The organism is Candidatus Omnitrophota bacterium (assembly GCA_018830005.1).
In the GTDB taxonomy this organism is placed as follows: Bacteria; Omnitrophota; Gorgyraeia; order JAHJTE01; family JAHJTE01; genus JAHJTE01.
This window is the reverse complement of sequence record JAHJTE010000001.1, coordinates 691,451-749,121: the sequence shown is the minus strand read 5'-3', so window position 1 is coordinate 749,121 and position 57,671 is coordinate 691,451. Positions and strand designations below refer to the sequence as shown.

Here is a 57,671-nt window from a genome sequence, read left to right as displayed (position 1 = left end):
TCAGCCGCGGCCCCTTGGTGCCAAATTGCTCTTTTACTACCTGGACAAGAATCTCCTGACCTACATTTAAACGCCCGTTTTTTTTAACCTGGGGGGAAGCTGCAAGAGTTAAATTATCAACATCATCATCATTGAATTCAGGACCAAAAGCAGGCTGGGATAAATAAAGAAAACCCTTCTTTCCTAATCCGATATCGACAAAGGCAGCGTTTAAAGATGTTGCTATTGAATCAATTCTGGCTTTATAAATATTACCGACAATAGTTCGCTTATTGACTCTCTCTATGAAAAATTCTTCCAGTTTTCCATCCTTAAGCATAGCAACGCGATTCTCTTGCGTTCCAGAATTAATTAAAATAAATTTAGTCATATTAGTTTGGCTTGCTTTATGCTTATCCCTTCGGGTAACTCCTGCTGCAAACGGCTTGCAAACTCCTGTGTATCCATTTTTGCTTCTAGTCCAAATTGACAAAAAAGCGCATCGGATTCTTCGCCTAATTTCAATGCCCTATTTATACTTATTTTTGGATGCGGATTAAAGCCGCGTGTTAACTCTAGGGCAATCTTTGCCCTGCTTGCTGCACGCCTAAATAACCGCAACAAATCCAAATGAGATATGTAACGCATTAGGCCGCACTTTGAAAATTTTATTTCGATAATAACCTTCGCTTTCAATTGACTTCGCCAATTGTGCCTTAAGAAAATAACCCCTGACAAACAAATCTGCCAAGGGTTAATTAAAGCAATTTGTAAAATATTTTAAACAGTTTTACTCTTCTTCTTTAATTACGGGCTCTGCTGGTATTAAATTTCTGACCGGAGTTTCTACGCTTTGTTTAAACGTTATCAGGTCCCCTTCGGATTTAACTACTCTTGCAGTTATAAATATTAAAAGATCGATCTTTTCTATATCTACTACCGTGCGCCTAAATAAAAAACCTAGAATAGGGATCTTACTTAAAAATGGAATGCCAATTTCTGACTCTCCCTTTACATCCTTAAGCAGTCCACCAATGACTATTGTCTCGCCATCTTTAATCAAAAGCTGTGTCTCTGCCTCACGGGTTATTATTACAGGATAGGAATTGTCCCCTATGTAGCTTGAAATAGAAGTTACCGCAGGATGTACGATTAGATTAATATAGCCATCGTCATTAACCTGAGGCACAACATTAAGCTGGATTCCGATATCCTCATAGTAATCAAGTGTTGTGGTAACTGTCGCCCCTGCCTCTGTACTTACATCAGAGGTAAGAATAGGATATTTGCTTCCTATTAGGATAGTCGCCTCCTGATCACTCAATGTCAAGATGCGTGGTGCTGAAAGTGTATTTACTTCTACGTCCTCTGCTACAGCATGTAATATAGCCTGAAACTGACTGCCGGTAATCTTTTGGAATGTAGCAGTAAGGCCAGCATTAAACGGTGTAATTCCAGAAAAACCAGACTTAGAAGAAAACGTCGAAGGCGATACTTGAAGCGTTTCGCCTTGGACGCTAAGTTGAGTCTCTGAGCTTCCGTCTAAACCCTTACCGCTTGTCTCGATAAAGCCTGTACCATCAGAGCCTGTACCCCACTCCATACCTAAGTCAGATAATTTATCGCGATTTACTTCCAAAAGTCTCACTTCAATTAACACCTGCTCTGGCCGCACATCTAATTCAGCAATAACCTCCTCTAGCCTTTCTAATACCGGAGGGATATCAGAGATAATGAGCATTTTCGATCTGCTCGTTTTTTCACCTATGCGCGCTCTTTTACCTAACTCTGAGCCGCCAAATTCCCATCCAGCTTGACCGGTTGCCTCCAAAACAGTAACCCTGCCGCGCGGAGATAGCTGTGGATCAAGCGCCTTCTTCATATCAGTAGCATCAATAAACTTTAGTTTTATAACTTTAGTTACTGTAGGCTGAACTGCCGCTAACGCCTGCTCTTGGCTTTTTCTTGCAGTAAGCATTTCCATAGGATAAACCGTAATAATGTTTTCCTTGCGTTCATGTCCGAAACCATAAGTATCAAGCACCACATCTAATGCCTTATCCCAAGGAACATCAGTAAGTCTTATAGTAACTAAGCCGGTTACTTCAGGGCTTGCAACAATATTAACTCCACTTTTATAAGAAAGGATTCTTAACACATTTCTAATATCTGCCTCTTTAAAATCAAGGGATACCTTGGTAACCGGTAACTCCTCCTCTTGCGTCTTCCCCTCTTGCACCTCAGTAACCTCTTCGGCCAGCTTCTTTCCTGCCGGCTCAAGCTGGTCTAATTCAGACGACAACTCAGATTCTGTAACAATAGGGAGCTCTTCTGCCAAAATTTCCGCTGCAACCTCTTCTGGGATATCCAAGGCCTCCTCTTCTTGACCTAGGCCAAAGATTTCTTCAGCCTCTTCAAACTCAGCCTCTACCGCCTTTAATTCCTCTTCATTAAGCTCTTCAGCCATAATCTCAGAAGAAACCTCATCCTCAAGGCCAAAAATTTCTACATCAATCTCTTCCTCAAAGAGTTGCGATAAATCCTCCAGCTCTAATTCCTCTGCGATAACTAATGACTCAGGACCTGAAGTATTTTGTAATATCAAAAATAAGAAAAAGAAAATACTTATAGAAATTGCTAATTTTTTAATCTTCACTTGCACCCTCCTTTGTTAACTCTATTATATATGTTTTTTGGCCATTTTGCAAAATAATTTTATCTTTTTTTATCTCTTTAAGTTGAAATTCACCCACAAATTCATTCTCGGCAATTACATCTCCGTTAATCACAGCAAGAGATCTACCCTGCGCATCAAATATTATTCCCTCAAGGTTAATATCTGCAATTTCAGTCTGGGCCTGGAGATTAACAATGTAGCCATCCGGAGTCACGAATGGTAAAAAGGGATCGCGCTCATTATGTATTGTGTAGGTAAACTCTACTTCTCTAGCAGTATCGTCAGCAAAAACAATAGGCGCCAATAAAAAAAATGCTGATAAGAAAACAGCTAAAGAAAATTTAAGGTTTTTGGGCTTCATGTTTGTCTACTACAAAAATAGATAAGGTTAATTTTATGTCGTGCTCCGGATTTAGGAGACCAGCTGCTTTAGGAATAATATCTATTGCCTGAATCTTAATGGAAAAAACGACTTTCTCTAAACTATCCAAAAATTTTCCTAAGGAATGATAGGCGCCGCGAGCAATAATAGAAATGGGCAAGATATAATACTCGCTGTCCTCACTGGTTGTGAATCTATCTCTATCACGAATTTCCTTCAGCGGTGTCAACCTCATAATCTTTAGATTAACATTGTCTGCTAACCTTGAAATCTCATTCAAGACGTTAGGGACATCTTCTTCTTTCAAAATCCCCTTCTTCTTATCAGAAACACTCTCTGAAAGCTGATCTAGACGTCCTTTGAGACGCTCTGTGCTAAATCCATCTAAGGCAGTAGCGGTGATCTTCTCTCGTACTTCTTTAAGATTCTCTTTTACAGACAAAAAATTTGCCCACTGGCCTTTGAGAACAAAGGAAGAATCGAAGATGAAGATAGCCAAACCTATTAGCAAAAAGATAATCGCTTCCTTGATTTGTTTATTAGAGAAAAGAAGGAGATCTATTTTTTTCATTCCTTTAGTAATCCTGCGATAATAAAATCTACTACCTCTATGGACTTTATGTAACGCCGCTGAATCGACTTCAGGGTCAAATCCTCGAAGCCATCATAAAAGCTATCCTTTGCCTTCAAGGCCTCCAGAAGAACGCTAATCATCTTCATCTCTTCCCCTTTTAAAGAGACGGCTGTACCGTCCATTGAAAATAAATTATCATTTATAATAATTCTGTTTAGCCATATTCCGATTGGCATCACATCGCTAATTATGTTTAATTTCTCAGCCCAGATTATATTCTTGCCAAAAAACTCATCAAACACCAAGACCTCTTTTTCCAAGCTGCTTATGGTCTGCTTCATTGTGGCCGCCTCTGCGCTCTTGGGCAATTTCTCGTTAACCTTGATTGTGAGTCTATTTAAATAAAAATCTTGGGCAAATGTTACCAAGAAAATCACAAGATGAATGCTGGCTAAGATGACTAAAAATAAATAGAATATCTTCAAAGGTAACCCGGCAGGGATCTTTGGCAAGTTCTTCTTCTTACGTTCCTCAAGAGGTAGGAAATTTACTTCGATCATCATAAATTATCTTAATGCAAGCCCTAGCGCTACTGCTAATGTATGCGCTTGAGATTTTAAAAGATTTTTATCTACACTATCTGCAATATTGCAATTTAGACTCGGATCCCAAAACTTAATAGGTAAAGTCAAGTTTTGCGCAAGTGTCTCATCCAGATTATCAGCCTTAGCACCCTCGCCACTTAAATATATTATCTCCAATGACCTATCAGTCTGGCTCTCATAAAAATCAAAAGAACGCCGAAGCTCATTTGCAATATTTAAAAATACTGTCTCCTTGTTAGCAGAATTAAAAGCACCTGTCCCAAGAGAAATATCGCGACTTAAACGCGGTATTTCACCTTCAATAATATTTAAACTGCTGAATTTCAAGCCTATGTCCAAAAGTGCTATTGATTTATCCTCTTGTTCTTGTTTGAAATGGCCTGCTTTGCGACAATGAAAAAAAACATTCATCAAGGCAAGGGCATTAATATCAATTATGCGAATCTCTAATCTTGCTGATCGCATCAACTGCATACTTTCACTAACTAACTCCTTCTTTACTGCGGCCAGCAACACAAGCATTTGATTATTCCCTGAATTTTCATTTAAAATATAGGCATCTAAAAAGACATCTTTAATTGGGAAAGGAATGTGTTTTTCAGCCTCAAACTGTACTGCACCACGCAACTCCTCTTTTGTCATCTTGGGAAGATTAATATAGCGAATAATTACCCCTGCTCCTGATAGTCCAATGTTTACAGGGCAATCACTTACAGGCAGCGAATTAATCGCCTTACGAACAGTCTCTAAAACTGTCTTCTCTTGCGGAACCGAGCTAAAGGAAGAGATTGTGGGCTTGTCTTTATTCGAAGAGATAGCAATCACTCTTGTAGTAGCCTGACCAATATCCAGACCAATGCCTAACTTTGGCTTGGATGATTTTCTTGTGAGTTTATTAAAAAAATTTGGTAGCTTCAAAATAGAATTGTTCCCCTATCATGCAAATCATCATCCTCTTGGGATGACTCTAACTCCTTTATACGACTTGAATCAGTTTCAGCAGAGGCATCATCAGCCTCAGCGCTGCTTGCAGGATGCGTGAATTGTACAGGGAAGTCCCCTGTTCTTGGCACAGAGTAATCACGCTTAGGCTGCAGACCAGCTGCAAGCTCTGCTTCCTCTTGTTGGAAGGTCTTAATGGATTCTTTAGGTACAACTGCAGAAGTTCTTTTCTTCTCTTTTTCTGTCTTATTCTCTTCTTCTGACATAACAACTTCACCTGTTGCGCTAAAAGGAATATCTAGCCCGTAAATTGAAACATCCTTAGTTTTAAGTTTTTCTCTGGAATGAGACACTTGAGAAGGAGGCTGAAGAATGGATTTAGTTTTTCGGTTAACGCGAAGACTCAAAAGTACGAATACGAATAAACCTATAGCTAAAAATAAGATAACTGGTATTAAAATTCTTTTATTATTGATATTCATAAACCCAATTCTTCCTGCCAGACTAAGTTAAGGTAATCTCCTGTCCTGGGAAAATACATTGGTGGATTAGTGGCAAAACGCGAGTCATATATATAATTTTTGGCATAACCGTGCGTTATCTCTGCCTCACCGTTAACCATATTAACACTACCCGTACCCACAGGTCCGCGTTGGTCCTGGATTATGCCGCCAAAAACTGTCAAGATTCCCCGAGGGTCGCCAGTATTATAGTTCTCTACAGTAAAAGACTGATCCATAGCCATAATCGAACCGTCAATCCTTATGTGATTATGGGCTATAGAATCGCTCACGATTACCTCTTTTTCAGCAATAATACCTAACATATCATCACATGCATCACGAAGCGCAGCATCAACACATAGCTCATTTGGATCCCCAGGACATGCTATGAGTGGATCCTCACAGTTATAGCGAATATCATCTGCAATAATTATATCTCGATTTGTACCTACAGTCAAGGAACCATCTAAAGTGCCAGAAAGAGTAAGGTCGCCTCCTGAGACATAAAGGGCGTAATTAGCCGGCAATGATCTATTGCAAGGGCTGCAACCCTCAGTCTGCAAAAGTTGGCCATTGGTTACATCCATTGTACCATCAGCGTTCAAAACAATAGTAGTATTACCATTAAACACCTCACCGCCTTGCACTGAAGCTGTATGCAATTCTATAGCCTGGTGTGGCATAGGAATAGGATCTATGCCTAACGTCAAACCTCCTAAAAATTGCGGATCATTACCTGCAGATGGAGCTGGGGTAAAATAAGTAATAAAATCATCAACAGAAACAACCGCATCATGGAAGATAGGATTGCCTAAAATGTGAAAATGCCCGTTTGTATGAGTTGGTCCCCAGATTTCGTCTCCGGTAATAAACCATACTGGAGCCCTATCCCGACCGCGGCCATAATGTTCATCATCAGAAAAATAAGCAAAACGCGCAAAATTATCTATCTGAACAGCAGCAATTAAAGTGCGTGAAATTCCTCCTACGATTCCTCTAACAGTGATGATAAACCTATTTTTAACTGAACCTGAGAAATTTGATTGATCAGGATCTATAATAGCCTGATATGTTCCTCCTGCTGTATCAGTGCTAGCGCAATCATCTAAATCAGGCTCTGCGCAAAACTGTTGGAAGGTAACACTACTCTCAAAGACCTGTTCAATATTATTCAAGACGTCAGCCTGATTTAATCCCTTTTCAACAGGTGAAGAAAAAGGATCAAAGGGATCATTGTTACTTGTATCAGAACCACCCGTCCTGTTCCTCATATACACAATAGCGCGGGCAAGTCCAGCCTCGCCAGCATTAAATGCAATTAGATTATCTCTATCTACGTCAGTTATTATTCGCTCACTGGTTGTACGAAGAAAAAATGCCGCACCCAGCACAAAAAGCACTGCTACCAAAAGATAGGTTGTGATCAACGCAATACCCCTATTATCATTTAGTCTCAAGAATTGAGTTCTCGCAGACATCTTAGCTCACCTCACAAGAAAATCGTTTCGCGATAACTTTCAGCTGATTTTCAGTGGTTAGGAAAGTTTTATACTTTCCTATACCATAAAAAAACCTATTCACCAGTTACAGAATAGGTTCATTCTCTATTGGCAACTGGCTGCCCCAAACCTTAAAGGGCCCTTTAGCTTTGCGTCCCATGCCTCTATTTAGACATGGTTTGCCTTTTTCAAATAGGTTAATATATCTATCTCTACATTTAGAGTATAACATAGAATTTGATAAAATACAATGAGTAGAATACTAGTTTCTTAAGCGTATCCAGGACCTAATAACAAATTCAATAGGCTCACTTGAACCAACTATGATCTTTCTGGCTGTAATGATAACCTCTATAAGCTTAGGCGCAGATGAAGGCCTGATAAACTTCAAGCCCGGATCCACGCCATCATCTGGCTTCATGTTATTAGCCAAAACCCTACAGTTTGTATATGGCGCGGGGCACTCACAAGGTGTTGTATCCTGAATTAGGCGAATAATCTGTCCATCAGTGCTATTTAAACAATAAGTAATCTTATCAGACCACTCCACAACCTGACCGCCTGCATTAACCACTATGCCATCACCATCTCCATCCTGTGGCACCCTAAAAGTTACTGAAGTATAGGCAGTATCATCTGCAGGCAGGTTCTCTAAGATGGCAACTGCCGGACCACCAGCTACCCTACCTGTTCCAGCACGCGTCTGCCTTAGCTCTTTGGCAATAAATGAGATTGCCTGGCGTGCCTGCTGCTGCACATCAAGCTGAGTTGTTCCAATCCTCCAGTAGAGTCGACCAGTAAAGAGAACAGTAAAAATAGCAGTAAGAATAACAGAAAATATTGCAAGGCTCACCACTATTTCTAGAAAACTCATGCCTTTATTTTTAAGATGCTTTATTACCATAAAAAATTCCTATTCATCCTATTCAGCAGTCAAGAATGTTACAATCTGAGCAGGGGAATCAATCTGGCCATTATTATTTACGTCTTCATCTGTATCTATGATGCCGTCTAAATCTTTGTCTTCGCCAATTACCCTGCCGCTCTTCTGCCGCCAGCAGACTGAAATTACTACCCTTATAACATCATAATCACAGGAACAATTATAAGTAGAGCAACTATTAAAATCCGAATCAACATAGGTATAAATCATAGCCATACTTTCTCCCGTAGGCATAATACCATCGAGATTGAACGTAGTGTTATTGAAATCAGTGCAGATATTAGAAAAAGAATAGTCCCTGATTTCAGCCAATTTCTCCTGGGCTGCATTTAGGGCTAGGGTCATATTGCTATTTGTCTCGTTGAGATCAAGACAGGCAACGTAAGAAGCAAGCAGGCCTACCAATACAGTGACTAAGACTAAGGCCGCTATCATAAGCTCAGCCAAAGTGAACCCAGAACAAGAATCTAGCTTTATCTTTTTTCTGAACATATTATCTTAACTCATTACTTTACAAACAGTTATATTTATTTTAACTCTCTTATAAAAAAAGTCAATGCTTTTATGGAGGATTTTTCTCTCTGCTTATTCTTTTTGATTCTCTTTATCTATACTTGAATTTTTCAATCTGCTCCTTTGCAAGAGGAAAAATAGGCGAGGCCTCTGGTATTTTTAAAAGCTCCTCTCTTGCCTTTATGTTTTCATCCATTTGAAAATATAAAAGCCCCAGATTAAAACGTGCCTCATGAAAATCCGCATCTAACTGCGTTGCCTTATATAAGCAGTAGGAGGCCTTTTTTAAATCTCCCATCTCGGCGTAAAGAACGCCCAGATTGTTATAGGCCTGGACTGAATCTGTATCAAGCTTTAAGGCCAATGCGTATTCAGTGATTGCCTCAGAGATTTCTCCTGTCTCTTTATAGAATAAACCAAGGTCAAGATGCAAGGAGCTATTTTCAGGCTCAAGACGGATGGCATTTTTCAATACCTCAATCGCCTCCTCTATCCTTGCCTGGTCTCGATAGAGTAATGCAAGTTCAATATAGACCGACGAATCCCAAGGAACAATCTTTTTGGCTGTTTTGAAGGCCTCATTCGCTGCAGAAAAATCTCCTGCTAATCTAAGGGCCCTTCCCAGATAATAATAAACTGCAGCATTGTTCTGGCCTCTTGCAATGGCCTGTTTAAAAAACACAATTGCCTTATCAAGCTTACCTGAGTCTAAATACAATATGCCTAAACTATTATATGCGGGTGCAAAATCCTGATTTATTCTAAGTGCAGTCATATATTGTTCTTCTGCCTCATGGGTCCTACCTTGCTCATTAAGTTCTACGCCAAGGTTATGATGCGCGATGTAGTTTCCCGGAGTAAAAGAAATAATCCTTCTGTAAAATTTAACTGGCTCAATCCAATCTTGGGTATAACTAAAGGTAATAACAGCCAAAGAGGCAAACATTGTCGCTAGAATAGCATAATGCAGTATTTTCCTTGTTTTTAATACTTCAGAGCATGTCCAGATGAAAAGAAAAAACAAGGCATATTCTGATAAGTATATAAAATGCTCGGCAAAAAAGACATTTATTGGAAAGATGCCTGATTGGGGAATAAGAAAAATAAAAAACCAACATAAGCAAAATAAAAATACCTTTTTTTCTTTTCTTAAAACAAGCGAGAAAATAAAAAATAAGAAAACACAAGAGAATAGCCTCAGTAAAAGCCCTGGACTAAAGGATGTAACTATCCTAGGGACATAAGACATATGAAGATTAACTGGAAATAATAAAATCCTTAAGTAGTCGAATAGATGCAAAAGAGAAGTAAGAAATCTCGTAGATAAGGAATGTTCGCTCTTTATAAAAAGTGAACCAAAAACAAGATATCTTAACAGTAGATACCCCAGAGCTAACCCCAAAAATATAGAATAATATTTGAAGTTTATTTTTCTATCAACAGCGTAATCCAACAAGACAAACAAAAATACGCCCGCTAAAGCTAATTCCTTACAAAGCAGTGCAAGGACAAATAAAATACAGGAATAACAAAATAAACGCCTCTTTGCATAAAGACGGAATCTGACATAATTTATAAAGCAAGCAAGGAGAAAAACAAGGGCTAAGGAATCAGCCCTTCCTGAAATATAGGTTACAGCCTCTACGTTCACAGGATGAATAAGAAAAACTAGGGCGCTTAAAAAAGCAATATGTTCTCTCGCAAAGATTATGGTGAATAAATAATAGAGTAGGATTGCACAAAGTGAATGTAATAAGATATTGGTCAGGTGGAAACCAAAAGGATTCTCATTCCATATCCGGAAATCAAGCATATTCGAGACTGCCTGTATTGGCCGAAAGAATTTATTCTCTGCCTCTGTAACCATAAGTCTATTAACGAATAACTGCGGCAGGAGGCGAATCTGCTTTATGAGTGGATTGTTAATTATCAAACCAAAGTCATCCCAGATAAAGGGAACAGAAAAAGAATTGGAATAGACAAGAAAACCAAGTACTATAATAAAAATTATTTTATTTCTTTTGCTCATCTCTTCTTCTCTTCCAGGAGCCTCGCAAGCGCATCGCCAATCTTGGCATCATCCGGATCTATCTTTAAGCCATCTTGCCAGACCTGCCTTGCCTTTTCATCTTCGCCTAGATTCGCTAAGATTGCGCCCAGATTATAATATGCCTTTAAATCTTCTGGATCAGAACTCAAAACAAGCGACAATTGCTCTATCGCCTCTTTATCTCTGCCTAGCTTGGTCAATAAGGCAGCTAGATTATTACGTGCCTTATTAAAATTTGGCTTAATCGCAAGGGACAGCCGATATTCCTGCTCCGCCCTTGTATAATCTTTCTGGCTGGCATGAAGCACAGCCACATTGTAATAGCCGACTACTATCGCCTCATTCAGAGTCCAATCTAAAATTGGTTTATCTTTATATTTAGATACCTCCACTTGCTCTAATAACTTTTTAGCACGTAAGAATTCAACTAAGGCCAGATCATCCCTACCTAGGGCAATATACTCTCTGGCTAGATTTATGCGCAACTTAATGCTCTCGGGTGAAAACTTCAGCGTCCACTTATAGAATGTCAGACTATCCTTCCAGTTAAGATTATGGACACTCGTCAAGCTGCCATAAAAACTAAGTAAGATTAAAAGTATAGTAACGATAAATCTCTGTTTTTGCGCCCTTGCTTTAAATTTAAGAAAAAGGCCCACAAAAACCTTTGCAAAAGCAAAGAAGACGCCCATTGAGGCAAGGTATAAAAAGTGCTCGGCAAAGCCAAATCCGGAAAGCGTTAGCTGTGATTGAGAAACTACAGGAATCAAAAACCAAAGAAACAAAAATAAATAAAGCGGCTCCTGTTTTCTCCTTTTATAAAAAATGAAGTAACAACTGAGCAAAATAAAAATACCAATCCATACTAAAGGATCGAAAAGGCCTGCAGGTCTGGGAAAGGCTCTGCGCATATGCAAATCAACCGGAAAAATTAAAATACCTAAGTAAAGCGGTATGCTTTTTATAAAACCAAAAAAACGAATCGGCAATTCCTGCCAAAGTAAATGTGCATATCTGCCGCCCAGCAATGAATTATCCAATCCTAAAGCAGAAAGTCGCAACATGATAAAGAGGAATATCAGGGGTAAGAAGAAAACGTATTGGCCTAGATTTTTTCTATTTAATTTTTGAAAAGAAAAATCAAAGGATAAAAATAGGAAAGGCAGGATAAGTGCATACTCCTTAGAAAGAAGTGCTAAAAAGAAACAAATAAATGATAAAACAAGGAAATAATTGCGCCGCACAGCTATATTCTCGAGTCTATATTTAAGGAAGCAATAAAAAGAGCTCAAGATAAAAAATGCTGCCAATAAATCTGCACGGCCAGAGATATAGCTCACTGCCTCATGATGAATAGGATGGGCTACAAAGAATAAGGCACAAACAAAAGAAACCAAAGGCAGATTATAAAGACAGGAAATAATTAAATATATTAAAAGGGCATTAATAATATGCAGGATTAAATTAGCGAGATGAAAACCAAAGGGCGTATCTTTCCAGATAAAAAAATCTAGAGAGTAACTTAGTGTCTGCAGGGGCCGATAATAATTAGTCCGCTTAAATAGTAGCTCTCCCGGGAATAGATCATTAGAAAAGGCGTAAGAAAAAGCAGTCGGAATGCTTCTGATATAAGGGTTGTCCTTGATTAAAAACTCATCATCCCAAACAAGCCCATTAAAAAGACTATTAAAATAAAACAATAAACCGACAAGGATAATAAGTATAATTTGTTGTGATCTTTTCATTCCTTTAAAGATATCTAGTTAGAAAAAAGGCGCCTCTTAAAAAGAAGCGCCTTTTCTCGTAAATCCTTAAGTTGAATCCTTATTCAATTGGGCTGCTTGCAGATGTAGCTGCAGCGCCACTAGCATACCTGACAACACCACTTTCATCAACAAAGAAATATCTATTACCCGTAGTGCCCACAGTGCTAGGAGCAGCAGTTGCAGTAAATGCATTTGTGGTACCTGTCAAAATAAATGCATAGCCTGATTTTGTTCCACCTGCTAATACAGAATCAATATAAGGTGGAGTTGCGTTAGACAAAGCAGCTAAGTTAGTAGGATAACTAGGATTAGCTGAACGATAACTCTGGGCTGCAGTAGAAAGCGTCTGCATAGCAGCAATCGATGCAGACTCGTTAGCATTGAGACGAGCACGCAACAGGTTAGGTATTGCTATGGCTGCCAATAAAGCAATAATAGCAACAACAATCATGATTTCAACCAAGGTAAAACCTGATCTGTTTCTCATAATTAACAACCTCCTCTCTTGGCCTTGATTGAACTTATCATATCAACCCAGTTTCTAGAAAAATAATAATAATTTCGTTTTCCTCTGGCTTGACATTTATTAGTCCCGGCCAAAAAAATAAAACCTATTCCAGTCACCTGAAATAGGTTATTCTCATTGGTAACTGGCTACCCTTTCACAAGGCCCTTTAGCTTTGCGTCCCAGCCTTACGACTGGTTTGCCTTTTTCAATGTTACCTCAAGTATACCATAAAAATTAGGCCCTGTAAAATATATTATAGACACCTAACTATTACAAAGTCAAGAATTTTCTTAACAAATTAATAATGAAAGAGTTAGGTTAAAAAATTATTCCTGTAGCCCTGATCTAAAAACACCTCATCTTCCCAATAGTTCCGTAATCTTAAATATGGGCAAGAATAATGAGACTACAATGCCACCGATAATAACACCTAAAAAGGCGATGACCATTGGCTCAATTAAACTTGTCATAGAACTTACTGTGGCATCAACCTGCTCATCATAAAAGTCAGCGATCTTGCTTAACATCTTCTCCAACTCGCCTGTCTGTTCGCCTACAGCAATCATCCTTACTACCATAGGCGGAAACGCATCGCTTTCACTCAAGGGGCCGGAAATAGGCTCACCTTCTTTAATAGACTTGCGCGCGTTATCTAATGCCTCTTCAACTATTTTATTGCCTGCTGTCTTGCCTACAATCTCTAAGGAACCTAAGATAGGAACGCCGCTTCTTACTAACGTAGAAAGTGTCCGGCTGAACTTAGCTATTGCTACTTTCTTTAAAAGTGGGCCAAAGACAGGAAGCTTGAGTAGGTAATAATCAATGGTCCTTCTCCCCCTTGGAGTCTTTGACCATTTCTTAAGCAGGAATACTACACCAACTAAGAAAATTACAATATACAAGAATGAATGCCGCAACATATCGCTGAAACCAATCAAGATCCGCGTAGGTAAAGGCAAGGTACCGCCAAGCATATCAAATATACCTCTAAATGTTGGAACAACCTTAACCAGCAAAAAGATAGTAATAATTAAGGCCATGGCAATTACCACGATTGGATAGGTCAAGGAAGATTTTACCTTTCTCTGCAAGGCGCTTGCCTTTTCTAAATAATTAGCTAACCTATCTAATATCTCATTCAATAAACCACTTGCTTCTCCTGCCTTTACCATATTAATGTAAAGCGGAGAAAATACTGCTGTGTGCTTAGCCAGGGCATCACAAAAACCTGCACCTTCTTCGATATCTTGACGTATCCTTAAAATCACCTGCCGGAAATTTTCCTTTTGCACCTGCTCTCCTAGAATGCTTAATGCCTGAACAAGGGGAATTCCTGAATCAACCATCGTAGCCAGCTGACGAGAAAAAATAACAAGATCATCCAATTTAACCTTGCGCCCACTAACACGCCGTTTTGCCTTCTCTTCCGATAGGCTAATAGGTATTAATTCTTTCTTACGCAAAGTCTCAATAGCCAGATTCTGATTATCAGCTTCTAGCATGCCTGAGATCTTTTTACCTGATCTATTTTTCGCCGTATATTTGAAAACTGTCATTTTATCTCCCCTTTAAAAATTTATGTATCAATCGCTACGCGTAAAACTTCCTCGTAAGTAGTAGCACCCATTTTAAGCTTACGCATCATATCATCCCAGATTGTCTGCATGCCATTATTTTTAATTGCATATTCCTTAATCTGATCACTAGAAGATTTTTTTAAAATCATCCTGCATATATTATCGTCAATCATCAAGACTTCTAAAGCTGCCAATCTGCCAAAATAACCAGTATTGTTGCAGTGGTTACAGCCGCGTCCTGCATAAAAGGTATCTGTCTTGGTTGGCCTTAGAGTTAATTTTTTAAGGATACTGTCCGGGATTTCGACTGGCTCTTTGCAGGCATTACATATTTTACGACAAAGCCTCTGTGCACAGGTCATAATAATTGAAGAGGCAACAAGAAATGGCTCAACCCCCATATCAATTAAACGTGTGATTGCGCCAGCAGCATCATTTGTGTGCAAGGTAGAAAAAACTAACTGCCCAATTAGAGAAGCACGCACAGCTATATCTGCTGTCTCGGAATCGCGAATCTCACCAATCATAATGATATCCGGACTTTGACGCAGTATGGAACGTAATCCAGCAGCAAAGGTAAGGCCAATCTCAGGTTTTACATGTATCTGGGTGATGCCCTCAATCTGATACTCAACAGGGTCTTCAACAGTAATTATGTTTTTTTCCATCGTATTCAATCGATTCAATATAGAATAAAGGGTTGTAGATTTCCCGCTTCCTGTTGGCCCTGTAACTAAAATCATTCCATAAGGCTTTGCTATCGCCTGTTTAAACAGCGCCAATCTCTCTGGAAAGAAACCAAGCTTATCCAACCCCATAGAAAGACTTGATTTATCCAATGCCCTCAGAACGAACTTTTGACCAAATGTCGTCGGCAGTGCAGAAACACGAAAGTCTATCTCCTTTGATTCCAACCTAATCTTAAAGCGTCCGTCTTGCGGAAGCCTTGATTCGGTTATGTCTAAACCGCTCATAATCTTAAGTCGCGCTAAAATAGCATTTTGATTGCTTTTCGGTAATGTAAGAGTGTCATACAGATTGCCATCTATGCGGTAACGCACTCGTAAACCTTCTTCAGCCGGCTCAACATGAATATCAGAAGCCCGTTTATAAAGGGCCTCGGCAATAATCAAATCAACGACTTTTACAATCGGGGCCTTTTGGCTCTCTTCGATAACAGCTGATATATTTGATTGTTCGCCATCAACACTTAATACCTCTGCTGTTTTATCTCCCTCATCAAGCAAAGAAGAAATAGCAACCACGTCCCCGCAATAATATTTTTCAATAGCTTTGTTTATATCGCTTTCAGTTGATATTACAGGATCAATTTCCTTTTTTGTCAAAATCCGCAAATCATCAAGCGCGAATATATTTAAAGGATCACTCATTGCCACAGTAATCGTAGAGCCAATCTGAGAAACGCAGATAAGATGATGCTGGCGAGCCAGGCGTTCGGGAATAATCTTGATTATCTCCGCATCAATTTTATATTTAGATAGATCTAAAGGCGGTAATCTAAATTCTTCTGAAAGAACTGCTAACAACTCCTTATTAGAAATAAAACCCTCATTAATAAGGATATCTTTGATTGATGAATCCTTTTGCTTCTTTAAAGACAAAACCTGCTGCTTCTGCTTAAGGGAGATGCGCTTTGTCTTAACTAAAATCTCTAATATCTTATTGCTTAAAGTTGCCATTTTAATTTATGCCATTTCTTTATCAGGCGCTGTAAGGCGCACAACTTCGTCTATAGAAGTGAGGCCCTCGATAACTTTTTCTATACCAGCCTCCTGAAGTGTCTTCATCCCTTCCTCGCGAGCAGCTTTCTTAATCACATCCTCCGGCACCCGACCAAGTATCAACTCTTTAACCTTGGGGGTTAATTCTAAAATCTCTATTATTCCTAAACGGCCAGCATAACCAGTATTAAGACAATTCTTGCAGGCCGTTGCAGCAAAGACCTTTGTCCCTGTCTTTATGCCTACCTTCTTGGAGACCTCTTCTTTAACTACTATCTCTTCTTTACAGCGTTCGCAAAGCTTGCGTAGTAGCCTCTGGGACATAACAGCAATAACACTAGAGGTAATTAAAAATGGTTCTACGCCCATATCTCCAAGCCGAATCACAGAACCAGGAGCTGTAGTAGTATGTAACGTACTCAAAACAAGATGGCCTGTTAACGCGGCCTTAATTGAAATATCGACTGTTTCAAAATCGCGAATTTCACCTACCATAATAATGTCAGGATCCTGCCGCAAGATAGAACGCAGGCAACTGGCAAATGTAAGTCCAATATCTACATTTACAGTGACCTGATTAATGCCGCGAAGTTGGTATTCTACAGGGTCTTCGACTGTAATAATGTTCTTATCTGGGGCATCGATAAATTTAAGCAAAGAATATAACGTGGTTGTCTTACCGCTTCCTGTAGGGCCGCAGGTAAGAATCATACCATGCGGCTTAAGGGCACTTTTTTTTAGAACCTCCACGGCATGCTTGTCAAATCCAAGTTGGGTAATATCCAATTTTGCCGTAGTTTTATCCAGGATACGCAAAGCAACCTTTTCTCCAAAGCTAGAAGGCAAAACTGAAACACGAAAATCAACATCCTTGCCTTCTAGCTTGATCTTAAATCTTCCATCCTGAGGAAGCCTATGTTCGGCTATATCCATTCCAGACATTACCTTAATCCTAGAGACTACGGAAGCATGTAAAGATCTAGGCGGGGATTCAATCTCTTTTAACATGCCATCAACACGTAGCCTAACGCGAACACTTTTCTCAAACGGCTCAATTAATATATCCGAGGCCCTGGCTTCAATTCCCTGCTTTAGGAAAAGATTGGTAATCTTAATTACAGGGGCTTCTTGAGTAAGACGAGCCAATTCCTGCACGTCTGCATAATCTATCTTTTCATCCTTAATAACTTCCAGCTCGCTATCTTTACCCATTTCATCAATTATATCTTCTATAGCCTGGTAAGAGTCCTCTCCGTAATATTGAGTAATTGCATTCATCACATCTTCCGGCTTTGCGATAATCGGATTTATATCAAAACCTGTCAAGGTCTTGACTGCATCAATAGCAAAGACGTTGAGAGGATCGGCCATAGCCAAGGTAAGCGTATTACCCATTTTTGATACAGGGATTATCTGGTAGTGCCTTGCGGTCTCCTGGGGGATAAGTTTAGTTACTTCCGATTCAATCTTGAAACGGTTTAGGTCAATCGGGGGCAGGCCCAAACCTTCACTTAAGGCAATAACTAAGTCTTTCTGGTCTACATATCCTAAACGCACAAGGATATCGCTCAGCCTTCCGCCTTCTTTAGACTGAACTGCAATCGCCTTATCCAGGTTCTCCCGCGTGATGATTTTATTCTTAATCAGGATCTCTGTAAGGCGTTCTTTTAAAGAAACCATAGTTATTAAAAATTAAAAATAAATACCAAAGATGAGGAATATTGGGTTTTATTTATAATATTTCTTTATTGTCTCTCTAATATCTGAAGGGGTGCTTACAAAAGTCTGAACCTTGCACTTGGTAAGTAGTTCTATATCCTCGATCGCCTGAACATTTAATGGATTAGACATAGCAACTGTTAGCGAGGTGCCGATCTTATCTATGGGAATAAGACAGTACTGGATAGCTACATTCTTAGGGATAATCCGGACAATTTCTAAATCTATATCATAATTTTTTAAAGGTAAGTATGGAAACCCGTACTGGGCAGTTAATGCATGAGCTATATCCTCTTCCTTTGCAAAACCTAATTCTACAAGGATTTCCCCGATAAGACCGCCTTTTTCCTTCTGAACTTCAAGCGCCTTCTCAAGATGTTTAGCCCCGATAACTCCACGTTCAATCAGAAGCTCCCCTAATTGTTTTGCCATTACTTTTTTAAATGCGCTCATAGTTAAACTCTAACCCTTTATCTGGTTCTTGCCTCTTGCCTTTGCTTCCATCAGCATCTGCCGCGCTTTAACAACCAGCTCTTGTGCAGAAACGCCATCAATGGGATTTTCGCTTACGCCACCGCTTAAGGTTATTCTCTTGTTGGCGTCTGGTTCTTCTTTAAAAACAAACTCTAGTTTCTTTCTTATATCTTCTGCAATCTTATTGGCCTCTTTTTTATTACGCTCAGGTAAAATTACAGCAAAATCATTATCACCAAAACGCCCCACCCTATCTACATCAGTAATACTATCTTCCAGAACGAGAGCAATCCTTTTAAGTGCGGCCTCAGAGGCAAGGCCGCCAAAAAGTGTATAGTAACGTTTGAAATTGTCAACATTGAACAAGAGGAAGGCACATGGCCTCTGGTAAATAATTGCCCTCTTGATCTCTTCATCTAAACGTGCCTTTACAAATCTTTCATTGTAAAGTCCGGTAAGGGCATCCTTTACCTCTAATTTTTGGACTCTGAAATGTAAGAAATCTGTCTCAAGCGCAATCGCTATCTGTTTAACGAAGATTTCAATCACTTCTAAATCGTCAGAAGTATAAGAAAAGTTCTCTTTATTATTGGCAATACAGATAATACCCAAGGGATCGCCGCGTACAAACAAAGGTATTATGACGGCATTGCGCATTGCAAACTTTTCCTGCCAGGCGTTAACCTCTCTTGATGTATCTTTGTTGTTTTGATCAAGGATTATAACCTCTTTTCTATAGATTAAATCCGCCAGAGGATTTTCGCCAATTGCGATTTCGAGATTTTCAAATCTCCCTGCGCCTACGCCGCGTAAAGACCTCATCGTCAATACATTTTTCATCTGCTCTTTAACCATCAGGAAACCTATCTCTGACTGACCCACCTCCATAATCCTATCTACACTTAAATGTAGTATTTCGTTTAAGTTTGCGCCTTGAGAGATTAAAGTGCTTATCTGCAGGAGATTACTCAAGACCACTACGCGCTTATTAATCTCCAGATTTATCTTCTTGGTCTTCTCGCCGTACTGGCTCAATTCTTGCATTGAACTACGAATTCGCGTTGTTAACTTATCTAAGGCAAAGCTCAAATCTCCGATTTCATCCCCTCTGTCAGCACCGACCTTAATTACGCGTTCGAAATCACCCTGGGCTATATGTTTGGCATCACGACTTATTGAAATTACCGGATCGATTATCAGCTTCAAGATATAATAACCCAGACTTACAATCACTGTAGTAATTATAAATATTGGCCAGAACTTAATAGTTATCGGCTGTATCTCGTTAAGCCTGAAAGTAAAACTAAACAAGCTAGGGTTTAGCATATTAAGTAAAATCAAAATAGGGATAACCGAAGATAGCGCAAACGCCAACTTAAGCTTTACCTTTAAGCTTCTCGAGGATAAATTGGATTTTTTATTATTTTTTTTCATTTATACATCTCCTTTAATGAATCCCTTTACTTGCTAAGCTACCAGCAAGTAACTTACAGGATAAATTAAGCATTTTTCGCCAGAGAACCTCAACGAATAAACTTCATTTTAATTTACTATAACGGATTATTTTTTAAATGTCAATGTCTTTTAAAAGGAACTCAAAAAACTTAAAAGATTATCACTCGCCAAAATCATCTTAGGACCCCTGGCCTGGCCTCATACGCCCGAGTTTAATAACATCTTCGTATTCTATTTTAAGCCTTTCTTTATCGTAGCCCATATCTATATAGTCCCAGCACAATTTTTGCTCATCTATAGTTTCACGATAAAGATAACTCCCGGCGTCAATCCCAGCTGCTTTTTCAGCCTCCTGCCATAAGTCAAAATTAAAATAATCACCGTAAGAGTCCATTAGCGCACCTCTTTTAAATGCCTCGATAATAAGTCCAGACATCTTTCTGTCGCCACGAGCAAGAAGCGCCTCTACATAACTCATACCAGGAGAATGAAAACTAATCTTTACATTCTTGATCCGCTTATAAATTGCTGAAATCAAAAACCTCTTTTTTCTATCTAAGGTCTTCAAATCATCCATAGGATGCCATTGAAAAACAGTATGTGGTTTAGGAATAAAAGGATTAATGCTTACTGAAAACAATAGATTCTTTCTAAGCCTGCCTCCTATATGAGCTAATTCGTAGATTATATCGGCAATTGATTCCAGATCATCCTCTCTCTCAAAAGGCAGGCCGAACATAAAATAGAGCTTAATCCGTCTTAGGCCTTTAGAATAACAAGCTTGAATCAATTCTTTTAATGAATCCATATCTATTTGCTTGTTTATAAGCTGCCGCAGCCAGTTTGAGCCGCTTTCTATGGCCAAAGTAAGTCCGACCTTTTTTATCTTGGCTGTCATCTCCAGCAGATTCAAAACCCTAGAGCTTGGTCGCAGCGAACCTAAAGAGACGCCGACACATTGACTACGCAAGGCATCAGTCAAACAGCTATAGATTTCTTTTATCTGGGGATGATCCAAGGAAGATAGACCTAACAACGATATCTCTTCGTAGCCGCTTTTCTCCTGTGCTGCTAAACCTAGTTGAACAATCCTTTCTTTGCTCTTTATCCTAAAAGGAGAATAAAACATTCTCGCCTGGCAAAAGCGACAAGAATGTGGACAGCCGCGCATTACCTCAAGCATTATCTTATCATGAACAATAGGGATATAAGGAACAATCCAGTCTTGCGGAAAAAAAGATGAATTTAGGTCTTTAATGAATCGGCGCCTAACAGAAAAACCAACTCTGCCTTTAAGCATTGGAACATATATGCCGTCTATCTTTGAAAGCCGCGCCAGCAATTCTTTGCGATTAAGCCTGCTAGGGAACTTTTTATATTCAGCAGTCAATTCTAGAAGGGCCTCTTCTGCCTCGCCGATAATAAATAAGTCAAAAAAATCAGCTATTGGCTCAGGATTAGCTAAGGCAGGACCTCCTGCAATTATCAAAGGATGATTTTCATGGCGTTGCCTCGAAAAAAAAGGCAATCCAGCAAGCTCTAGCATGTGCAATACATTTGTATAATCTAACTCATGCTGGAGTGAAAAACCAACAATATCAAAATCACTTAAACTACGTCCTGACTCAAGGGATGTAAATTTAGCCTTTTTGCTCTTTATCAATCCAAGCATATCAGGTGCCGGCAGAAAGAATCTCTCGCATAAACAATCTTGCTGACTATTCAGAAGACCATATATTATTCTCAAACCCAAATTACTCATGCCTATCTCGTATAGACCCGGAAAACAGATGGCGAATTTTACAGCCACATCTTGTTTTAGGCCATGATTGCCATTAAACTCAGTGCCAATATAACGAGCTGGCTTTTTTACGCTCAATAATAAATCTTGCATGATATGTCTTTATTAAAAAATTAAAAGATTATGCGTTGCTTAGAAATATTCAATACTATACCAATGCATAGATATGAAAGTAATAAAGATGAACCTCCATAACTAATAAAGGGCAATGGCAGACCTACCACCGGCATCATTCCGCTGCTCATAGCAATATTAACCAAAATTTGAAATGAAAGAAGAGCAACAATGCCAATGCATATAATACGGCCAAAGATATCATTTGTCTTTAAGATAACTTTTATAATCCGCCAAACCAACAGAAAGAAAAGTGAAAGGATGAGCATTGAACCAAAAAAACCCCATTCTTCTGCGATAATGGAAAAAATAAAATCTGTGTGGCGTTCAGGTAAAAAATTGAGTTGGTTCTGAGTACCCGAGAGCCATCCTTTACCTAACAATTTACCTGAACCAATTGCTATCTTAGATTGAGCAATAGTATAGCCTGCACCCAGAGGATCAAGATCAGGATTCAAAAAAACTAATAATCTCTGCTTTTGATAATCTTTCAAGATTTGCCAAAGGAAAGGCAAAGATGCCAGGCCTAGGCTAATCAAAGTAATGAGAAACTTTCTAGAAACATGAGTACAAAAAAGTACAGCAAATAAAATTGGAAACAATACTACGCTTGATCCTAAATCCGGCTGCAGGATGATGAGAAAAAATGGACAAAGCACAAGACCCAAAGGAATAAATGCTGTCCTTAATAAAATAAGGGGGTTTGAATGATAAAGATTTTGTGAAAAATGATAAGATATCTGCTTGGTAAAATAGCGTGCAAGAATAATTATTATCGAAATCTTCACTAATTCAACTGGTTGAAATGATAGATATCCAAATTCAAGCCAACGCTTGGCGCCTGATCTTTCAGCGCCACGAAAAAGAACTAAAACTAGCAAAATAATGCTAGCAATATAAAAAAGCCAGGCAAAATCCCAGAAGCGATGATAATTGATATTAGAAACCAACACTGCAAGGATTACGCCAAGCAACATCCAAATTAACTGCTTAATCCAGATGTTACTTTGCATCTGCGTTGGCAGAGTTAGACTAGCTCCTCCTGTATAATGTGTTGCGCTATAAATGGAGATAACCCCAATAATACTTATTGCAAAAGCCACTCCTAATAGCGTCCAGTCAAATTCTCTAGTCATACTTATTTGTCTTGTTTAAAAACTAGTAACTTTTCTTTATACAGGCGTCTAAATAACTTTATCGCTAAGGCATTCGCAGAGGAACTGCCTTGCGAATCCTCTAAAAATATAACAAATGCTACCTCTGGTTTATCAAAGGGAAGAAATCCGACAACCCATCCATGTTTGCGACCTGCCCCTGCCTGGGCAGTGCCAGTTTTAGCACTAATCTCCATATCGTACATCTGGAGCATATGGGCGGTGCCGCTAGAATCCTCAACTACGCTGCGCAAGGCTCCTCTTAGGAAAGATAGATAATTAGATTCAATATTAACCTTTGAAGGAGCTTCGTATATTACCTTCTTGCCGCCGACCTCAGCAACCAAATGCGGTTTTAATAGCTGACCTGAATTAGCAATAACGCTAATCATTGATGCAATCTGAATCGGCGTAACCAGCAAACCTCCCTGACCAATCGCAAGATTAGCAGTGTCACCTTTATACCAGCCTTGATGATAGATCTCTCTACGCAAGGATGGAGAAGGAACAAATCCTGACTCCTCCATAGGTAAATCAATACCCGTAGGTCTTCCTAAATTAAATATCTTTGCGTACTCGCTTAGCCTCTGGGCACCCAGCAGTATAGCCGCATTATAAAAATACACGTTGCAAGAATGAACAATCGCATCTTTTAAATCCTCTTCTCCATGTCTTGACCAGCATTTAAATTCTCGCCTGCCAATGAGTTTCCCTCCTGGACAAAAGAAACGCGTATCAGTATTAATCGCGTTATTAGTAAGGGCTGCCAAGGCAGTAATTATCTTAAATACCGAACCAGCAGGATACTGACCTAGCGTTGCACGGTTAAAAAGAGACGCATCCTTATCAAGAAGATATCTCAAGCGCAATTTGTTGTGTTCTTTTTCCACAAAAACATTAGGATCAAATGCGGGAGAGCTAACCATGGCTAATATTTCACCATTAAACGGATGTATTAAAATTGCTGCTCCCTTATTTTCGCTAAACAAATCATCCAGGATCTCCTGTACCCTGATATCAATTGTCAATCTTATATCAACGCCTTTTTTGGGAACTCGCAAACCAAGCAAGCTGGTTTGTCTGCCCCGATTGTCAACCTCAATCTGCATACCTCCATTTTCACCGCGTAAGAATCTCTCTAGATACTTCTCAATGCCGCTTATCCCTACCTGATTGACAGCAGTAAAACCATAATCCCCCAGACTCTCCTTGACCACCTCGGGCATACCCATATAACCTAATATATGAGAAGCTACGTATTTATAGGGATAGACCCGCGTTGGTCTAGACTCTATTATTACCCCGGGAAATTTATTTGTCTTCTCAGCAACTATTAACGCCTTTTCCTTATCGATATCTCCGAGTACAACTACTGGCGCAAATGGAGTGCTAATGTTTCCTCTAAATCTTGCCTCTAGCTCCTCTTCTTTTATAGCAAAGATCTTTGAAAGCTCACTAAAGACTGTGCGCATATCTTTCAAATCCTGAGGAATAATGGCCACGTCAAGTGCAAGTCGATCTTGCGCTAAGATGACGCCATTTCTGTCGAGGATTTTGCCACGAATCGCTTTCTCGGGAATCACCCTGATTGTATTGCGCGCACTCTGGAGGCGATAATAATTACCCTGTATAATCTGCAGAAAGAAAAGACGCGAAGCTACAGATATAAAGGCTATCAGGATTGAGATATAAAAAATCTTGAAACGCATTTTTTTAACAAGGAAATTAGAGGTATTGACCAACATGCGGTTAATATCGCCTGCAAAATTGAGATCTTAAAACCAGCAAAGATGGGATAGATTCCAGTACTAAAAAATATATGCAGCATATAAGAAAGTAATCCGTTCAGAAAAGAAATACAAAATACAAAAATAAATAAGGTCTTAAATCTATTCCGAAAGAAAAATCTTGCTTCGACTTTAGCCATAATCATACTTATTAGCGCAAAACTCAAAATGCTTACTCCAAATAGATCAGCTGATAAAAGATCCTTCAAGCCTCCTAAAAGTGCGGCCCAAAAAAAAGTACGCTCGTTCTTACTATAGAGGCTTAAAAATATAATGAGGATGAGCAGAAAATCTGGTTTTGCACCAAATAATAAAAGGCCAGCAGGATATAGAACCTGTAGATGAAGCAATATTAAACTTGCGATACTAAGGATAAAATTGATCATAGAAAAAAATGACCGAAATCACAAATTAATTTTTATTTGTAATTTGTTTTGGTATGAACTTAAGGAATAATTACCAATACCTCTTCCAATTTCTCTAATCTTTCAATGGTCTCAACCAAGCAATATTTACCAAGTCCGGAAGACTCTTCAGCTATGAACTTTACCTTGCCAATTACAATCCCTTTTGGAAAAAGGCTGCTACTTACCTCAAGTGTCAAGCCGCTTGTGATTACAACATCGCCAATAGCTACATCATCTTCCTGAGAAAGAAAACGCAGTCGACATCCGCCAAAGATCGAACCAGATAGCAGGCCATGCACTCGTGAGTCTCGTAACAGCGCTGCGCAATTAAAATTAGGATCGTTGATCAGAACTATTCTAGATGTCGTCAGGCCTATATCACTTACTATCCCCACCAGGCCTTTTTGGCCTATAACAACAGAGTCCTCTCTTATGTTCGCCTCCTGACCCTTGTCGATAATAAGTGTTGAAGTCCAGTTATCCGGGTCGCGAGCAATTACAGTGGCTGCAACAAGATTAAAACTTGATTGACTCTTTAGTCCCAAGAGTTCCTCTAGGCGAATATTTTCATGTTTCATATTCAAGATACGGGACATTTTATAATTAAGAATGGCGTTTTCTTGTTTCAGGCGTGAGTTTTCATCATAGGTCTCCTGCAGCAAGAGGATTTCTTTGATAATATTTCCGGGGTAGAGGAAAATCTTAAGCGGTAATTTCAAAAAATCAAATGCAAGATTAAATCCGGAAGAAAGATGCGAAAAGGAAAGAATTATAAAAAGGAAAAAGAAAAAAGTAATTAAAGGAATGAATTTTTTTATTCTTATCACACTTTGGGGTCGAGAGTGAGGAAATTTGAAGTTAAAATATCTTTTGGAAACTAAAGCTCTGATTTAACACTAACCATAACGCGCCTTAGGTATTTAATCTCGCTCAATGCCTTGCCTGTGCCTAAGGCAACAGCGGTCATAGGATCATCAGCAATATGAACAACCAAGCCCATCTCCTCAGCAATTAGGCTATCTATTCCCCGTAACAATGCACCTCCGCCAGCAAGCATAATTCCTTTTTCTATCAAGTCTGCGGCTAATTCGGGGGGTATACGCTCTAAGCTAATTTTGACAACATCAAGAATGGCGCGTACTGGCTCTTTTAATGCATCCCTGACCTCTTCGCTGGTTATATTAATCATCTTTGGTAAACCAGCTACCAAGTCTCTTCCTCTTACTTCTAATGAAAGCTCCTCTTCTAAAGGATAGGCAGAACCTATCTTTATCTTTATATCTTCGGAAGTGCGTTCACCAATCAATAAATTATAATTTTTCTTTATATATTCGATAATTGCCTGATCCATTTCATCTCCGCCGATACGAATGGATTTAGAAAAAACAATACCGGCTAAAGAGATAATGGCTATCTCTGTTGTGCCTCCGCCAATATCAACAATCATATTGGCCGTAGGCTCCTGGATTGGTAATCCCACTCCAATTGCTGCTGCCATAGGCTCTTCAATTAGGAATATCTCTCTGGCGCCCGCCCTCACAGCAGAATCCCTCACAGCCCGCTTTTCTACCTCAGTAATCCCAGAAGGAATAGCTACAATAAGCCGCGGCCCAAATAATACCCTTCTACTCTGAACCTTGCGGATAAAGTATCTAAGCATCGCCTCTGTGACCTCAAAATCAGAGATAACGCCATCTCTCATTGGCCGCACAGCAACAATATTGCCAGGAGTTCTGCCTAGCATTCGCTTGGCCTCCTCGCCTACTGCCAAAACATGAGAAGTCCCTTTTTCTATGGCAACGACTGAAGGTTCACATAAAACAACACCCTCATTCTTAACGTAAACGAGCGTGGTCGCTGTGCCTAAATCTATACCCATATCATTTGAGAATAGACTACGCACATAATTAAAAACGAGCCGCCAAATCTGTTTTACTAGTGGCCAAATCTTTTTCATAATAAACCTTCAAATTTGAATTTTATCAATTTTAGCATACTTAACTATATCAAAATCAGTTACTTGTGTCAATTAAAATTTAAGTAACTTTGACTGACTCCAACGCTTTAAAAAAATCAGGAAAGGACTTGCGGATGCAAGAAGTATCATCTAAGAAACTCACTCCTTCTGCGCAGCAAGCAGCAACAACCAAGGCCATTGCGCTACGATGATCTGAAAAGCTCCTGAGCCTGACAGCCTTTAATCGCTTAAGGCCTTTGATGTAGATGGTCTCTTTGCCTGATTCTTTCTTAATCCTGATATTAACACCCATTCGCTTCAGATTATAAAGCATTGAGAAAATCCTATCAGTCTCTTTGACTCTTAATTCATCTACAGCAGGAATTCTAGTAGTGCCATTTGCAAAGCTTGCCGCTACCATAAGGATTGGTATCTCATCAATCAAAGAAGGAATCTCTTTTGGGCTCACCTTGGTCGCCTTCAATGCTGAACTCCTTATAATTACCTCAGCTATAGGCTCAAGATCTGGCCTATTTTTAGCAAGCGGAATGACTTTAATATTTGCCTTCATCCTTCTTAATACCTTCAACAAACCCGTACGCGTAGGATTCACGCCTACGCCTTTTATAGTAAGCCTTGAGCCGTTTAGCAGGAGTGCAGCTACAATAAAAAATGCCGCAGAAGAAAAATCACCCGGGATCGTGATCTGAGGCGGCCCTTTTAGTTCTTTTTTGGGAGGCTGCAACCTAATGTTGCCTGCCTTAACAGAAACAGAAACACCAAAGGTCTTTAGCATTCTTTCAGTGTGATCACGCGAGCTGACCTTTTCATTTATACAAGTCTTACCCTTAGCATTTAAGCCAGCCAGAAGAATCGCAGATTTTACCTGGGCACTTGCTACTGGCAGTTTATAAATAATCCCTTTCAAATTGCCACCTTTAATATTTAAAGGAGGATAACTTTCAAATTTTTTCCCTTGCCGGCCTTTAATAACTGCCCCCATCTTTGTTAAGGGGACAATGATTCTTCGCATCGGTCTTTTAGAAAGGCTTTTTCCCGCCTTCAAACTAATTGAGCATCTCAGGCCAGATAGCAATCCTGCTAACAACCTATAGGTTGTGCCGGAATCACCTAAAAAAATACTCCCAGAGGCAGATAACCCACCTAAACCCACGCCTGATATATCCAATAGTCCTTTTTTTAGCTGGCGAATCTCTACGCCTAAGCTACGCATGGCCCTCAGGGTATAAAGGCAATCTTGAGATGGATAAAAATTTTTTATCCTAACATGCGAGGCGCTGATAGAGCTTAAAATTATTGCCCGGTGAGAAATCGATTTGTCGCCGCCTAAGGTCAGGCTGCCGGATAGGGAACTCGCAGGACTGATTTTCCTCATATCTATCTTCTTACCACCTTTGCTCCTTGTTTCAGATATTGAAACTGCAGATCGGGTAAGAAATTTGCTGCTGAGAGCGATTCATAAACCTTCTCTACCTTAACCTGCCCAATTTCTCTATCATCGAGAAAACAGATAAATATATCTCCAACCTCAACATTATTTTGCTCTCCACGATCAATTATTAAAAACTTATATTTTCTATCAATATTTACAATCTTTCCCTCCAGGAGAGGTTTTACTACAATCTTCTCCAAATCAATAGAAGAGCGCTTTTGCTCTAAAACTTCTAACTTAGCAAGCAAATCCTCCTTCTCCTTAACTGCAATCCCTAACTCTCCCTCTTTGCGTCTCAGTTCATTCTCTAAATCATCTACTTTCTTTAAAAACTCTATATTTTGATTATTAGTAGTATGCATGTGCCCTTTGAGGCTAGAAAGTTCTTCGCTTAGCCTCATGTTATCATTTTCTAAAACAGAGATCTTTGAAGTCAGCGACTTAATCTCCTCTTGAGATTCTCCTATTAAGATATTTAGGCGCGATATCTTCTCGTCTGAATTTTCAAAAGAAGACTTCAATAAATTCTCCTGTTCCTGCGCCTTGATTAGCTGCTCTCCCAGATTAGTGTTCTTTTTGATTTCCTGTTGAAGAAAAAAACCAGCAGCACTCACAAGGATAAGCAACAAAATTACAATGATAATCAAACCTACACGAAAGATATTAACTGAATCAGACATATTAAAACCTCCTTCAATTGTTCTCCCTAAAACTAACAGAATCAATCCAACATTGCTATTATAACAAATATAGCATCGAACTCAAATATTAAATTTTCTCCTGCTGTTTTATAAATTCTGAGATCTCTCTTGGAATGGAAGAGCTAAATTCCATTATCTTGCCTGTTTCTGGGTGGCGTAATCTTATAAATTTTGCATGAAGTGCGAGGCGACTAAATTTAAAACGGCCAGAATATTTTTCATCACCCAAGATTGGATGTCCGAGATATTTCATATGCACTCTCAACTGATGCGTCCGGCCAGTAATCGGAGACAATTCAACTACGCTAAAATTTCGCAGGCGTTTAAGCACTTTATATGTTGTCTGTGCCTGGCGCTTATGAGCAAAATTAACTTTCATAAATTTACGCCTGCGTGGATCAGGCCCAACAGGTGCATCGACTAATCCCTCATCAAACTGGACCTTGCCTTCGACAATGGCAAGGTAGGTTTTTTTTACGCTGCGGTCTTTAAACTGGCGTGTCAAATTAAGATGGACTTGATTATTCCTGGCAATAATTAACAGCCCTGAGGTGTCCTTATCCAACCTATGCACAATGCCTGGCCGTTTGGGATCAACATCAGAAAGCCTCTGGGTATAGGAAAGCAGGACGTTGACCAAGGTGCGGTTGCGATTTCCCGCTCCGGGATGAACACTCAATCCTGTTGGCTTATCAACAACCAATAAAGAATCATCCTCATAGATAATGTTTAGAGGCATATAATATGCCTCTAAACAAGACTTCTCTTTTTGCGGTATTTCAACGCAAACCTTATCCTGATAATTTAACTTACAAGATGGTTTCCTAACTTTAGAGTTTAGGAAAACATGGCCTTGGCTAATAAGCTTTTTTACTGTATTGCGAGAAACAGATCCCGATAGCTTATGCGTCAAGAAGATGTCCAGACGCATACTAGAGGCCTCTTCTTCTACGTTAAACTCGCGCTTTTCCATTATAATGTTTTGTTTTTAAAATTAAGTAGGCAATAACTGCGCTGAGTATCCATATAATTGAAAATATCTGAAAAAGACTTAAAGTAAGGATGGGCGTAGAAATGGTATCAGCGCGGAAAAACTCAACTATGAAGCGATTGATACCATAAAGGATGAGATATAGACAGAAGACCTCACCAGGGATGATCTCTTTTCGCCTTTTTTTATAGGCGGATAAAAGAACAAAAATTAATATCAGGTTAAAAAAGGCATATAGTTGCGTAGGATGTCTGGCGCCGGAATGCGAGAAGGATTCTATTGCAAAGATTGAATTACTCAACCTTCCATAACAACAGCCGTTTAGAAAACAACCTATTCTACCAATACCTTGAGCCAAGGCAAGATAAGGCGCAAAGATATCTGCAATATAAAAAAAGGATAGTCCTTTTCTTCTGATAAAAATTATGGCAGCTAACATGCCAAAGACAAAACCGCCAAACCATGATTGGCCGCCATGGTGTATATTCAAGATTTCCTTAGGCTCTGCTAGATAAAGATTGAGATTTGTCAGGATATAAAGAAGGCGCGCGCCCACTATTGCGCTTATAAGCGTCCAGAAGAAAATATCAAAAAATATAGTACTCTGGATACCTTTTGTCTTACCTTCTTTGACTACGAAGAAAAGACATACTAAAGAGGCAAAGGCAAACATCAAGCCATAAGAATACAAAGTAAATGGGCCTATTCTACAAATGACTGGATACATTAAACCTAGTCCTTATAACTTAATCGCTTACTTCTTTTTATGTAATAACTGGAGGATTAACAATCCGACTCCGATAGTTATTGCACTATCAGCAAGATTAAATACCGGCCAGATTCTAAAATCCAGGAAGTCGACAACAAAACCAAGGCTGATCCTATCAATCAAATTACCTAAGGCGCCGCCCAGAATCAAGGAAAGAGAAAGATGATATATCTTCGATGTCTGCCTAGATGTTAAAAATAAATAGCCAACTACCAAGACTGCGATAATCGAAAATACAGTAAAGAAACTGGATAGATTCTTGAATAGCCCAAATGCGCTGCCGCGATTCGCTACGAGGCTAATATGAAAAACTCCCTGAATCAAAGGAATGCTCTCGCCAAAATACAGTCTATTTAAGATTAGTCTCTTGGATAAAAAATCAAAGAGGACAATAAGGAAGGTAGAAAGAAAAAATATTATTTTTTCTCTAGTTTTTCCTGACACTTTCTGCACAGTCGCGTATAGGGTAGGACCTTGAGCCTTGTTTTCGCAATCGGCTTATCACAGCATTCACATATGCCAAATGTTCCCTCTTCTATTCGTTTTAAAGAGTCATCTATTTCATAAAGTATCTTCCGTTCGTTGGAGGCGATACCTAAAGAAAATTCACGATCATAACTATCAGTAGCAATATCTGCCATATGTAGGGTATAGGCGCTTATATCTCCGGCAGCATCACGCTGAGACTGACGCAAGGTGTCATCTCTTATGTGTCTTAATTCCTCAAGGATCTCTTCTTTTCTTTTTATTATTAAATTCTTGAAATTTTTCAAATCCTTCCTCAATAACTTCCTTTTCACTTTTGATTCTCCTTTTTTGAATGAACCTATGACCTAGCAGCTTCGCCTGACTCTCCTAATGTCTTAATACACTTGGGACAAATCTCAGGATAAACTTTATCCAGACCTACATTTTCGTTGTAATTCCAGCAACGCGCACATTTAGTGCCCTTTGCCTTTTCTATCTTTATGCTAAGAGTACTGCCTCTGCTTAAATCTACTTGTGAAACTATAAAAACCGCAGGTAAATCATGACGGAATTTATCAAGCAACCTAAAATCTTTTTCGTTCTTAACTTCTAAGATTACGCGTGCCTCTAGGGGGCTTCCGATAATACCTTGGCTACGCTTTGTCTCTAAGGCCTTTAAAACTAAATCGCGTATTTCTAAAATCTTTCTAAAATCATTCTCGAGTCCTAAATCTCGCCACTTTTTATTAAGCTTCGGCCAGGGACTTAAGAAAACACTCTCTTCTTCTACTGCGGGAATTGATTGCCATACCTCTTCAGCAGTAAAACTTAAAATCGGAGCGATAAGCTTAGAAAGAACAAGTAATATTTGATAAAGAACGCTTTGGGTTGCCCTGCGTGCCTTAGAATTAGCCCTAGAAGTATAAAGTAAATCTTTCATTACGTCAAGATAAAAAGTGCTCATAGAGCTTAAGCAAAAACTATATATAGTCTGGTAGGCCTTATAGTAATCAAAATCCTCATAATACTTACCGACCTGTTCAGTAAGTTCAGATAGCCTTGAAATAGCCCAACGGTCAAATATACTAAAATCTTTAAGGTCTAATTTCATTTCTCTAGGATTAAAATCATATAAGTTCCCCAAGAGAAATCTTATCGTGTTTCTTATTTTTCTGTAGGCCTCAGACAGACGAGCCAGAATCTGGACTGATATACGCACATCAAAATTATAATCGCTGGAAGCAACCCACAATCTTAAGATATCTACTCCGTAATCTTTAATAATCTCCTGGGGAGAAATTACGTTGCCTAAAGACTTGGACATCTTTCTTCCATTGCCATCAACTACAAAACCGTGAGTTAAGACGGCCTTAAATGGAGCTCGTTTGTCTATGCACATTGAAGGTATCAAAGAAGACTGAAACCAACCCCGATGCTGATCAGAACCCTCTAGATATAATTCACAAGGAAAGGTTAAATCGGCTCTTCTCTTTAATACTGCTTGATGGCTTACGCCTGAATCAAACCAGACATCTAAGATATCAGTTCCTTTCGAAAAATCCTTCCCTGCGCAATGCGGACAACTCAGGCCAGGTGGAAGGAAATCTCCTAAGTCTCTTTTTAACCACGCATCTGAACCATCTTCGCTAATAAATCGGCTGAATCTCTCAATAACCTTAGGCTCTAGGAATTCCTCCTGACAGCTGTTACACACCAATGCTGGAACAGGCACGCCCCAATAGCGCTGACGCGACAAGCACCAATCTGGTCTTAACTGCACCATTGTCGCAATCCTTTCCCTGCCGGTTGCAGGTATCCATCTAATCTTTTTGATTACATCCTGGAGTCTTCTCCTTAAGGTCTTAGCAAAAATATTTTCCTTATGATCAACTCTCAAAAACCACTGCTTTGTTGCCCTGAATATTACCGGGCTCTTGCATCTCCAGCAATGCGGATAAGAGTGATCAATATTATCAGTACGCAGCAGTGAACCTCTCATCTTTAGTTTATCAATAATGATGTCATTGGCCTTAAACACATTCAGGCCATTAAATTCATGCGCAGTTTTATCAAAAACTCCTTTTGCATCTACAGGCATCACGATATCCAGCTTATATTTTAAGCCTGTTAAATAATCTTCGCTACCATGCCCCGGGGCTATATGAACAAGACCACTGCCTTCCTCTTTAGATACATAATCAGCTAAAACAACCTTACCCTTCCTAAACTCAAAAGCATGCGTATAACCTAGACCTTCTAGATCTCTGCCTTTTATCTCTTTGATAAGCTCGTATTTTTCTATGCCAAATGCCGCTAAAAGTTGCGAGGATAATTCCTTTAATAAAATTAAATTGCCCTTCTCTGTTTTAATGTATGCATAATTGAAATCAGGATGAGCTGCTACTGCCACATTCGCAATTAATGTCCAGGGAGTGGTTGTCCAAATCACGAAATAGCTATCCTTAAGAATCTGATTAGATTCATCAATTTTTAATTTAATGAATACTGAAGGTGAAGTATGCTTTTCATATTCGACCTCTGCTTCAGCTAAAGCAGTTTCGCACCTTGCACACCAGTTAACAGGTTTTAGGCCGCGATAGATATATCCTTTTTTTACTAATTTTGCAAATGAATCAATAATGCTTTCTTCATAGTCATTATCTAATGTCAAATAAGGCTTGTCCCAATCTGCAAAAACCCCTAAACGCTCAAACTCCTGCTTCTGCACTTTAACAAATTTAACTGCATAATCATAAGCCTTACGTCTAAATTTCAACTGATCTATCTGGTCCTTATTTATTCCCAATTCCTTGAATAACTGATGTTCTACGGGAAGACCGTGACAATCCCAACCAGGCACAAAGGGAGAATTATAACCTTTCATTGTCTTGTATTTTACGACGATATCCTTTAAGGTCTTATTCAAGACATGGCCGATGTGGATATGACCATTGGCATAAGGAGGCCCATCATGCAGGATATAAGATTTACTTTTAGAATACTTGAGCTTGATTTTATCGTAAATCTTCCTAGCCTGCCAAGAATCTAAAATCTTAGGCTCATTCTTCGGCAGATTTGCCCGCATGTTAAAAGACGTCTTTGGTAGATTTAATGTGTTGCGATAATCCTGGCTCATTTTATATACTTTCCGATGATAATATCTAGATCTTTCTTTACCCTATTCGGTATTAGGTTTTTATCTGTAATAATTGCAAACTTAAGCGCATCGCGACAGCCGCAATCTCTTTTGTCCGGTAGGATTTTAACAAGATTAGATATGATCTTCTTTGCGTTATCAATATTCTTTTGTAAGTTGGCAATTACTAAATCTATAGTTACGCTTTCATGTTCAAGATGCCAACAGTCATAATCCGTTACAGCAGCCAATGTCGCATAACATATCTCTGCCTCTCGTGCTAATTTTGCCTCAGCCATATTAGTCATGCCAATTATATCCATTCCCCAAGACCGGTAAAGATTCGACTCTGCTAGAGTTGAAAATGCGGGTCCTTCCATGTTTATGTAGGTACCACCCTTGTGAATACTGACATCTCCTAGCTTAGCAGCCTCACATATCGAATTAGAAAGCCCTGCGCATACTGGATGTGCAAAAACTACATGGACAACAATATCCTTATCAAAAAAGGTCATATCCCTTGCATGATTAGTCCTGTCAACAAACTGATCAACAGCCACAAAATCTAAAGGCCTGATATCCTCTTTTAAACTACCGCAGGCAGTTACAGAGATTATTCTTTCAACGCCAAGTTTTTTCATTCCATAAATATTAGCCCGATAATTTATTTCACTCGGAGCTATCCTATGGCCCAGGCCATGCCGCGGCAGAAAAACAACCTCTTTGCCTTCTAGCTTCCCAATTACAAATTTATCCGACGCATCTCCGAAAGGTGTCTTAACCTCTTCTTTTCTCACATCCTTTATCCCTTCTAATTTTTGTAAGCCGCTTCCACCCATGATTCCGATTTTTCCTGACATAATTACTCCCCTAGCGCGACAATGACTTTACTTTTAATAAAGCTGCTTCACATGCCGCAAGTAAAGACTCAACATTATTAACGTCTAATTTCTTTAAGCCAGCTTCTGTAGTGCCTCCTTTAGAAGTAACCTGCATTCGTAAATCTTGCGGGCCTAGCCCAGTCTGCTCTAGTAACGCAAGGCTACCGCAAGCAGTGTGATTAGCCAAGATTTTGGCCTCTTCTTGCCTGAAGCCTGCCTTCAGGGCTGACTCAGAGAGCTTAGGTATGAATTTCTCTTTTAAAAAATCAGGCCATTGGCTTTTTTCTCTATTTTCAAGAAATGCATAGAGAAAACCCGGGCCGCTGCCAGAGATTGCTGTTGCAGAATCCATCATAGACTCATCTACCTCTAGTATAGTTCCCAAATTTAGAAACAGTTCTCTTGCAAATTTCAAATCATTGCCAGTAGCATATTGGCCCCTACATATACAAATCATGCCACGGCCTATTTTAGCAGGAAGATTAGGCATGCTGCGAATAATACGCACCTTGCCTAATTCCTTCTGGATATATTCTGTAGAAATACCAGCAGCAATCGAAACCACAAGTTTATTTGCGAGCAAATCTTTTATCTTGCTAACTAAGGCATCAAAGTCCTGCGGCTTTACTGCCAATATAACTGTATCGACTCTAGCTAATAAACTATCAATATCTCTACTAACATAAATAGAGCTTAAATCTCTGGTCTTATTTTCATCCTTATCAAAAACAAAAATTTGATATTTATCTTTTAATTGTTCAGCAATCGCCGAACCCATATTACCAAAGCCTATAATCCCGATTCCTTTTTGCATCTAGTCTCCAAAAATAGCCCTGCCAACCCTAATCATATTTGAGCCTTCCTCAATTGCTACCTCAAAATCATCAGTCATGCCCATTGAGAGGATTCCTATATTTTCAGCCTGCTCTCTCTGCTCGTTAATCTTATCTTTTAATTCACTTAATCTCTTAAAAAAGATACGTACTTCTTGAGGATTCTCTACTAAAGGCGCTATGGTCATGAGACCCTGAACCTTTAAATTTTCAAATTTGGGAATCTCTCTTATAAAACCTTTGAGCTCTTCGCACTTCAGACCGAATTTAGTTACTTCGCTAGAGGTATTGACCTGGATCAATATATTCTGGATTTTGTTGATTTTTTCAGCCTGCTCATTAATCTCTGAGGCTAGTTTTAGGCTGTCTACAGACTGTATAAGATCAAATATTTCAACGCACTTTTTGGCCTTGTTAGTCTGTAGATGGCCAACCATATGTTTGCTAAATTTTATCTTCTCGCTCTCTAAACTGGCAAACTTTGAAATAGCATCCTGAACACGATTTTCGCCAATATCATTAATACCGTAATCAATAGCCTGCTTAATCATTGGGGGTGTGGTATTTTTTGTAATAGCGACAATCTTAATTTCTTGCGGGTTTCTGCCTAGGCGGTTACAGACTGCGGTTATGCGCTCCTTTAAGCGCAAAATATTTTCTTGAATCATCTCTTTTGACTTTTTAAGAATGCTAACGGAATAACTTAACATAAAACTAAATGAGTGTCAATGGAAAAGGACTCATATGAGGACGTTGAGGAAGGTGACTAAAAATAATCAGTATAGGCCTGCTTTACTTTCTCAAGAAATTGACCGAATAATTCTTTTCCTTTAGGCTTGGGTGAGGCGGGTATCACATCTGCTTTTTTTAAAGCCAGTGCAATAAGGCCGACCATCGTTGCCTGGCTAGGATTTTTGAAAAAATTATTACGTTTTTGGGCCGGGAAATAGTCTACGTTTGGACGGCCAAGAACAACTGGTACTGATAGCTCAGCCTCCAATGCCTCCAAGAGACCATCTAAAAGCGCAGTACCTCCACAGACAAAAATACGCGGCTCATTCGATAAGGCTTGACCCAGGCAATCTTTTATCAAAGAAATCAATCTCTTTACCTCTGGCAATGCCGCTTTAGAAACCTTGGAGCGTTTAATTGTCTTATAAGAGTTTTTGGTCTTGATCATGATGTCGTCGTCGGATAAAGCAACATCAACTGCTACGCTGCTATAGGTTTCTTTCAATTCCTCAGCAAGTGCATAAGATAGATTTAGGGAACTTGAAATAGCCTCGCTAATATTATTTCCAGCAAAATGTATCACCTTTACATCATTTAAGATGCCATCAGAAAAAATCGCAATCTTTGTATTTAGGGCTCCAATATCAATTACAACTGCATTTTGCAATTCTTCCCTGCTCTTTAATATTGCCGCAGCAGATGCAATCCCTGAAAAGGAAACTGATTTGAGTTTTAGTCCAGAGCGACTTAGGATCTTAGTCATAGAATCAACACCAATAGCCTTTGCGACTATAAGGAATAGGTCCACTTCTAATTTTCTGGCTGCTAATCCCAAGGGATTGCCTACAGCCACGTTTGAGTCGACTATATAGCGGCTAGGAAATTCATGCAGTATTTCTTCATCAAGCTTAAGCCCCAAATGCCGGGCTTGACTCTGGACCCTCTTCAACTCTGAATGCGAAACAGTCTTTGCAACGCCTTGGGTCAAGGCCATTGCCGCCTTACTTAGGCGACAACTTACAAATTCGGAATCAATATTGGCAAAGACATCTTTTAATCTGGTATCGGTCTTCCTCTCTAAGGATGTCTTGATGTTTGAAATTATATCACTCAAATCGCTCATGTACTCTGTGCTATTTCTAGATACAGCTCTTCTTTTTGCGGACTCAGTAAAAATCTCAAAAATTCTATTGTCCCTTGAGCAGAATGCCAAGGCTGCACTTACCTTACTGCCTCCGATATCCACAACAAAAATTTGACTATTGCCCATCTTTTAAACCAACGATCGGCTCGTTAAAACGCAAATCAACATAATTTATATTAGCCCAGTTAAAATCTGCCTTGTTTAAGAAGACCTCTAGCATCTCTAACTTCCTCTTATATGAACCTTCGCCAACCTTTACAATTATTCGATGCTGATCTTTGCCAGATTCTTTTTTGCTAATAGAGAGTGCGTTTTTGGAGATATGTCCGACATCTACCTCAATCAGCCTGTAATCATCTAAGATCCCTGACTTTGAATATAGCTGGATAAGTTCGAATGCTGCTGTGACTTTAGCATCTAAATTTATGCGCTTTTTTCTCTCTGATCCCCTAAGAGAGATGCCTTGAATCAGAGGTAAATCAAGGACAGCCTCTTTATATTTGCCTCTTTCTAAAAAGAATCCGTATTTGTCAACTAATAAATCTTCCCTTGCTGCCAATGTCGCCACAGCCTTTCTAAGAGTAAACTTAATATATATTGCATCTGGCCAAAGTCTACTTAATGAGATCTCTTCTATTTCAGAATGCTCATATTTTAATCTGTTTCTGACCTTGTCTAAATCAATGCTAAAAAGATTCTTACCAATAAGAAATCTCACAGAGTGCTCAAGCCAGCCGGGATTGCCTTTTATTACAACTGTCCTGACTTCGAAAAAGGCGCTTTTTTGTATCTTCTTAAAAGAGGGATTTAGAGTCAGAATTGCTAAAATAACTAAAATAGAAAATATCGCAAACTTCCTTATATACCTTATTTTAAAAATCTTTTTTTGCTTAATCTTGATATTTCTCTTTTGATATTTCATAAGCCTCTAGCCAATCCTAGTATTTCCTGACACAGCCTTGGAAAATCAAGGCCGATATACTTAGCCGCTTTAGGGAGTAGACTCCTTTCGGTTAAACCAGGAATCGTATTCACTTCAAGCACATAAATCTTATTATCACCAGCGCCAAGAAGCATATCCACACGAGAAAATCCACTACAAGATAGGCATTTATGCGCAGAGAACGCAGCATGCCTAAACTGCTCTAATAAAGTTTTATCTAACCTTGCCGGAACAATATATTGCGTGCCTTCGCTTTTATATTTAGCCTGAAAATTGAAAAATTGCTCATCCGGTACAATCTCAATTGGCGGCAAAGACTGCTTATCTAAAATCCCTACAGTTATTTCTCTGCCTTTAATAAATTTTTCGATAATAACCGAATCGCTAGATTTCCTAGCCAGGCTAAGCGCCTTAAGAATATCCTCTTCTCTCTGGATAATGGAAAGACCAATGCTTGAACCTGAGCTTGCAGGTTTTACTACCAAAGGAAATCCTATTTTTTCAATAATATTACAAAGCTCATCATCCTTGGATAAACCTACTACAGAAAATGGCGGCACATTCAGATGCGCCTCTAAAAACATTTTTTTTGAGGCAATCTTATCCATTGCCAATCTACTGGCAGCAGGGCCTGAACCTGTATAGGCGACTGCCTCATCCTCTAGTATTTCCTGTAATGTGCCGTCCTCCCCAAACCTTCCGTGAAGAGCGATGAAAACCAAATCTATCTTCAAATCTTTTATCTTTTCCTTGATTTTTTGCCTGTTATCGGAAGTGATATCAACCTTTATTACATTAAGACCCGCATCTTTTAGTGCTAGAAATACAGCATTGCCTGATTTAATGGAAATCTCACGCTCTTGCGATACCCCACCCATAAAAACGGCAATTTTAAGACTCTCTAAATTCTTAACTCTCATAAAAACCTAAGGCCATTAATGTCTGAGGCTGCTCTTCTTGTGTTTCCAATGATGTTGATCTCAGGCTCGAGTCTAATTGCGAATTTATCCTTGACCTTTGTTTTGACTTTATTCATGAGCGCGATCACATCCTTAGCCTTTGCATCTCCTTTATTAATAATAAAATTTGCATGACGCTTCGAGACATAAGCCCTGCCACAGCTAGTGCCTTTAAGTTTGGCCTTCTGGATTAAATAACCAGCAGTAATCCCCTTGCCTACTTCTTGCGAGGGATTTTTAAAAACGCATCCAGCTGAGGAGGCATTTAATTCTTGGGACCTTTTTCGTCTTTTAAGATTAGTGGTTAATAATTCTTTTATATTGCCTCGGGGCTGCCTTGTTAATTTCAATTGCGCTTTTAGAATTATACAACGAGAAAGATTTAGACCTCGATACTTAAATTCTAAATCAGCCCTTCTTATATTGCGAATTCTCCCAGCAGCATTCATTATCTGAACTGACTCAACTATATCTGCCGTAGAGCCACCAGGGCCTGCTGCAGCATTCATCCAGATTGCACCACCTAAGGTTGCTGGAATACCTGCTAAGAATTCAAGGCCGCCTCTTCCAGCCTTTAAGGCCTCTTTGATCAGATGGGGCGTTTTTGCGCCAGCGCCGGCAATAATACCTTTTGAATTTATCCTAATCTTAGAAAAAAAGGGGCTACATAGATTAATGGCAAGGGCATTAAGGAATTTATCTTTGCAGAGTAGATTAGAACCTCCTCCTACAACTAAAACTGCAAGGTCTTCCTCCCTTGCAAACTTAAGCAACATTCTTAAAGAAGGGATATCCCCTGGCTCTGCCCATAAATTTATCGCGCCGCCAATCCTAAAAGTAGTATGCAAAGAAAGTGGCTCTTTAAATTTAATCTCTCCCTTAAATCCTTTCAAGGACTTCCCTAAATTCATCAGCTAATTTGGTGATATCACCTGCTCCCAGAAAAAGAACAACATCAGATCCGGATAGATGTTTGAGAACATGATCAATGATATCCTGTTTTTCTAAATAATAGACATTATCTTTCTTTGCCTTTTTAATCTCCTCATAAAGAATCTTGGCGTTGATTCCTTTAATTGGCTTCTCAGTTGCCGAGTAGATATCAGTGATAATTAAATCATCGCATAAATCAAAGGCACCTATAAACTCACCAAGTAAAAGCTTTGTGCGTGAAAAACGATGTGGCTGAAATACAGTAATAATCTTTTGGTAAGATTTATTTGCGGTTATCAATTCTTTCACAGCCTTCAAGGTAGCCTTGATTTCAGTAGGATGGTGCGCATAGTCATCGATGAGCATAATCTTCGGGCTCCTAAATTTTAAATCTAGGCGGCGCCATGTTCCCTGATAATCCTTAATAGCCTGGATTATTCTATTCAAGTCAATATTTAACTCTAAACTTAAAAGAATAGCAGCCAGGCAATTTATTATATTATGCTCACCAATCAGCGGTAGGGAAATTCTAGCTAATCTTTTTGAAGCTAGAAGGCAGTCAAATTGCAAGCCGAATGATAAGGTCTTAATATTTTCTGCCCGGATATCTGCATTCCTATCCAGACCAAAGGTCTTATAGTGTTTTCCGGAATTGTTTACTAAGGTCTGTAAATTCTTATCACAGTAGTCTATCAGAATTGTTCCACCATCTCTTGTTCCATCAATAAATTTAGCAAAGGAGTCAAGCAGAGAATCGAAGCTACCATAATAATCCAAGTGTTCATTGTCAATATTGGTAATAATTGAAAAATCGGGTTTAAAATTTAGGAAAGAACCATCGCTCTCATCAGCCTCAGCTACAAAATAATCGCCATCGCCCTGCCAGGCATTAATGGAAAAGTTCTTGGCAACTCCGCCGATAGCCACAGTAGGATTTAAACCCGCGTGGGAAAGGATATAAGCAATAAGAGAAGCTGTCGTTGTCTTACCATGTGCACCGGTTACGGTGATGATCTTCTTTCCCTTCATAAGCCAGGACAAAACTTGTGCGCGCCCATAAATAGGTATACCTCTCCTCTTGGCCTCAATAATCTCTGGATTATCATCACCAATTGCCGAAGATAGGACAAGCGCCTCTACATTTTTACTCAGATTTTTCCTACGATGACCGATGTTGATATCTACTCCCTTCTCCTTTAAATCGCGAATAATCTGATTTTCGCGTATATCTGAACCGCTTAATTTTAGATCCCGCTTCATGAGCAATGTGGCAATGGCGCTCATTCCGACTCCGCCAATACCTACGAGATGATAATTTTTCATACCCTACTCCAGATCAAATTTAATATTTAGGTAATAGCGCCAATCCTTGTCTAAATCTTCTAGAGTCTTATATCTGTAAAAAATCTTACTTAATGCAACCTCAAAATCCTTATAATCACGAATCAATCTACACAATCTTACAAAATCATATCTGCCGTATTTCTCAAGCAAGAAATTAACCAGGCTTTCAGCCTGTGCATAAAAAAGATTTGCCCTAACCTCATCAGTAACCTGACGAACATCTATGGTATTCAATTCAGTTACAGGGATTAAAGAAGATGCCTTGAGGGCTTTATATAATTGGCTGCGCCGCTTTGATTGATACCTTTTATCTTCCTGGCTACAGGCAACACCCTCTTCAAACCAGAGCGGCACTACTATATCAAAGCCAATAAACTCTCTGAATATTATATGGCCAAGTTCATGCGGAAGCAGATATTCAAAAAAACCTTTAGACCAAGGAAAGGATTCAATAATCTTGTCTTTATAAATAGCCCGGCCTCCTGACCAGCTAGGCATTCCTGTAGCCTTAATATAAGATTCTCTATCCTTATAAATATAAAGCTTAGCCCTATTATCCCAGAGCCAATATTCATATCGCTTAAAGCCTAATCTGTCAGTAATTTCATCATAATACCTTTCCGCAGAAGAAACAGCCTTTGAAAGAAAACCTTTATTGATATCTTCATGATAATATAGAATAAAATGTCTGCTTCTCGTAACAGACCATTCCTCTTCGCACCTTCCTAAGGAAGACACTAATAATAAAGCAGCCAAATTCAGGATAATAGAAATCTTAATTAGTCTCATCATATGTTTATAATTACCTCCGACAATCGATCGCTGGCATTAAATATCACATCCTTAGGAAAAGACTCCTTCATATCCTTAATTATTTCTCTCTGGTTATATAGGCGTTTTAAATTCTCCTTTAGAGAAAATGCTAATTTTCTTTCCTCAAGAAGAACTGCTGCCCCAGCCTTTACTAGAATTTGGGCATTCTCACGCTGATGAACATGTGTTCCCGGGTAAGGGATAAGCATTGCCGGAAGTTTAAATAAGCTTAGCTCATTAATAGTTGAGGCTCCGCTGCGACAGATACAAAGATCTGCAGCGCTAAAGGCAAAACTCATCTGGCTTAAAAACGGGAAGGTTTTCACCTTCAGTTGAGGAGACTTATCATAAAAAGATTTAATCCAAGCCTCATCCTTAAATCCAGAGATATGGATAATCTGTAATTTATCCTTAAAGGGTAAATCTTCTAAACAATCAATAAAGTCTTTATTTATATGTTGTGAGCCTTGCGAACCACCCAGAACAAGGATTGTAAAAATATTGGAATCAAAATCAAAAAAACGAATAGCCTCCGATGAACTTACCTCTTTTAGACCCTCCCGAAGTGGTAATCCCGTATAAATAATTTTTTTATTAAGTCTTGAGTTTTTAAATCTGCCTTCTGTGGCCTTAAAACTTACTGCCAGACAATTGCAAATTAAGGATAGAAGATAATTTGCCCTACCTAAAGAAACATTCTGTTCATGGATAATGCTTTTAAGCCTGAATAATTTTGCCAAAAATATAGGTATTATACTTATATAGCCTCCAAAGCCAACAACGACGTCAGGCCGGATTTCTCTTACAATGCGCAAGCTCTCGAAAGATGTCATTAATAATTTTACAATGGATGAGAATGCTTGTAAAGGAAGGCGGCGTGCGAGTTTAGAGTCTAGAAAAAATACCTTAAATTCGCTATTACCTAATATCTCAAGGCTTATCTTGTTTTTTTCTGTTAAAAAAACTATATCCGCCTGACTGCTTCCTTTAGCAAGTTTTTCTGCTGTGCTCAAGGCAGGAAATATATGGCCGCCAGAACCACTAAGGGCGAATAATATCTTCATTATCTTCCTCGTGCTTAGCGATATTTAGTAAGAGCCCGACAGAAAGCATATCAAAAACCAGGGATGATCCGCCGTATCCGACAAACGGTAAAGGCATGCCCTTGGTAGGAAAAAGGCCTAAATTTACACCAATATTAATAATTACCTCTAAGACAATCTTCAGGGTCAGGCCGAAACTAAGCATTTTTGCAAAATCACTCTTTGCGTTTATAGTAATGATAATGCCTTGCCAAAGGAAAAGAAAAAATAGAATTATCAATGCTGCTGCGCCTAAGATTCCTAATTCCTCAGAGATTATGGAAAAAATAAAATCAGTATGGGCCGCAGGTAAATAGAAAAGTTTTTGTTTGCTTTGTCCTAAGCCTAAACCAAAAATCCCACCTGAACCCAAGGCAATCTGTGCCTGAATAATTTGGAACCCATTGCCGCGGGGGTCAGCCCATGGATTTAAAAAAGTCAGTATACGTTTCCTGCGATATGGAACGCTAAATATTAATAAATAAAGAAAGGGAATACCTGAAGCAAAAAGCAAAAACAAATGTCCCAATTTCATACCAGCAACAAAGAACATAATCAGCCAAATGAGAATAAAGGAAATAGGTGTTCCCAAATCCGGCTGCAATAATAGTAATATGACCATAACAGCTAAAACCAGAAGCCCGGGAAAGACTCCCTTCTTGAAATTATCTATTGACTTTCCTTTTCGGGAAAGAAAGTCAGCTAAGTAAAGAATTAACATAAACCCGGCTAATTCTGAAGGCTGAAAGCCTACCCCTAAAATTCTAAACCATCTCCGGGCACCCCCCACCTGTTTGCCGATGCCCGGGACAAGAACCAAAAAAAGCAAAATAATCGATAAAATCAAAAGTGGTTTTATGAATTTACGCAATCTGTTATAATCCCAACTCATAATAAGCGAGGTAAGCAAAAACCCGATGATAAGAAAAAATATGTGACGTTTTAAAAAATAAGCGCTGTCACCAATGTTCTCCCAGGCATAGATTGAACTTGCGCTGTAGACCATAACCAGACCAAAGCTTAATAATAAAAGTGTTATTATCGCCAGTCTATTTCTTATCTGCTTCATTAAGACTCCTCACGAATTGCTTGAATTTCTCCCCCCGCTCTTGGTAATCCCCAAACATATCAAAACTTGCACACATAGGAGAAAGTAAAATACAATCGCCTGATTCTGCGCTCTTGAAGGCATTCTTGAGGGCTGCCTCTAGGGAATCAGCTTTAGAGACGCTGGTCACATTGGCGAATGTATCGAAGAGCTCATCTTTGCTCTCACCGATTACGAACATGAGTTTAATCTTTTTTCTGACAATATCTTTTAGTTGTGAAAAATCAGCGCCTTTATTTCTGCCGCCGGCAATTAAGATAACCGCCTGCTGAATTCGCTCCAGCGCCCATCTGGTTGAGGAGATATTCGTCGCCTTTGAATCATTAATAAAATCTATGTCGGAAAGCCTACGCACAAATTCCAAACGATGCGCAATACCTTTAAAATCAGACAATACCGCCAGAGAAGTCTGCCTGTTAAGACTAAGTATAGACACAATAGCCATAACTGCCTGTTGATTTGAATCAAGATTGCTAGGATAATCTCTATTCGTAGGTTTATTAAAGAATCTAACGTTGGCCTTGATCGAAGATTCCAGGCCCCCTACTATTTTATCAGCAAAATTTAAAACCACCCAATCTGTATCCTTCTGATTTAGGTAGATTCTCTTTTTAGCCTCTAAATATTCATCTATGGTTTTATAGCGGTCTAAATGATCCGGACTAAAATTAAGAAACAAAGAGATCTTGGGTCTGAATTCCTCAATCTTTTCCAATTGAAAGGAGCTGACTTCTAAAACAACAAAATCATCTTTATCCGCTTTTAACACCTGGGAACTAAATGCAGTTCCAATATTGCCGCAGAGGAATACTTTTTTTCCATTTGCCTTTAAGACCTCGGCGATTAAAGTACTAACGGTTGTCTTGCCATTTGTCCCGGTTACAGCAATAATAGGTGCAGAGCAATTTTGGAAGGCAAGTTCTAATTCACTGATTACGGGAATATTCTTTTCCTTGGCAAACTTGATAGGCTCCGATGATTCATCTACGCCCGGACTTACTACTACAAGATCACTTACCTTAATAAAGTCCCTTTCATCTGCATTAACCTCTGCTTTAACACCCTGCCTTAAAAGCCTCTCGCGATTCTGGCTTAAATCAGCGGAATCACCAGAATCAACAACACTTACATAAGCCTCCAGCTGTTTTAATAATAGACCGGCAGGCAAACCACTTCGTGCCATGCCTACTACTGTTACCTTCAAACCTTTAAAATTATAGATCATCTTAACTTCAGTGTGGCTAATGCGAGGAGGGCAAATATGACAGCGACAATCCAGAAACGAACTATAATCTTGGATTCCGACCATCCTAACAACTGAAAATGATGGTGCAGGGGTGTCATCTTGAAAATTCGTTTACCCTTAAAGCGGAAAAATAAAACCTGCAATATTACTGAGATCACCTCTATTACAAATACTCCGCCAACAACAAACAAGAGAAACTCCTGTTTTATTAACACCGCAACCAGACCAATCGCTCCTCCCAGCGCTAGCGAACCAACATTACCCATAAAGATACTTGCCGGATAGCAATTAAACCACAAAAAGCCCAAGACCGCACCAAAGATACTTGCGCAGAATACAGCCAGCTCCCCTGCTCCTTCAACATAATGTATAAACAAATAACTACTGAATAATTTGTGACCCACAATATAACTTAGGGCGCCATAGGCAAGGGCAACCATAATCATACAACCGCAAGCCAATCCATCCAAACCATCGGTTAAATTCACTGCATTGGAACTACCCACAATGACTAAAATTACAAAGATAATAAAAAATGTACCCATGTTAAATACAGCGCCTTTCAAAAAAGGAAAATAAATGCTGGAATTAAATCCTTTATCTAAAAAGAGCATACAGGCCAAAAGTAACGCCAAGGAGACCTGACCGAAGAAAATGAGATTTGCGCTTAAACCGCTTGATGAATTCCTTTTTATCTTTAGATAATCATCAAGGAAACCTAAAAGACTTAACCAAAAACAAGCAAATATAACCATACTAATAAATTTATTACTTAAATCTGCCCAAAGCATAGTAGAGAAAAGCACGGAAACTACAATAAGGATTCCTCCCATTGTTGGTGTGCCTTGTTTATGATGTTGAATCTCATAAAGTGAAATGCACTCGTCTCTCTTTATAATTTCTCCTATCTTTAGGTTTTTTAGTTTGGCAATCAGAAAGGGACCCAGAAACACAGTTAGACTAAATGAGGTAACAACCGCTAAAATTGCACGAAATGTAATATACCTAAATACATTGAATCCAGAAAAGACATCTCTGAGATAATAAAGAAATGAATATAGCATCTTCTTCTATTCCTTGCTCATATTGCGCAAAAAAATTACGATACGTTCCATGCGCATGGCATGCGAACCTTTAACCAAAATCAAATCCCCACCTCTTAAAAGCGAAGAAAGCTTAATCTTTAAATCAGTAAAGTCCTGACTCTGATAAACCTTATTTTTTTTAAAACCATATTTTATGCTAGAGCTAGCCGCAATATGAGCTAGGCCTCCAATAGTTAAGATATAATCAATATCTGAATCATTTAGAAGTCTGCCTGCCTGCCGATGCAGGCAAGCGGCTTGACTGCCTAATTCCAGCATATCAGCCAGCACTAAAATCTTTCTACCGCCTCTTTTAATCGCGCTAAAAGACTGCAGGGCATATTTTAAAGAAAGTGGATTGGCATTATAAGTGTCATCTATGATTTCTAATCTGCCTTTCTTTGAATAAACAAATCTGCCACGTGGAAATTTAAAATATTTTAGTCTTTTTGCTATTGAGCTCTGACTAATGCCAAAGATAGTTCCTACAGCTATTGCTGCAAGTGCATTATAAATATTATGCACCCCAAAGCTCTTAATTGCAAATCTTTGTTTAGTTTTGGCTAATTTAAAGGAAACGCCGTATCTATCAAAAGAAACAGTGCGTGCAGAAAAATCGCAAGATTTCTTAAGGCCGAATGAAAATACTTTCCTATATTTAGTGGCTAACGTCCTTAAATAAGGGTCATCGTAATTAATTAGCCCTGCGGCAGGAGCTTTGAGTCCTTTTAAGAGACTACCCTTCTCCTTAAAAACTCCCCTTTTGCTTTTTAAGTTTTCTAAATGTGCTTGGCCGATATTCGTGATCACTCCCAGCGTAGGTTTTGTGATTTGCGTAAGCCTTGAAATCTCACCCGGGAGACTCATGCCGAATTCCAAACAGGCAAGCTGATGATTGGTATTTAATCTTAACAAATTAAGCGGAACACCGATGAGATTGTTTTGCGTCCCTTCATTCTTTAAGGTTCGATATCGCGCGCTCAACACCTTAGCGATCATTTCCTTTGTCGTAGTTTTTCCGCTGCTTCCTGTAACAGCAATGATTGGTATTCGAAATTTATTACGGTTGGCATGCGCTAAATCACCCAAGGCGCGCAAGGTATCAGCCACAATTATACAGCTAATATCAGCCCTTAATCCCTTAACTATATTCGGCTCTTTTTTAAAATATCTCTCCTCTATTATCAGGGCCTTGGCCTCTTTTTTGATAGCGCTAGATATGAAGTCATGTCCATTAAAACGTTCACCTCTTAAGGCAAGAAAGGCTTCCCTTTTTTTTATTTTTCTGGAATCAGTACAAATAACGCCTATATTAGCAGTCCTTGCGCCTTGAATGATTCTTCCTTTAGTTTCTCTAGCTATATCCTCTAGCCTAAACATTCGAACCTCATGCCTCATCTAATGCGCGATAAACAGCCTTTTTATCATCAAAGTCCACAACCCTGCTGTCAAAAATCTGAACACACTCATGGCCTTTACCAGCAATCAGAACAACATCATTCTCTTTGGCCTTATGGATAGCCTTTTTTATCGCCTTATATCTATCCTTAACAACTATATAATTTTTCCTTAAAAATCCTCTTCTTATATCGGCAATTATGTCATCCGGATTCTCGCTGCGCGGATTATCTGTCGTAATAAATGTCAAATCAGAAAAACAAGATGCAATCCTCCCCATTTGAGGTCTCTTGGCCCTATCTCGTTCTCCGCCACAACCAAAGACTAGGATTATTTTACATTTTCTTTCTCTATTCTTTAATACAGAAAAGGACTTAAGTGCCATTTTTAAGGCTACTGGTGTATGGGCATAATCAATAAATATTTTGACATCTCCTTTCCTGCCTGCCAATTGGAGTCTGCCCACGACTTCTTTTAAATTATTGATGCCTTTAATTATGTGTCCTGGTTTAATATTCATGCTTAAGGCTAATGCCGTTGCTGCCAATATATTATAAACATTATGCAGGCCCAATAATTTGCTCTTAATAGGCAAGATTACATCTTTGTATTTAATTAAGAATTTTGTCTTATCTATATCTAGTTTTATATCACTTGCTAGGACATTAGCTTTCCTTGAAATAGCATAACTAAGCTTATGGGGCATTTTCTTTCTCAATAATCTTCTGCCATAGCTATCATCAACATTAATGATACCGCAGCCTTTATCAGGTGCAAGCATTGAAAACAGCTTAGATTTAGCCATAAAGTAATCTTTGAAATTCTTATGATAATCCAAGTGATCACGGCTAATGTTTGTAAATATTGCACGCTGAAATCCTAAATTTCCAAGTCTGCCCTGATCTAAGGCATGTGAAGAAACCTCCATGATGCAATAGTCGATATTCTCCTTTTCCATCTCAAGAAAATATCTGTAAAGCTCAATTAATCCGGGCGTAGTATTAATTGAGATCTGTTTATGATTTGGCAGACAATATTCTATTGTGCCTATAAGGCCTGTCTTGAAGCCTGACGTTTGCAAGATACTTTCAACAAGATAGGTGATTGTTGTCTTACCATTAGTGCCAGTAACCCCGATCAATTTAAGATCTTTAATTTTGCGTTTATAAAAATTATGGGCTATCAAGATAAGCGCGCGTTTGGTATCATTTACTCTGACGAGGATTATTTCTTTTGACAGGGACTTAAAAAGAGGTGATCTTTTGTAATCTATGACTAGACAAATTGCTCCGGCCTCTATTGCCTCATTTAAATATTGATGGCCATCAGTTAATGAACCTTTCAGGGCAATAAAAATTTCACCCTTGCGTATAAACCTCGAATCGCAAGAAACACCTTTTATGTCTATATTTTTAAAATTGTCAATCTGCTTTGTGTTTATGTTATGGAGTAGTTCTCTTAGCTTCATAGAATAATTTACTGTTAAAATGCCGACTCTTTAAATATTTTAATACCTCAGTCGTAACTTCTTTAAATACGGGAGCTGCTACTACGCCACCATAGTAAGGATACGGCTCATCAAGTGTCACCACCATAGCAATCTCAGGCTCATCCGCAGGCGCGAATCCAATAAAAGAAGCAATAAATTTAGAATGGGAATATCCACCCGCCTTATCAATCTTCTGGGCTGTGCCTGTTTTTCCCGCAACCTTGACAGAGGCAATCTTGCCCATTCTTCCGGTCCCAGACTCAACAACTTCAACAAGCATATCTTTAACGCGCCTTGCCGTATCCTGACTCATAACCCTTCTAATGACCCAAGGCTGATTCTCCTTTATCTTATTATTATTCTCATCAACTACAGAGTCAACTAAAAACGGCTGCATAAGCAAGCCACCGTTTGCAATCGCTGCCACAGCACTCACGAGTTGAAGCGCTGATACACAGACCTCATGGCCTATGGGTATAGCGCCAATTGATGTCTTCGACCATGTCCTGGAAGGCCTGATGATGCCTTCTACCTCGCCATTCAAATCTATTCCCAATAGATCACCAAAACCATAAAGTTTTATATACCTATATATCAATTCCGGTCCTAAGATTTGGGCGATTTTTGTTACGCCGATATTACTTGACTCACGTATTATGCCGCGGAATGTCAACCAGCCATGTGGCCTATGATCATGCAAAATATTATTGGCAACTCTATATTCACCATTTTCACAGAAAAATTTATCTTCCTCAGATACCTTATTTTCAGCCAACGCTGCAGAGGCTGTTACTATTTTAAAGACAGAGCCTGGTTCAAAAAAGTTACAGATAGCCCTGTTTCTACGTTCATCATGAGAGCTATTTGCGAAATCATTAGGATCATATGTAGGGCGGTTTGCCATAGCAAGTATGCGTCCACTGGAAGGCTCTATTATGATAATGCTAGCACCTTTTGCCTTGGTTTTCTTAAATGCCTTATCTAATTCTGTCTCAGCAATAAACTGAATTACCTCATCAATATTTAAAAGGAGTGAAAATCCATCTTTGGCAGGCAAGACGCTTGTCTCAATTAGCTTTCTCTGCCGCGCGTCTCGCAGAAATACCGACCAACCCTTCTTACCGCTAAGCTGTTCATTATAAAACAGCTCTAATCCCTCTAGGCCATAATTGTCCAAACCAGCGAATCCGATAACATGCGAAGATAAAACCCCTTTAGGATAAGAACGCTTACTCTCCTTTATAAAACCCAATCCTTTAATATTAGCCTTTTTTATTGTTTGGCTATCCTGTTGGGAAATCTTTCTTGCTATCCAGACAAAGGATTTGTCTCTTTTTAGCCTTTCTAGAGTTGACGAATAATCTAACCTTAAGATATCTGCTAGGTATTGAGCAGTGGCCTCTTTATCATTTATCTCATAAGGCACTGCATAGAGTGAATCAACGCAAATATTTAAAGCAAGGGATGATAAGTTGCGATCCAGTATCGCGCCTCTTTTTGGCTCAATCTCAACAAAGATACTATGTTGCTTCTTGGCAATTTCTCTTAGGAAATCTGAGCGGTAAAAATGGATGTAGGCAAGACGAATTAAAAGCGATAATAAAAGGACGGCGAAAGAAATGTAGACGAAAACTTCCCGGCGAGATTTTATCCTTTTGTACACAATGGAAAAAAATAAATCTATTCTTTAGATTTAGCCTGAGCCTCATGCTCAAGCCAGAAAAGGACCTTGGAGAAGAAATTACGTTCTTTAAAAGAGCTTATCGGGACTGCAGCGCCTCCAGAGACTACAGCGGCTGAACTTATCAGCATAATTTGAGATTCATTCGGCAACTCAAAATTTCCTGCCTGAACAAGTAGCTGCTCATTTATATTTTCTAAAGATTTACAGTATTCGAGCTTATCTTTCAATCGGCTGCGCTCATCGGAAAGCTCTTTGAAGTAATCTTGCTGCTCTTTGTTTTTATAGCTAAATTTTGTAATTTCAGTTCTCTGAAATACAAGAAGTAAGGCGAAAAGGTTCAAAAATACAATTATTGAAAAAACCTTGTTTAGCCTCATTGCAACCTCTCGGCTACCCTTAGTTTGGCGCTGCGTGAGCGAGGATTATCCTCGATCTCGCTTTCAGCAGGATAGACAGGCTTGGGGGTAATTATGTTTACTATCCCCTCTTGAAATAACAATTTAAATTTTCGTTTGACAATCCTATCCTCCAAAGAATGAAAGGCAATAACACAAATTCTTCCTGCCGGCTTTATAAATTCAAAAGATCTATCCAGGGCCTCGTCAAGCGATTCTAATTCTCGATTAACAGCAATCCGGATTGCCTGAAATGTGCGTGTTGCAGGATGAATCTTCATAAACTGGCTTCTATAAGGTAGGGCCTTGGTGACTAGCTGTGCCAGTTGTCCTGTGCTAGTAATTGGCGACTTATGCCTTTCCTCTACCAGGACATGGGCAATGCGATTATGCCATCTTTCCTCACCAAATGTTTTTAAAATCGAAGAGAGCTCTTCTTCTGAGAGATAATTTATTAAATCATATGCTGAAATGTAGCTTGACCTATCCATGCGCATATCTAAGGGAGAGTCAAAGCGAAAACTAAAACCCCGCTCAGGGTTATCAAGCTGAAAACTTGATATGCCTAAATCAAAAAGGATCCCATCCACCCTTTTAATCTTGGCATCTCTCAAGACCTTATCAAGATTGCGAAAATCATCGTGAACCAATGAAAAATTCTCACTATATTTTGAGAGTCTATTTTTGGCAAAAAGCAACGAATCTAAATCCCTGTCAATTCCGATAAGCCTGCCCTTGGTTCCAACTGCATCTAATATCACCTCGGCATGGCCTCCTGTTCCAATAGTTGCATCAAGAATACAATCGCCTTGCTTTATCTTTAGATATTCTAAAATCTCTTTGCGCATAATTGGCTTGTGCACTTACTCTGATTTATCCAATAAATTTTGTGCAATCTCTTCAAAGGCGTCTTTTGAGTTCGAATAAAAATCACGCCAAGTTTCTCTATCCCAAATTTCGATTCTATTGGAAATACCTATCACTACTACATCCTTCTTAATCCCTGCAAATTCTTTTAGATATTGCGGTATGTGAACCCTTCCCTGCTTGTCAGGTATTACCTCCTGTGCCCCAGAAAAAAACAGGCGGTTAAAACTTCTGACCTCCTGTTTGGTAAATGGCATGGATTTAAATTTGCGTTCTTGGTTCTTCCATTCTTCTTCTGGTAACATAAAAAGACACTTATCCAGACCACGCGTAAGGAAGAATTTCTCAACGTAATTATTTTTTGCGGTTTCTCTGATTTTAGCGGGAAGTATTAATCTGCTCTTCCTATCCAGCTGATGTTCAAACTCTCCATAGAACATTCCACTATCCTCCACTCTCTTCCACTTGCCTACAAGTATAAACTATCAGATATTCTTTGTCAAGTGTAAATTATTGATTTTTCAATAAGATACAACTTATTGGGGGTAATTTGTCAGTTATTAACTAAATGTAGTGGTGGAAGCTTAAAAAAAATGTGGAGGGAAATATTTAACTTAGAGTCAAGATTGAATTTTTAGCCTTTTTTAAGCTTTTTAATCAAGGCAGGAACAATAATCTTTGAGGCACTTATCTTTTTCAAATCTTGTTTTATTGCTCTTTTTAAACCTAAAATCGAGCTAAATTTCTTTTCACTGCGGATCTTTTTTGTCAGAAAAACTTCTACTTTTTTATTAAAAATATTTTTTTTAAACCTAAGCACGTGCACCTCTAATACAGGCCTAGTTCTTCTCTTGTTTAAAGTAGGCTGGAATCCAATATTTATAGCCGCCCTATGGAATCTGCCTGCGATATTAATAAAACCACTAAAGATACCCAGGGGCAAAACTACTCCCGAATCGTAATTTATGTTTAGCGTGGGAAAACCGATTCTCCTACCGAAGCGCCTGCCGCTTACAATCTCTCCTTGTATCGAATAAGACCGACCTAAAAATCTATTTGCCTCTTCTATCCTTGAATGCTCTAATAATCTTCGGATAAGAGAGCTTGAGATTTTCTGTCTTGAGATCTTGCGTGCATTAATAACCTTTAATCTAAATCCATAATTGGCTAACAGCCTAATATCCCCTGCGCCATTTTTGCCAAAGCGAAAATTCCTGCCGACAATTACTTTCCCTGGATTTATCTTAGCGATGAGGATATCTCTTATGAAGCATTTAGGAGTCAATTTAGAAAATTGTTTATCAAAGTTAATTACATAGCATAAATCAACTCCCAGTCTTTCTAATAATTTCAGGCGTTCCTGGAATCTCATCAACATCTTAATTGGCTGCTTTATATTTAATACATTGCCGGGGTGAGGTCTAAAGGTAAGAACTGCGGCAGGATATTTAGAGGACCTTGCCTCTTCTATTACTTTTTTAATAATATATTGGTGGCCTAAATGCAAGCCATCAAAGTTTCCCAAACAAAGTATACAGGCATTGGCAAGGGAGGTGTTTTTCTTATTGACGTATATGACTTTCATTTATCTTTTCTAAATGCAGGGCCTGTTCAATACTAAATTCACCGACACGTGTTCTTCTTAAAGATGTCTCATATCCACCGCAGCCAAGACTCCTGCCAACATCCTCACACAGGCTTCTAATATATGTTCCCTTTGAACAGTTAACTTTAAAATCTATCAAGGGCGGGTAGAATTTAAGCAATTCTATTTCTTTGATAAAGATTGGACGCGCCTGTCTCTTTAACTCTATTCCGTTTCTGGCCAATTCGTATAATCGCTTGCCTCCTTTCTTTATTGCCGAAACCATAGGAGGAACCTGTTCGATATTGCCTTTGAATTTACTAAATGTCGCCTTGACATCAACAATACTCACATGCGAATAATCAAACTCTTTTAAGATCTTGCCTTCGGCGTCTCCTGTGCTGGTAACAGCTGCAAAACTTGCCGTTACTAAATATTCCTTATCGAAATTAGAAAAATGAGAGAAAAATTTAGTCCATTTACCAACCAAAATTATTAATACACCTGTGGCCATAGGATCAAGTGTGCCGGCATGACCAACACGCCTCATCTTGAATCTTCCCCTTACAAAATTCACAACATCATGACTTGTTATTCCTGTTGGTTTATCAATAATTAAAAAACCATCCATTCTATAACCTCTTTCCTATCTCTTTAAGTATAGTTTTCTTGGCATAACTTAAGTTGCCTTCGATTTTAGCACTTGCTGCACGCGCATGCCCTCCGCCATCAAAATAAGATGCAATCTTATTCACATCAACATTACAATTAGAACGCAAGTTTATACGAACATAATTGTTATTTATTGATTTTCTCAAGAGAAGAAAAACCTTTGCCCCATAGATTAAACGTAAAGTATTAAGCGCCTGTTCGCCTAAATCCTTTAGGAGCGTCTCCTCTATATAGATGTCCTCTGGAATGGCCAGATACACGACCTTTCCGTCAAAGGCAGTCTTGGCACACTGCAAGAGCCTGCCGATAATCTTTGCGCTCTCTACATCATCTATCCTATATACCTTTCGATATATCTCATTTACATCAAGACCCAAACTAACCAATTCTGATGCAATTTTAAAGCTTTTAGAACCTGCATTAGAATAACGAAAAGAGCCAGTATCTGTAAGTATACCGCAATATAAATTCATTGCGGTCTGTTTATCTATTTTTAATTCAAAATTTTTAAATATCTCATAGATTATCTCGCAGGCAGAAGAGGCCTGCGTATCAATCAAGTTCAATCTACCAAATCTGGTATTACTTATATGGTGATCTATATTAACGATTGGCTTATTCTCATGCAAGAAATCACGCACCTTACCAATGCGACCTAAATCAGAACAATCAAGAACAACCGAAACGTCAAAATCAATCTTTGAAGTTCCAGTTACGCTCACCTCATTAACCCCCGGCATGAACTTAAACCTTTGAGGTACCTTATCATTATTTATTATTTTTACCTGCTTGCCGAACATTTTAAGAAGCCTAGCAAAGGCCAGTTCACTCCCCAAGGCGTCGGGCTCAGGATTTATGTGTGTCGTTAATAGGAATCGACTGCTGTTCTCTATTAAATTCTTTAGATTTAGCAATCTATTGTTCTTTTTCATCTTTTAATTCCCTAATCCTTTCTTCGATCTCTATACTATAGGCTATAGATTTATCGAATTTAAATTTAATTTCGGGGTTAAAACGTAATCTTAGACGCTGCCCAATCAACCTTCTTATATATCCTGCAGCTCCGCTTAAAACCTTAAGAGAATCCTCTTGTTTGGCCTTATCTGCGAGCACGCTAAAGTAGACCCAGGCCTCTCTTAGATCAGGACTCATTTTTACTCTGGTAATGGTGACAAATCCTAACCTAGGATCTCTTAATTCCTGAGAAAGGATTAGACTTATTTCCTTCTTTATTTCACTTGCAACTCGTTCTAGTCTCATTTTTTAAACTCTCATATTAACTGCTGATGAAAATCAACTAGATCACAACCAGCAGATTTTTCCATGAATTTTAAAATCTTACTAAATAAGGCATCGATGACTCCTCTATCAGTATTAATAAATCCTACAGCCAAGACTGCTCTCTGCCATTTCTCATGAAGATCAATTTCAGCAACGCAGACATTAAATTTAAGAATTAGTCTCGACTTCAGTGCCTTCAAAACCGAGCGCTTTTGTTTAAGGGAGTTGGACCCAGGTATAAAAAGCGAAAGCGTTAATATGCCTACAGTCATTTCTTTATTAATTTCTTTAAAAGTGTAAGCTCTTCTCTCTTAGAAGAAAAACCCAGATTCAATTTTTCCTCTTTCACCTTTTCAAGTAAAATCTTAAAATTCGGTCCTGGCTTAATGCCTAATTTCTTCAGGTCATCTCCACCTGATTTTATACGTATAAGGTTATAGAATCTAAGAAAATTCTTTATATATTTCTTTGGGCCGCTATTGGTTAAGGTGCATAATAAAATAAGAATTACTTCATAACTTAAAGGATTCAAAATCTTATAAACATAGCTT

Annotated in this window: 57 protein-coding genes and 2 riboswitches (2 of these 59 running past the window's edge); all 57 genes read right to left on the bottom strand. The window is 38.9% G+C overall.

The genetic code is table 11. The features are described from left to right. Positions 1-370, bottom strand: partial view of an Rne/Rng family ribonuclease gene (locus KJ593_03990; protein MBU2541045.1) — the start only. It extends 1,127 nt beyond the left edge of the window; 370 of the gene's 1,497 nt are visible here — the first part of the coding sequence; it begins with the start codon at positions 368-370; its stop codon lies beyond the left edge, outside the window. Beyond that, entirely contained in the window at positions 367-675 is a 309-nt protein-coding gene (locus tag KJ593_03985; GenBank protein MBU2541044.1) for a TIGR03936 family radical SAM-associated protein, read from the bottom strand. The genes KJ593_03990 and KJ593_03985 overlap by 4 nt, the downstream gene beginning before the upstream one ends. A 94-nt stretch (positions 676-769) precedes the next feature. Beyond that, positions 770-2,635, bottom strand: coding sequence for a type IV pilus secretin PilQ (gene pilQ / locus KJ593_03980; protein MBU2541043.1), 1,866 nt, complete (start codon positions 2,633-2,635; stop codon positions 770-772). Beyond that, positions 2,625-3,017 carry a hypothetical protein gene (locus KJ593_03975; GenBank protein MBU2541042.1) on the bottom strand — a complete coding sequence of 131 codons (393 nt, stop codon included), beginning with the start codon at positions 3,015-3,017 and terminating at the stop codon, positions 2,625-2,627. The genes pilQ and KJ593_03975 overlap by 11 nt, the downstream gene beginning before the upstream one ends. Continuing rightward, entirely contained in the window at positions 2,998-3,609 is a 612-nt protein-coding gene (pilO, locus tag KJ593_03970) for a type 4a pilus biogenesis protein PilO (GenBank protein MBU2541041.1), read from the bottom strand. The genes KJ593_03975 and pilO overlap by 20 nt, the downstream gene beginning before the upstream one ends. Next, positions 3,606-4,175, bottom strand: a complete 570-nt coding sequence (locus KJ593_03965) for a PilN domain-containing protein (GenBank protein MBU2541040.1) — start codon at positions 4,173-4,175, stop codon at positions 3,606-3,608. The genes pilO and KJ593_03965 overlap by 4 nt, the downstream gene beginning before the upstream one ends. Before the next feature lie 3 nt (positions 4,176-4,178). Then, positions 4,179-5,135, bottom strand: a complete 957-nt coding sequence (locus KJ593_03960) for a pilus assembly protein PilM (protein MBU2541039.1) — start codon at positions 5,133-5,135, stop codon at positions 4,179-4,181. After that, positions 5,132-5,641, bottom strand: a complete 510-nt coding sequence (locus KJ593_03955; protein MBU2541038.1) for a hypothetical protein — start codon at positions 5,639-5,641, stop codon at positions 5,132-5,134. The genes KJ593_03960 and KJ593_03955 overlap by 4 nt, the downstream gene beginning before the upstream one ends. After that, positions 5,638-7,140: a hypothetical protein gene (locus KJ593_03950; protein ID MBU2541037.1), complete on the bottom strand. Its 1,503-nt coding sequence runs from the start codon at positions 7,138-7,140 to the stop codon at positions 5,638-5,640. The genes KJ593_03955 and KJ593_03950 overlap by 4 nt, the downstream gene beginning before the upstream one ends. 128 nt (positions 7,141-7,268) lie before the next feature. Further along, a riboswitch (cyclic di-GMP riboswitch) is annotated at positions 7,269-7,355 on the bottom strand. A gap of 68 nt (positions 7,356-7,423) precedes the next feature. Continuing rightward, a complete protein-coding gene (locus tag KJ593_03945; GenBank protein MBU2541036.1) occupies positions 7,424-8,065 on the bottom strand; it encodes a prepilin-type N-terminal cleavage/methylation domain-containing protein in 642 nt (213 codons plus the stop codon). An 18-nt stretch (positions 8,066-8,083) separates the two neighbouring features. Then, positions 8,084-8,596 carry a hypothetical protein gene (locus KJ593_03940; GenBank protein ID MBU2541035.1) on the bottom strand — a complete coding sequence of 171 codons (513 nt, stop codon included), beginning with the start codon at positions 8,594-8,596 and terminating at the stop codon, positions 8,084-8,086. A 112-nt stretch (positions 8,597-8,708) separates the two neighbouring features. Beyond that, positions 8,709-10,646 (bottom strand): tetratricopeptide repeat protein, encoded by a 1,938-nt coding sequence (locus KJ593_03935; GenBank protein ID MBU2541034.1) that lies wholly within the window; start codon positions 10,644-10,646, stop codon positions 8,709-8,711. Further along, positions 10,643-12,412, bottom strand: a complete 1,770-nt coding sequence (locus KJ593_03930) for a tetratricopeptide repeat protein (protein ID MBU2541033.1) — start codon at positions 12,410-12,412, stop codon at positions 10,643-10,645. Before KJ593_03930 ends, KJ593_03935 begins: the two co-directional genes overlap by 4 nt. A gap of 79 nt (positions 12,413-12,491) precedes the next feature. After that, positions 12,492-12,920 carry a type II secretion system GspH family protein gene (locus KJ593_03925; GenBank protein ID MBU2541032.1) on the bottom strand — a complete coding sequence of 143 codons (429 nt, stop codon included), beginning with the start codon at positions 12,918-12,920 and terminating at the stop codon, positions 12,492-12,494. A 155-nt stretch (positions 12,921-13,075) separates the two neighbouring features. Beyond that, positions 13,076-13,152: riboswitch (cyclic di-GMP riboswitch) on the bottom strand. Positions 13,153-13,297: 145 nt separating this feature from the next. Beyond that, positions 13,298-14,497 carry a type II secretion system F family protein gene (locus tag KJ593_03920; protein MBU2541031.1) on the bottom strand — a complete coding sequence of 400 codons (1,200 nt, stop codon included), beginning with the start codon at positions 14,495-14,497 and terminating at the stop codon, positions 13,298-13,300. A 20-nt stretch (positions 14,498-14,517) separates the two neighbouring features. Then, a complete protein-coding gene (locus KJ593_03915; protein MBU2541030.1) occupies positions 14,518-16,218 on the bottom strand; it encodes a GspE/PulE family protein in 1,701 nt (566 codons plus the stop codon). 6 nt (positions 16,219-16,224) lie between these two features. After that, on the bottom strand, positions 16,225-17,940 hold the full coding sequence (gene tadA / locus KJ593_03910; GenBank protein ID MBU2541029.1) for a Flp pilus assembly complex ATPase component TadA: 1,716 nt from the start codon (positions 17,938-17,940) through the stop codon (positions 16,225-16,227). Positions 17,941-17,988: 48 nt separating this feature from the next. Next, positions 17,989-18,432 (bottom strand): hypothetical protein, encoded by a 444-nt coding sequence (locus tag KJ593_03905; GenBank protein ID MBU2541028.1) that lies wholly within the window; start codon positions 18,430-18,432, stop codon positions 17,989-17,991. A gap of 9 nt (positions 18,433-18,441) precedes the next feature. Continuing rightward, the gene (locus tag KJ593_03900; GenBank protein ID MBU2541027.1) at positions 18,442-19,887 is read right to left on the bottom strand and encodes a diguanylate cyclase; all 1,446 of its coding nucleotides are present in this window, start codon (positions 19,885-19,887) and stop codon (positions 18,442-18,444) included. Positions 19,888-20,086: 199 nt separating this feature from the next. Then, the gene (locus KJ593_03895) at positions 20,087-21,802 is read right to left on the bottom strand and encodes a TIGR03960 family B12-binding radical SAM protein (protein MBU2541026.1); all 1,716 of its coding nucleotides are present in this window, start codon (positions 21,800-21,802) and stop codon (positions 20,087-20,089) included. A 20-nt stretch (positions 21,803-21,822) separates the two neighbouring features. Then, positions 21,823-22,959 carry a rod shape-determining protein RodA gene (rodA, locus tag KJ593_03890; GenBank protein MBU2541025.1) on the bottom strand — a complete coding sequence of 379 codons (1,137 nt, stop codon included), beginning with the start codon at positions 22,957-22,959 and terminating at the stop codon, positions 21,823-21,825. Positions 22,960-22,961: 2 nt separating this feature from the next. Continuing rightward, positions 22,962-24,686 carry a penicillin-binding protein 2 gene (gene mrdA / locus KJ593_03885; GenBank protein ID MBU2541024.1) on the bottom strand — a complete coding sequence of 575 codons (1,725 nt, stop codon included), beginning with the start codon at positions 24,684-24,686 and terminating at the stop codon, positions 22,962-22,964. After that, on the bottom strand, positions 24,653-25,150 hold the full coding sequence (gene mreD / locus KJ593_03880; protein MBU2541023.1) for a rod shape-determining protein MreD: 498 nt from the start codon (positions 25,148-25,150) through the stop codon (positions 24,653-24,655). The genes mrdA and mreD overlap by 34 nt, the downstream gene beginning before the upstream one ends. A gap of 59 nt (positions 25,151-25,209) precedes the next feature. Beyond that, positions 25,210-25,998, bottom strand: a complete 789-nt coding sequence (gene mreC, locus KJ593_03875) for a rod shape-determining protein MreC (protein MBU2541022.1) — start codon at positions 25,996-25,998, stop codon at positions 25,210-25,212. A gap of 50 nt (positions 25,999-26,048) precedes the next feature. After that, positions 26,049-27,128 (bottom strand): rod shape-determining protein, encoded by a 1,080-nt coding sequence (locus KJ593_03870; GenBank protein MBU2541021.1) that lies wholly within the window; start codon positions 27,126-27,128, stop codon positions 26,049-26,051. Between the two features lie 79 nt (positions 27,129-27,207). Next, the gene (gene aroA / locus KJ593_03865) at positions 27,208-28,524 is read right to left on the bottom strand and encodes a 3-phosphoshikimate 1-carboxyvinyltransferase (protein ID MBU2541020.1); all 1,317 of its coding nucleotides are present in this window, start codon (positions 28,522-28,524) and stop codon (positions 27,208-27,210) included. A gap of 2 nt (positions 28,525-28,526) precedes the next feature. Further along, on the bottom strand, positions 28,527-29,261 hold the full coding sequence (locus KJ593_03860; GenBank protein MBU2541019.1) for a hypothetical protein: 735 nt from the start codon (positions 29,259-29,261) through the stop codon (positions 28,527-28,529). 88 nt (positions 29,262-29,349) lie between these two features. Then, complete coding sequence (locus KJ593_03855) at positions 29,350-30,255, bottom strand: RluA family pseudouridine synthase (protein ID MBU2541018.1); 906 nt, start codon at positions 30,253-30,255, stop codon at positions 29,350-29,352. Continuing rightward, positions 30,236-31,000, bottom strand: a complete 765-nt coding sequence (gene lgt, locus KJ593_03850; protein MBU2541017.1) for a prolipoprotein diacylglyceryl transferase — start codon at positions 30,998-31,000, stop codon at positions 30,236-30,238. Before lgt ends, KJ593_03855 begins: the two co-directional genes overlap by 20 nt. Before the next feature lie 27 nt (positions 31,001-31,027). Beyond that, on the bottom strand, positions 31,028-31,459 hold the full coding sequence (gene lspA, locus KJ593_03845; protein ID MBU2541016.1) for a signal peptidase II: 432 nt from the start codon (positions 31,457-31,459) through the stop codon (positions 31,028-31,030). After that, positions 31,459-31,842: a TraR/DksA family transcriptional regulator gene (locus KJ593_03840; protein MBU2541015.1), complete on the bottom strand. Its 384-nt coding sequence runs from the start codon at positions 31,840-31,842 to the stop codon at positions 31,459-31,461. The genes lspA and KJ593_03840 overlap by 1 nt, the downstream gene beginning before the upstream one ends. A 26-nt stretch (positions 31,843-31,868) precedes the next feature. Further along, positions 31,869-34,646 (bottom strand): isoleucine--tRNA ligase, encoded by a 2,778-nt coding sequence (gene ileS, locus KJ593_03835; protein MBU2541014.1) that lies wholly within the window; start codon positions 34,644-34,646, stop codon positions 31,869-31,871. After that, entirely contained in the window at positions 34,643-35,506 is an 864-nt protein-coding gene (mtnP, locus tag KJ593_03830) for an S-methyl-5'-thioadenosine phosphorylase (protein MBU2541013.1), read from the bottom strand. Before mtnP ends, ileS begins: the two co-directional genes overlap by 4 nt. A 10-nt stretch (positions 35,507-35,516) precedes the next feature. Continuing rightward, a complete protein-coding gene (locus KJ593_03825) occupies positions 35,517-36,341 on the bottom strand; it encodes a pyrroline-5-carboxylate reductase (protein MBU2541012.1) in 825 nt (274 codons plus the stop codon). Beyond that, positions 36,342-37,070, bottom strand: a complete 729-nt coding sequence (locus KJ593_03820) for a YggS family pyridoxal phosphate-dependent enzyme (GenBank protein ID MBU2541011.1) — start codon at positions 37,068-37,070, stop codon at positions 36,342-36,344. 56 nt (positions 37,071-37,126) lie between these two features. Then, a complete protein-coding gene (locus KJ593_03815; GenBank protein ID MBU2541010.1) occupies positions 37,127-38,362 on the bottom strand; it encodes a rod shape-determining protein in 1,236 nt (411 codons plus the stop codon). After that, positions 38,352-39,158: an FtsQ-type POTRA domain-containing protein gene (locus KJ593_03810; GenBank protein MBU2541009.1), complete on the bottom strand. Its 807-nt coding sequence runs from the start codon at positions 39,156-39,158 to the stop codon at positions 38,352-38,354. Before KJ593_03810 ends, KJ593_03815 begins: the two co-directional genes overlap by 11 nt. After that, positions 39,155-40,099, bottom strand: a complete 945-nt coding sequence (locus tag KJ593_03805; GenBank protein MBU2541008.1) for a D-alanine--D-alanine ligase — start codon at positions 40,097-40,099, stop codon at positions 39,155-39,157. Before KJ593_03805 ends, KJ593_03810 begins: the two co-directional genes overlap by 4 nt. Next, on the bottom strand, positions 40,096-41,031 hold the full coding sequence (gene murB, locus KJ593_03800; GenBank protein MBU2541007.1) for a UDP-N-acetylmuramate dehydrogenase: 936 nt from the start codon (positions 41,029-41,031) through the stop codon (positions 40,096-40,098). Before murB ends, KJ593_03805 begins: the two co-directional genes overlap by 4 nt. After that, positions 41,018-42,394, bottom strand: a complete 1,377-nt coding sequence (gene murC, locus KJ593_03795; protein ID MBU2541006.1) for a UDP-N-acetylmuramate--L-alanine ligase — start codon at positions 42,392-42,394, stop codon at positions 41,018-41,020. Before murC ends, murB begins: the two co-directional genes overlap by 14 nt. A gap of 3 nt (positions 42,395-42,397) precedes the next feature. Then, positions 42,398-43,207 carry a hypothetical protein gene (locus tag KJ593_03790; GenBank protein MBU2541005.1) on the bottom strand — a complete coding sequence of 270 codons (810 nt, stop codon included), beginning with the start codon at positions 43,205-43,207 and terminating at the stop codon, positions 42,398-42,400. Continuing rightward, positions 43,204-44,292: a UDP-N-acetylglucosamine--N-acetylmuramyl-(pentapeptide) pyrophosphoryl-undecaprenol N-acetylglucosamine transferase gene (locus KJ593_03785; protein ID MBU2541004.1), complete on the bottom strand. Its 1,089-nt coding sequence runs from the start codon at positions 44,290-44,292 to the stop codon at positions 43,204-43,206. The genes KJ593_03790 and KJ593_03785 overlap by 4 nt, the downstream gene beginning before the upstream one ends. Then, positions 44,270-45,379, bottom strand: coding sequence for a putative lipid II flippase FtsW (ftsW, locus tag KJ593_03780; protein MBU2541003.1), 1,110 nt, complete (start codon positions 45,377-45,379; stop codon positions 44,270-44,272). The genes KJ593_03785 and ftsW overlap by 23 nt, the downstream gene beginning before the upstream one ends. Next, positions 45,360-46,643: a hypothetical protein gene (locus tag KJ593_03775; GenBank protein ID MBU2541002.1), complete on the bottom strand. Its 1,284-nt coding sequence runs from the start codon at positions 46,641-46,643 to the stop codon at positions 45,360-45,362. Before KJ593_03775 ends, ftsW begins: the two co-directional genes overlap by 20 nt. Further along, positions 46,640-47,728: a phospho-N-acetylmuramoyl-pentapeptide-transferase gene (mraY, locus tag KJ593_03770; protein ID MBU2541001.1), complete on the bottom strand. Its 1,089-nt coding sequence runs from the start codon at positions 47,726-47,728 to the stop codon at positions 46,640-46,642. Before mraY ends, KJ593_03775 begins: the two co-directional genes overlap by 4 nt. Before the next feature lie 6 nt (positions 47,729-47,734). Continuing rightward, on the bottom strand, positions 47,735-49,129 hold the full coding sequence (gene murF, locus KJ593_03765; protein MBU2541000.1) for a UDP-N-acetylmuramoyl-tripeptide--D-alanyl-D-alanine ligase: 1,395 nt from the start codon (positions 49,127-49,129) through the stop codon (positions 47,735-47,737). Positions 49,130-49,136: 7 nt separating this feature from the next. Continuing rightward, positions 49,137-50,615: a UDP-N-acetylmuramoyl-L-alanyl-D-glutamate--2,6-diaminopimelate ligase gene (locus KJ593_03760; protein ID MBU2540999.1), complete on the bottom strand. Its 1,479-nt coding sequence runs from the start codon at positions 50,613-50,615 to the stop codon at positions 49,137-49,139. Continuing rightward, complete coding sequence (locus KJ593_03755) at positions 50,590-52,299, bottom strand: hypothetical protein (GenBank protein ID MBU2540998.1); 1,710 nt, start codon at positions 52,297-52,299, stop codon at positions 50,590-50,592. Before KJ593_03755 ends, KJ593_03760 begins: the two co-directional genes overlap by 26 nt. A 17-nt stretch (positions 52,300-52,316) precedes the next feature. Further along, positions 52,317-52,697 (bottom strand): hypothetical protein, encoded by a 381-nt coding sequence (locus tag KJ593_03750; protein MBU2540997.1) that lies wholly within the window; start codon positions 52,695-52,697, stop codon positions 52,317-52,319. Further along, complete coding sequence (rsmH, locus tag KJ593_03745; GenBank protein MBU2540996.1) at positions 52,694-53,563, bottom strand: 16S rRNA (cytosine(1402)-N(4))-methyltransferase RsmH; 870 nt, start codon at positions 53,561-53,563, stop codon at positions 52,694-52,696. The genes KJ593_03750 and rsmH overlap by 4 nt, the downstream gene beginning before the upstream one ends. 15 nt (positions 53,564-53,578) lie before the next feature. Next, positions 53,579-54,022, bottom strand: coding sequence for a division/cell wall cluster transcriptional repressor MraZ (gene mraZ / locus KJ593_03740; GenBank protein ID MBU2540995.1), 444 nt, complete (start codon positions 54,020-54,022; stop codon positions 53,579-53,581). Between the two features lie 194 nt (positions 54,023-54,216). Next, positions 54,217-55,167 carry a bifunctional riboflavin kinase/FAD synthetase gene (locus KJ593_03735; GenBank protein MBU2540994.1) on the bottom strand — a complete coding sequence of 317 codons (951 nt, stop codon included), beginning with the start codon at positions 55,165-55,167 and terminating at the stop codon, positions 54,217-54,219. Beyond that, positions 55,145-55,798 carry a tRNA pseudouridine(55) synthase TruB gene (gene truB / locus KJ593_03730; GenBank protein MBU2540993.1) on the bottom strand — a complete coding sequence of 218 codons (654 nt, stop codon included), beginning with the start codon at positions 55,796-55,798 and terminating at the stop codon, positions 55,145-55,147. The genes KJ593_03735 and truB overlap by 23 nt, the downstream gene beginning before the upstream one ends. Before the next feature lies 1 nt (position 55,799). Continuing rightward, positions 55,800-56,771 (bottom strand): bifunctional oligoribonuclease/PAP phosphatase NrnA, encoded by a 972-nt coding sequence (locus tag KJ593_03725; protein ID MBU2540992.1) that lies wholly within the window; start codon positions 56,769-56,771, stop codon positions 55,800-55,802. Further along, positions 56,755-57,099 (bottom strand): 30S ribosome-binding factor RbfA, encoded by a 345-nt coding sequence (gene rbfA / locus KJ593_03720; GenBank protein MBU2540991.1) that lies wholly within the window; start codon positions 57,097-57,099, stop codon positions 56,755-56,757. Before rbfA ends, KJ593_03725 begins: the two co-directional genes overlap by 17 nt. Positions 57,100-57,110: 11 nt before the next feature. Next, a complete protein-coding gene (locus tag KJ593_03715; protein MBU2540990.1) occupies positions 57,111-57,392 on the bottom strand; it encodes a DUF503 domain-containing protein in 282 nt (93 codons plus the stop codon). Next, positions 57,389-57,671, bottom strand: partial view of a hypothetical protein gene (locus KJ593_03710; protein ID MBU2540989.1) — the 3' portion only. Its footprint extends 992 nt past the window's final position; only the last 283 of its 1,275 coding nucleotides appear in the window; its start codon lies beyond the right edge, outside the window; the stop codon is at positions 57,389-57,391. Before KJ593_03710 ends, KJ593_03715 begins: the two co-directional genes overlap by 4 nt.

What these genes read in the sequence shown, in the direction of transcription:
- KJ593_03975 (MBU2541042.1), bottom strand. Translation starts at nt 3,017, where the DNA reads ATGAAGCCCAAAAACCTTAAATTTTCTTTAGCTGTTTTCTTATCAGCA.
- pilO (MBU2541041.1), bottom strand. Translation starts at nt 3,609, where the DNA reads ATGAAAAAAATAGATCTCCTTCTTTTCTCTAATAAACAAATCAAGGAA.
- KJ593_03965 (MBU2541040.1), bottom strand. Translation starts at nt 4,175, where the DNA reads ATGATGATCGAAGTAAATTTCCTACCTCTTGAGGAACGTAAGAAGAAG.
- KJ593_03955 (MBU2541038.1), bottom strand. Translation starts at nt 5,641, where the DNA reads ATGAATATCAATAATAAAAGAATTTTAATACCAGTTATCTTATTTTTA.
- KJ593_03950 (MBU2541037.1), bottom strand. Translation starts at nt 7,140, where the DNA reads ATGTCTGCGAGAACTCAATTCTTGAGACTAAATGATAATAGGGGTATT.
- KJ593_03945 (MBU2541036.1), bottom strand. Translation starts at nt 8,065, where the DNA reads ATGGTAATAAAGCATCTTAAAAATAAAGGCATGAGTTTTCTAGAAATA.
- KJ593_03940 (MBU2541035.1), bottom strand. Translation starts at nt 8,596, where the DNA reads ATGTTCAGAAAAAAGATAAAGCTAGATTCTTGTTCTGGGTTCACTTTG.
- KJ593_03935 (MBU2541034.1), bottom strand. Translation starts at nt 10,646, where the DNA reads ATGAGCAAAAGAAATAAAATAATTTTTATTATAGTACTTGGTTTTCTT.
- KJ593_03930 (MBU2541033.1), bottom strand. Translation starts at nt 12,412, where the DNA reads ATGAAAAGATCACAACAAATTATACTTATTATCCTTGTCGGTTTATTG.
- KJ593_03925 (MBU2541032.1), bottom strand. Translation starts at nt 12,920, where the DNA reads ATGAGAAACAGATCAGGTTTTACCTTGGTTGAAATCATGATTGTTGTT.
- KJ593_03920 (MBU2541031.1), bottom strand. Translation starts at nt 14,497, where the DNA reads ATGACAGTTTTCAAATATACGGCGAAAAATAGATCAGGTAAAAAGATC.
- KJ593_03915 (MBU2541030.1), bottom strand. Translation starts at nt 16,218, where the DNA reads ATGGCAACTTTAAGCAATAAGATATTAGAGATTTTAGTTAAGACAAAG.
- tadA (MBU2541029.1), bottom strand. Translation starts at nt 17,940, where the DNA reads ATGGTTTCTTTAAAAGAACGCCTTACAGAGATCCTGATTAAGAATAAA.
- KJ593_03905 (MBU2541028.1), bottom strand. Translation starts at nt 18,432, where the DNA reads ATGAGCGCATTTAAAAAAGTAATGGCAAAACAATTAGGGGAGCTTCTG.
- KJ593_03900 (MBU2541027.1), bottom strand. Translation starts at nt 19,887, where the DNA reads ATGAAAAAAAATAATAAAAAATCCAATTTATCCTCGAGAAGCTTAAAG.
- KJ593_03895 (MBU2541026.1), bottom strand. Translation starts at nt 21,802, where the DNA reads ATGCAAGATTTATTATTGAGCGTAAAAAAGCCAGCTCGTTATATTGGC.
- rodA (MBU2541025.1), bottom strand. Translation starts at nt 22,959, where the DNA reads ATGACTAGAGAATTTGACTGGACGCTATTAGGAGTGGCTTTTGCAATA.
- mrdA (MBU2541024.1), bottom strand. Translation starts at nt 24,686, where the DNA reads ATGCGTTTCAAGATTTTTTATATCTCAATCCTGATAGCCTTTATATCT.
- mreD (MBU2541023.1), bottom strand. Translation starts at nt 25,150, where the DNA reads ATGATCAATTTTATCCTTAGTATCGCAAGTTTAATATTGCTTCATCTA.
- KJ593_03870 (MBU2541021.1), bottom strand. Translation starts at nt 27,128, where the DNA reads ATGAAAAAGATTTGGCCACTAGTAAAACAGATTTGGCGGCTCGTTTTT.
- aroA (MBU2541020.1), bottom strand. Translation starts at nt 28,524, where the DNA reads ATGAGGAAAATCAGTCCTGCGAGTTCCCTATCCGGCAGCCTGACCTTA.
- KJ593_03860 (MBU2541019.1), bottom strand. Translation starts at nt 29,261, where the DNA reads ATGTCTGATTCAGTTAATATCTTTCGTGTAGGTTTGATTATCATTGTA.
- KJ593_03855 (MBU2541018.1), bottom strand. Translation starts at nt 30,255, where the DNA reads ATGGAAAAGCGCGAGTTTAACGTAGAAGAAGAGGCCTCTAGTATGCGT.
- lgt (MBU2541017.1), bottom strand. Translation starts at nt 31,000, where the DNA reads ATGTATCCAGTCATTTGTAGAATAGGCCCATTTACTTTGTATTCTTAT.
- ileS (MBU2541014.1), bottom strand. Translation starts at nt 34,646, where the DNA reads ATGAGCCAGGATTATCGCAACACATTAAATCTACCAAAGACGTCTTTT.
- mtnP (MBU2541013.1), bottom strand. Translation starts at nt 35,506, where the DNA reads ATGTCAGGAAAAATCGGAATCATGGGTGGAAGCGGCTTACAAAAATTA.
- KJ593_03825 (MBU2541012.1), bottom strand. Translation starts at nt 36,341, where the DNA reads ATGCAAAAAGGAATCGGGATTATAGGCTTTGGTAATATGGGTTCGGCG.
- KJ593_03820 (MBU2541011.1), bottom strand. Translation starts at nt 37,070, where the DNA reads ATGTTAAGTTATTCCGTTAGCATTCTTAAAAAGTCAAAAGAGATGATT.
- KJ593_03815 (MBU2541010.1), bottom strand. Translation starts at nt 38,362, where the DNA reads ATGGGCAATAGTCAAATTTTTGTTGTGGATATCGGAGGCAGTAAGGTA.
- KJ593_03810 (MBU2541009.1), bottom strand. Translation starts at nt 39,158, where the DNA reads ATGAAATATCAAAAGAGAAATATCAAGATTAAGCAAAAAAAGATTTTT.
- KJ593_03805 (MBU2541008.1), bottom strand. Translation starts at nt 40,099, where the DNA reads ATGAGAGTTAAGAATTTAGAGAGTCTTAAAATTGCCGTTTTTATGGGT.
- murC (MBU2541006.1), bottom strand. Translation starts at nt 42,394, where the DNA reads ATGAAAAATTATCATCTCGTAGGTATTGGCGGAGTCGGAATGAGCGCC.
- KJ593_03790 (MBU2541005.1), bottom strand. Translation starts at nt 43,207, where the DNA reads ATGATGAGACTAATTAAGATTTCTATTATCCTGAATTTGGCTGCTTTA.
- KJ593_03785 (MBU2541004.1), bottom strand. Translation starts at nt 44,292, where the DNA reads ATGAAGATATTATTCGCCCTTAGTGGTTCTGGCGGCCATATATTTCCT.
- ftsW (MBU2541003.1), bottom strand. Translation starts at nt 45,379, where the DNA reads ATGAAGCAGATAAGAAATAGACTGGCGATAATAACACTTTTATTATTA.
- KJ593_03775 (MBU2541002.1), bottom strand. Translation starts at nt 46,643, where the DNA reads ATGATCTATAATTTTAAAGGTTTGAAGGTAACAGTAGTAGGCATGGCA.
- mraY (MBU2541001.1), bottom strand. Translation starts at nt 47,728, where the DNA reads ATGCTATATTCATTTCTTTATTATCTCAGAGATGTCTTTTCTGGATTC.
- murF (MBU2541000.1), bottom strand. Translation starts at nt 49,129, where the DNA reads ATGTTTAGGCTAGAGGATATAGCTAGAGAAACTAAAGGAAGAATCATT.
- KJ593_03760 (MBU2540999.1), bottom strand. Translation starts at nt 50,615, where the DNA reads ATGAAGCTAAGAGAACTACTCCATAACATAAACACAAAGCAGATTGAC.
- KJ593_03750 (MBU2540997.1), bottom strand. Translation starts at nt 52,697, where the DNA reads ATGAGGCTAAACAAGGTTTTTTCAATAATTGTATTTTTGAACCTTTTC.
- rsmH (MBU2540996.1), bottom strand. Translation starts at nt 53,563, where the DNA reads ATGCGCAAAGAGATTTTAGAATATCTAAAGATAAAGCAAGGCGATTGT.
- mraZ (MBU2540995.1), bottom strand. Translation starts at nt 54,022, where the DNA reads ATGTTCTATGGAGAGTTTGAACATCAGCTGGATAGGAAGAGCAGATTA.
- KJ593_03735 (MBU2540994.1), bottom strand. Translation starts at nt 55,167, where the DNA reads ATGAAAGTCATATACGTCAATAAGAAAAACACCTCCCTTGCCAATGCC.
- truB (MBU2540993.1), bottom strand. Translation starts at nt 55,798, where the DNA reads ATGGATGGTTTTTTAATTATTGATAAACCAACAGGAATAACAAGTCAT.
- KJ593_03725 (MBU2540992.1), bottom strand. Translation starts at nt 56,771, where the DNA reads ATGAAAAAGAACAATAGATTGCTAAATCTAAAGAATTTAATAGAGAAC.
- rbfA (MBU2540991.1), bottom strand. Translation starts at nt 57,099, where the DNA reads ATGAGACTAGAACGAGTTGCAAGTGAAATAAAGAAGGAAATAAGTCTA.
- KJ593_03715 (MBU2540990.1), bottom strand. Translation starts at nt 57,392, where the DNA reads ATGACTGTAGGCATATTAACGCTTTCGCTTTTTATACCTGGGTCCAAC.